The sequence below is a fragment of the Kiloniellales bacterium genome, assembly GCA_030064845.1.
Classification (GTDB): Bacteria; Pseudomonadota; Alphaproteobacteria; order Kiloniellales; family JAKSDN01; genus JASJEC01.
This window is the reverse complement of record JASJEC010000032.1, coordinates 1-55,674: the sequence shown is the minus strand read 5'-3', so window position 1 is coordinate 55,674 and position 55,674 is coordinate 1. Positions and strand designations below refer to the sequence as shown.

53 protein-coding genes and 1 pseudogene (1 of these 54 only partly in view) are annotated in these 55,674 nt (G+C 66.8%); 27 read left to right on the top strand and 27 right to left on the bottom strand.

Annotation, left to right across the window (positions count from 1 at the left end; all coding sequences use genetic code 11):
* Positions 1-933, bottom strand: partial view of a proline racemase family protein gene (locus QNJ67_13420; GenBank protein MDJ0609970.1) — the 5' portion only. Its footprint begins 24 nt before the window's first position; only the first 933 of its 957 coding nucleotides appear in the window; it begins with the start codon at positions 931-933; its stop codon lies off the left edge, out of view.
* A 54-nt stretch (positions 934-987) separates the two neighbouring features.
* Positions 988-1,386, bottom strand: a complete 399-nt coding sequence (locus QNJ67_13415; GenBank protein MDJ0609969.1) for a PaaI family thioesterase — start codon at positions 1,384-1,386, stop codon at positions 988-990.
* Positions 1,387-1,521: 135 nt separating this feature from the next.
* On the opposite strand from QNJ67_13415, the gene QNJ67_13410 reads away from it, so the two are divergent.
* Complete coding sequence (locus QNJ67_13410) at positions 1,522-2,709, top strand: hypothetical protein (protein MDJ0609968.1); 1,188 nt, start codon at positions 1,522-1,524, stop codon at positions 2,707-2,709.
* A 208-nt stretch (positions 2,710-2,917) separates the two neighbouring features.
* Entirely contained in the window at positions 2,918-4,141 is a 1,224-nt protein-coding gene (locus QNJ67_13405; GenBank protein ID MDJ0609967.1) for a hypothetical protein, read from the top strand.
* A gap of 100 nt (positions 4,142-4,241) precedes the next feature.
* Here the strand turns inward: QNJ67_13405 and QNJ67_13400 are convergent, their stop codons facing one another.
* The 3 genes from QNJ67_13400 to QNJ67_13390 all read right to left on the bottom strand — a co-directional run bounded on the left by QNJ67_13400 (position 4,242) and on the right by QNJ67_13390 (position 7,512).
* A complete protein-coding gene (locus QNJ67_13400; GenBank protein MDJ0609966.1) occupies positions 4,242-5,924 on the bottom strand; it encodes a tripartite tricarboxylate transporter permease in 1,683 nt (560 codons plus the stop codon).
* A 16-nt stretch (positions 5,925-5,940) separates the two neighbouring features.
* Positions 5,941-6,453, bottom strand: a complete 513-nt coding sequence (locus QNJ67_13395) for a tripartite tricarboxylate transporter TctB family protein (GenBank protein MDJ0609965.1) — start codon at positions 6,451-6,453, stop codon at positions 5,941-5,943.
* Positions 6,454-6,543: 90 nt separating this feature from the next.
* Positions 6,544-7,512 carry a tripartite tricarboxylate transporter substrate binding protein gene (locus tag QNJ67_13390; protein MDJ0609964.1) on the bottom strand — a complete coding sequence of 323 codons (969 nt, stop codon included), beginning with the start codon at positions 7,510-7,512 and terminating at the stop codon, positions 6,544-6,546.
* Between the two features lie 209 nt (positions 7,513-7,721).
* On the opposite strand from QNJ67_13390, the gene QNJ67_13385 reads away from it, so the two are divergent.
* The 6 genes from QNJ67_13385 to QNJ67_13360 all read left to right on the top strand — a co-directional run bounded on the left by QNJ67_13385 (position 7,722) and on the right by QNJ67_13360 (position 16,296).
* Positions 7,722-8,123 carry a CidA/LrgA family protein gene (locus QNJ67_13385; protein MDJ0609963.1) on the top strand — a complete coding sequence of 134 codons (402 nt, stop codon included), beginning with the start codon at positions 7,722-7,724 and terminating at the stop codon, positions 8,121-8,123.
* A complete protein-coding gene (locus tag QNJ67_13380; protein MDJ0609962.1) occupies positions 8,123-8,845 on the top strand; it encodes an LrgB family protein in 723 nt (240 codons plus the stop codon). Before QNJ67_13385 ends, QNJ67_13380 begins: the two co-directional genes overlap by 1 nt.
* A 72-nt stretch (positions 8,846-8,917) precedes the next feature.
* Entirely contained in the window at positions 8,918-10,162 is a 1,245-nt protein-coding gene (dinB, locus tag QNJ67_13375; protein MDJ0609961.1) for a DNA polymerase IV, read from the top strand.
* 82 nt (positions 10,163-10,244) lie between these two features.
* The gene (locus QNJ67_13370) at positions 10,245-11,102 is read left to right on the top strand and encodes a hypothetical protein (GenBank protein MDJ0609960.1); all 858 of its coding nucleotides are present in this window, start codon (positions 10,245-10,247) and stop codon (positions 11,100-11,102) included.
* Positions 10,987-12,615, top strand: a complete 1,629-nt coding sequence (locus tag QNJ67_13365) for a DNA polymerase Y family protein (protein ID MDJ0609959.1) — start codon at positions 10,987-10,989, stop codon at positions 12,613-12,615. Before QNJ67_13370 ends, QNJ67_13365 begins: the two co-directional genes overlap by 116 nt.
* A 432-nt stretch (positions 12,616-13,047) precedes the next feature.
* Positions 13,048-16,296: an error-prone DNA polymerase gene (locus tag QNJ67_13360; GenBank protein MDJ0609958.1), complete on the top strand. Its 3,249-nt coding sequence runs from the start codon at positions 13,048-13,050 to the stop codon at positions 16,294-16,296.
* Between the two features lie 240 nt (positions 16,297-16,536).
* Here QNJ67_13360 and grxD read toward each other — a convergent pair whose 3' ends face one another.
* The 7 genes from grxD to QNJ67_13325 all read right to left on the bottom strand — a co-directional run bounded on the left by grxD (position 16,537) and on the right by QNJ67_13325 (position 22,166).
* On the bottom strand, positions 16,537-16,875 hold the full coding sequence (gene grxD / locus QNJ67_13355; protein MDJ0609957.1) for a Grx4 family monothiol glutaredoxin: 339 nt from the start codon (positions 16,873-16,875) through the stop codon (positions 16,537-16,539).
* 48 nt (positions 16,876-16,923) lie between these two features.
* Entirely contained in the window at positions 16,924-17,163 is a 240-nt protein-coding gene (locus tag QNJ67_13350) for a BolA family transcriptional regulator (GenBank protein MDJ0609956.1), read from the bottom strand.
* Between the two features lie 44 nt (positions 17,164-17,207).
* The gene (gene purL, locus QNJ67_13345; protein MDJ0609955.1) at positions 17,208-19,436 is read right to left on the bottom strand and encodes a phosphoribosylformylglycinamidine synthase subunit PurL; all 2,229 of its coding nucleotides are present in this window, start codon (positions 19,434-19,436) and stop codon (positions 17,208-17,210) included.
* A complete protein-coding gene (gene purQ, locus QNJ67_13340; protein ID MDJ0609954.1) occupies positions 19,433-20,122 on the bottom strand; it encodes a phosphoribosylformylglycinamidine synthase subunit PurQ in 690 nt (229 codons plus the stop codon). The genes purL and purQ overlap by 4 nt, the downstream gene beginning before the upstream one ends.
* Before the next feature lie 34 nt (positions 20,123-20,156).
* On the bottom strand, positions 20,157-20,402 hold the full coding sequence (gene purS, locus QNJ67_13335; GenBank protein MDJ0609953.1) for a phosphoribosylformylglycinamidine synthase subunit PurS: 246 nt from the start codon (positions 20,400-20,402) through the stop codon (positions 20,157-20,159).
* A 108-nt stretch (positions 20,403-20,510) separates the two neighbouring features.
* Positions 20,511-21,275, bottom strand: a complete 765-nt coding sequence (locus QNJ67_13330; protein ID MDJ0609952.1) for a phosphoribosylaminoimidazolesuccinocarboxamide synthase — start codon at positions 21,273-21,275, stop codon at positions 20,511-20,513.
* Positions 21,276-21,392: 117 nt separating this feature from the next.
* Positions 21,393-22,166: an NRDE family protein gene (locus tag QNJ67_13325; protein ID MDJ0609951.1), complete on the bottom strand. Its 774-nt coding sequence runs from the start codon at positions 22,164-22,166 to the stop codon at positions 21,393-21,395.
* 138 nt (positions 22,167-22,304) lie between these two features.
* Between QNJ67_13325 and QNJ67_13320 the strand changes: the two genes are divergently transcribed.
* The gene (locus QNJ67_13320) at positions 22,305-22,625 is read left to right on the top strand and encodes a DUF1476 domain-containing protein (protein ID MDJ0609950.1); all 321 of its coding nucleotides are present in this window, start codon (positions 22,305-22,307) and stop codon (positions 22,623-22,625) included.
* On the opposite strand, the gene purB is transcribed toward QNJ67_13320, so the two are convergent.
* On the bottom strand, positions 22,612-23,955 hold the full coding sequence (gene purB / locus QNJ67_13315) for an adenylosuccinate lyase (protein MDJ0609949.1): 1,344 nt from the start codon (positions 23,953-23,955) through the stop codon (positions 22,612-22,614). The genes QNJ67_13320 and purB overlap by 14 nt on opposite strands.
* A gap of 400 nt (positions 23,956-24,355) precedes the next feature.
* On the opposite strand from purB, the gene QNJ67_13310 reads away from it, so the two are divergent.
* The 3 genes from QNJ67_13310 to QNJ67_13300 are packed head-to-tail and all read left to right on the top strand — an operon-like array spanning position 24,356 to position 27,732.
* Positions 24,356-25,990, top strand: a complete 1,635-nt coding sequence (locus QNJ67_13310; GenBank protein MDJ0609948.1) for a HAMP domain-containing sensor histidine kinase — start codon at positions 24,356-24,358, stop codon at positions 25,988-25,990.
* Positions 25,987-26,736 carry a response regulator transcription factor gene (locus QNJ67_13305; protein ID MDJ0609947.1) on the top strand — a complete coding sequence of 250 codons (750 nt, stop codon included), beginning with the start codon at positions 25,987-25,989 and terminating at the stop codon, positions 26,734-26,736. Before QNJ67_13310 ends, QNJ67_13305 begins: the two co-directional genes overlap by 4 nt.
* Positions 26,737-26,739: 3 nt before the next feature.
* A complete protein-coding gene (locus QNJ67_13300) occupies positions 26,740-27,732 on the top strand; it encodes an ABC transporter substrate-binding protein (GenBank protein ID MDJ0609946.1) in 993 nt (330 codons plus the stop codon).
* A gap of 36 nt (positions 27,733-27,768) precedes the next feature.
* On the opposite strand, the gene radC is transcribed toward QNJ67_13300, so the two are convergent.
* From radC to sfsA, 3 genes are all read right to left on the bottom strand, one after another.
* Entirely contained in the window at positions 27,769-28,446 is a 678-nt protein-coding gene (radC, locus tag QNJ67_13295; GenBank protein MDJ0609945.1) for a DNA repair protein RadC, read from the bottom strand.
* A 16-nt stretch (positions 28,447-28,462) separates the two neighbouring features.
* Positions 28,463-29,272: a type I methionyl aminopeptidase gene (map, locus tag QNJ67_13290; protein ID MDJ0609944.1), complete on the bottom strand. Its 810-nt coding sequence runs from the start codon at positions 29,270-29,272 to the stop codon at positions 28,463-28,465.
* Positions 29,273-29,397: 125 nt separating this feature from the next.
* Positions 29,398-30,099 carry a DNA/RNA nuclease SfsA gene (gene sfsA, locus QNJ67_13285; GenBank protein MDJ0609943.1) on the bottom strand — a complete coding sequence of 234 codons (702 nt, stop codon included), beginning with the start codon at positions 30,097-30,099 and terminating at the stop codon, positions 29,398-29,400.
* A gap of 153 nt (positions 30,100-30,252) precedes the next feature.
* Between sfsA and QNJ67_13280 the strand changes: the two genes are divergently transcribed.
* From QNJ67_13280 to QNJ67_13270, 3 genes are read left to right on the top strand one after another with little or no spacing between them, the layout of a single operon-like run.
* Positions 30,253-30,687: a hypothetical protein gene (locus QNJ67_13280; GenBank protein MDJ0609942.1), complete on the top strand. Its 435-nt coding sequence runs from the start codon at positions 30,253-30,255 to the stop codon at positions 30,685-30,687.
* Entirely contained in the window at positions 30,674-31,465 is a 792-nt protein-coding gene (locus QNJ67_13275; protein ID MDJ0609941.1) for a molybdopterin-binding protein, read from the top strand. Before QNJ67_13280 ends, QNJ67_13275 begins: the two co-directional genes overlap by 14 nt.
* Positions 31,466-31,479: 14 nt before the next feature.
* Positions 31,480-32,253 (top strand): methyltransferase domain-containing protein, encoded by a 774-nt coding sequence (locus QNJ67_13270; protein ID MDJ0609940.1) that lies wholly within the window; start codon positions 31,480-31,482, stop codon positions 32,251-32,253.
* A gap of 10 nt (positions 32,254-32,263) precedes the next feature.
* On the opposite strand, the gene QNJ67_13265 is transcribed toward QNJ67_13270, so the two are convergent.
* The 5 genes from QNJ67_13265 to QNJ67_13245 form a co-directional block, all read right to left on the bottom strand.
* Entirely contained in the window at positions 32,264-32,920 is a 657-nt protein-coding gene (locus QNJ67_13265; protein MDJ0609939.1) for a tetratricopeptide repeat protein, read from the bottom strand.
* Positions 32,921-33,360: 440 nt separating this feature from the next.
* Complete coding sequence (locus QNJ67_13260) at positions 33,361-34,347, bottom strand: MDR family oxidoreductase (protein MDJ0609938.1); 987 nt, start codon at positions 34,345-34,347, stop codon at positions 33,361-33,363.
* A 73-nt stretch (positions 34,348-34,420) separates the two neighbouring features.
* Complete coding sequence (locus QNJ67_13255; GenBank protein MDJ0609937.1) at positions 34,421-35,587, bottom strand: acetyl-CoA acetyltransferase; 1,167 nt, start codon at positions 35,585-35,587, stop codon at positions 34,421-34,423.
* Positions 35,588-35,684: 97 nt separating this feature from the next.
* Positions 35,685-36,293: a helix-turn-helix domain-containing protein gene (locus tag QNJ67_13250; GenBank protein MDJ0609936.1), complete on the bottom strand. Its 609-nt coding sequence runs from the start codon at positions 36,291-36,293 to the stop codon at positions 35,685-35,687.
* Positions 36,294-36,441: 148 nt separating this feature from the next.
* A complete protein-coding gene (locus tag QNJ67_13245; protein MDJ0609935.1) occupies positions 36,442-38,103 on the bottom strand; it encodes a hypothetical protein in 1,662 nt (553 codons plus the stop codon).
* Between the two features lie 416 nt (positions 38,104-38,519).
* Here QNJ67_13245 and QNJ67_13240 point away from each other — a divergent pair, with 416 nt between their 5' ends.
* The 4 genes from QNJ67_13240 (at position 38,520) to QNJ67_13225 (ending at position 43,115) form a co-directional block, all read left to right on the top strand.
* Positions 38,520-39,215: a Crp/Fnr family transcriptional regulator gene (locus tag QNJ67_13240; GenBank protein ID MDJ0609934.1), complete on the top strand. Its 696-nt coding sequence runs from the start codon at positions 38,520-38,522 to the stop codon at positions 39,213-39,215.
* 406 nt (positions 39,216-39,621) lie between these two features.
* Complete coding sequence (locus QNJ67_13235) at positions 39,622-41,370, top strand: adenylate/guanylate cyclase domain-containing protein (GenBank protein MDJ0609933.1); 1,749 nt, start codon at positions 39,622-39,624, stop codon at positions 41,368-41,370.
* Between the two features lie 150 nt (positions 41,371-41,520).
* Positions 41,521-42,183: a class I SAM-dependent methyltransferase gene (locus QNJ67_13230; protein ID MDJ0609932.1), complete on the top strand. Its 663-nt coding sequence runs from the start codon at positions 41,521-41,523 to the stop codon at positions 42,181-42,183.
* A 95-nt stretch (positions 42,184-42,278) separates the two neighbouring features.
* Positions 42,279-43,115 (top strand): sterol desaturase family protein, encoded by an 837-nt coding sequence (locus QNJ67_13225; protein ID MDJ0609931.1) that lies wholly within the window; start codon positions 42,279-42,281, stop codon positions 43,113-43,115.
* Here QNJ67_13225 and QNJ67_13220 read toward each other — a convergent pair.
* Complete coding sequence (locus QNJ67_13220; GenBank protein ID MDJ0609930.1) at positions 43,112-44,194, bottom strand: hypothetical protein; 1,083 nt, start codon at positions 44,192-44,194, stop codon at positions 43,112-43,114. The genes QNJ67_13225 and QNJ67_13220 overlap by 4 nt on opposite strands.
* Before the next feature lie 157 nt (positions 44,195-44,351).
* Here QNJ67_13220 and QNJ67_13215 point away from each other — a divergent pair, with 157 nt between their 5' ends.
* Positions 44,352-44,741: a polymer-forming cytoskeletal protein gene (locus QNJ67_13215; GenBank protein MDJ0609929.1), complete on the top strand. Its 390-nt coding sequence runs from the start codon at positions 44,352-44,354 to the stop codon at positions 44,739-44,741.
* Between the two features lie 245 nt (positions 44,742-44,986).
* On the opposite strand, the pseudogene QNJ67_13210 reads toward QNJ67_13215, so the two are convergent.
* Positions 44,987-45,412: pseudogene (locus tag QNJ67_13210) on the bottom strand (histone H1-like repetitive region-containing protein).
* Here QNJ67_13210 and QNJ67_13205 point away from each other — a divergent pair.
* From QNJ67_13205 to QNJ67_13195, 3 genes are all read left to right on the top strand, one after another.
* A complete protein-coding gene (locus QNJ67_13205) occupies positions 45,405-46,046 on the top strand; it encodes a pentapeptide repeat-containing protein (protein MDJ0609928.1) in 642 nt (213 codons plus the stop codon). The pseudogene QNJ67_13210 and the gene QNJ67_13205 sit on opposite strands and share 8 nt — an antisense overlap.
* Before the next feature lie 721 nt (positions 46,047-46,767).
* The gene (locus tag QNJ67_13200; protein MDJ0609927.1) at positions 46,768-47,553 is read left to right on the top strand and encodes an ATP-binding cassette domain-containing protein; all 786 of its coding nucleotides are present in this window, start codon (positions 46,768-46,770) and stop codon (positions 47,551-47,553) included.
* Complete coding sequence (locus tag QNJ67_13195) at positions 47,550-48,359, top strand: ABC transporter permease (GenBank protein ID MDJ0609926.1); 810 nt, start codon at positions 47,550-47,552, stop codon at positions 48,357-48,359. Before QNJ67_13200 ends, QNJ67_13195 begins: the two co-directional genes overlap by 4 nt.
* 35 nt (positions 48,360-48,394) lie before the next feature.
* Here the strand turns inward: QNJ67_13195 and QNJ67_13190 are convergent, their stop codons facing one another.
* A complete protein-coding gene (locus tag QNJ67_13190) occupies positions 48,395-48,751 on the bottom strand; it encodes a VOC family protein (protein ID MDJ0609925.1) in 357 nt (118 codons plus the stop codon).
* A 445-nt stretch (positions 48,752-49,196) separates the two neighbouring features.
* Here QNJ67_13190 and QNJ67_13185 point away from each other — a divergent pair, with 445 nt between their 5' ends.
* Positions 49,197-49,970, top strand: a complete 774-nt coding sequence (locus tag QNJ67_13185; GenBank protein MDJ0609924.1) for a substrate-binding domain-containing protein — start codon at positions 49,197-49,199, stop codon at positions 49,968-49,970.
* A 100-nt stretch (positions 49,971-50,070) separates the two neighbouring features.
* Positions 50,071-50,448 (top strand): 4a-hydroxytetrahydrobiopterin dehydratase, encoded by a 378-nt coding sequence (locus QNJ67_13180; protein MDJ0609923.1) that lies wholly within the window; start codon positions 50,071-50,073, stop codon positions 50,446-50,448.
* A gap of 6 nt (positions 50,449-50,454) precedes the next feature.
* Here the strand turns inward: QNJ67_13180 and QNJ67_13175 are convergent, their stop codons facing one another.
* Genes QNJ67_13175 through pabB form a run of 3 tightly spaced genes read right to left on the bottom strand, consistent with a single transcriptional unit; the run spans position 50,455 to position 53,317 of the window.
* Complete coding sequence (locus tag QNJ67_13175; GenBank protein ID MDJ0609922.1) at positions 50,455-51,297, bottom strand: aminotransferase class IV; 843 nt, start codon at positions 51,295-51,297, stop codon at positions 50,455-50,457.
* Complete coding sequence (locus QNJ67_13170; protein MDJ0609921.1) at positions 51,294-51,902, bottom strand: aminodeoxychorismate/anthranilate synthase component II; 609 nt, start codon at positions 51,900-51,902, stop codon at positions 51,294-51,296. Before QNJ67_13170 ends, QNJ67_13175 begins: the two co-directional genes overlap by 4 nt.
* Positions 51,899-53,317 (bottom strand): aminodeoxychorismate synthase component I, encoded by a 1,419-nt coding sequence (pabB, locus tag QNJ67_13165; protein ID MDJ0609920.1) that lies wholly within the window; start codon positions 53,315-53,317, stop codon positions 51,899-51,901. The genes QNJ67_13170 and pabB overlap by 4 nt, the downstream gene beginning before the upstream one ends.
* A gap of 457 nt (positions 53,318-53,774) precedes the next feature.
* On the opposite strand from pabB, the gene pqqB reads away from it, so the two are divergent.
* Positions 53,775-54,707, top strand: a complete 933-nt coding sequence (gene pqqB / locus QNJ67_13160; protein MDJ0609919.1) for a pyrroloquinoline quinone biosynthesis protein PqqB — start codon at positions 53,775-53,777, stop codon at positions 54,705-54,707.
* 38 nt (positions 54,708-54,745) lie between these two features.
* Positions 54,746-55,519, top strand: coding sequence for a pyrroloquinoline-quinone synthase PqqC (gene pqqC, locus QNJ67_13155; protein ID MDJ0609918.1), 774 nt, complete (start codon positions 54,746-54,748; stop codon positions 55,517-55,519).
* The last annotated feature ends 155 nt before the right edge of the window (positions 55,520-55,674 follow it).

Sequence of the window (55,674 nt, the reverse complement as noted above, 5' to 3'; positions counted from 1 at the left end):
GGCAATAGTTCCGCCGCCGGCAATCTCCGGGACGATTGCCTGTCTGTCGCCGACCTCTGTGTCGGCCTTGATGGTGCCTTCGATCACGGCGCCTGTGACGCTCTCCATGACGAAGCGGTCGCCCACGGCCATTTCACCCTTCGCTCTCTTTGTGGCCATGTGAGCGCAGGTCGAAGTGCCGGAAGGGGTCAAGTCGAAACCGTCCTCCCCGTAGATGGCGACGCAGCGGCAGTCCACGCCGGCCGTCGATGGTTCCGGGTCGTAGATCTGCACCTGGACCGCGCGGTCGATCGATGGCTGATTCGGATGCCGCAGGGTCAAGCGCTCGTTGATCAAGCGTCGGACCGCGACCCCGACGCGCAGCAGTTCAACACGGTTTTCCAAGCTGACATCGAGGCCGAGGGTCCGGGCGTTCAGCGCTGGCTCGAAGTAGTTGAGGCAATAGGCAATGTCGATCGGCACCGGGTCGTAGCCCGGCAGTTCGATCTCGGTCGCATCAAGATGAAAGACCGGCTCGGTCATCGTGGAGACGCGCCGGACGCGGCCGCGATCGACCTCGGCGCGCAGCGTCATGAGGCCGGAGGCCAGCTCCAGCACGATCTCGGTGACCGGCTCGACGGCTTCGATCAGCCCCGACTCGATGAGGAAAACGCCTAAGGCGAAGGTTCCCGAGCCGCACATGGCCCAGTAGCCTTGGCGCACGAAGTAGATGATCCCGACGTCGGCTTGCGGGTCGGTGGCTTCGGTGACCAGCACGCCGATAAGGTCGGGCTCGTCAGAAGGCCCGCAGATCAGGCGCTGTCTGACGCCGTCGAGATGCGTCTCCAGATAATCTTGCTTGGCCGCCATGTTTGCGCCCTTGATCTGCGGAGCCGCGCCGACGGCGATGCGATGTGTCATGCCGACCGCGGAGACGTCATAGGCGGTTATCATGTAATGACACTGCTCCCTGCTGGGCCGGGGCACATGAGCGCCAGGCTGGATGCGCTAACTGCTGCGGTAGCGCAGCACGGCCTTGGCCTGGCCGATCAGGCGGCCGTCCTGGTCGCGCACCTCGCATTGGGTGAAGTAGATCCGGCTGCCGCCGCCGGTCTTGCGCGCGGTCGCGGTAAGGCGCGCGCCCTCGCCGGCGGTGGCGACGAAATTGCAGTCGAGCGAGAGGGTGAAGGCGCGCCGCGGCGGTTCCCCCTCGCCGGCGTAGCAGCCGGCGTAGCCGCAGGCCGCGTCGACCAGGGTGGTCAGGGCGCCGCCATGAAGCACCCCGCTGCGGTTGAGGTGCTGCTTGCCGACCGCCATGGTCAGGACGGCCTCGTCCTCTTGCCACGCTGCGAGCTCGTAGCCGACGAGATCGGCGAAACCGCCCTTGGGTCGAAAGGTGTCGAGCATGGCGCGGAGACTGCCGCAGGCAGAAGGAGGCGGCAAGCCCCAGCGGCCAGCGCTTGACAAGCCACAGGCCTAGAGAGCGTTAACGCTTGCGCGACCACGGGTCACTACGATGGCAAGAGCTCGGGAGAAAGGTCGTTGCCCAAAGCCACTAGGATTTCGATTGCCGCTGTCGCTCTGCTCTGCAGCGTTCTTCTGATCGGCCTGGTGCCGCCCGTCGCCGATCAGATCAACCGTCAGGGCATTCGATTGCTGTCCGCGGACAATCCCCGGGCGGCTCGCTGGCTGTTCGGCTATCTCCATGTGCTCGGAAACGGCGATGCCACGAACAACCTGGGCGTCCTCTATCGGCGGGGTCTGGGTGTCGAGCGTGACCGCAAGAAGGCGATCGCGTTCTTTGAAGAAGCCGTGGGAAAAGAGGTCGTTCAGGCGCGCTACAACCTGGTCCTGACGATGCCGAACAGGTTCAAGACCCCGGACGCGGTCGTCGAGCGCCAGCTATCGCTCCTGGAAGAGAACGTCGCCCTGGGCGACATACCCTCGCACGTCCTCTATGCCGACCGGCTCTACTACGTGAACCGCGAGAAGTTCGTGCCGAACCGGGAGGCCAGGAAAATGGACGTGCTGGAGGTTGCCGCACGAACCGGCGACCCGGACTACATCTATCAGTACGGCGAAGAGCTCGAGGTGCGGGCCTTCAAGCGGGACGACGCCGAGATGATGGCGCGGGCGTTGCGCGCCTACCGGAGCGCCTACGACAAGGGCAATATCCGGGGTGCCGAAGCCTTGGGGTCGGCCAGGTCCGTTGCCGTGTGGAACACGGTACCGAGCCGGGAAGAGATCCTGGAAAAGTCCGAAGCGGAATGGACCCTGATCGCCGCGGAGGGCGGCAGCATCACCGCCAAGTGTCGCCACACCAGCCGGCGTTTCGATTGGATCGGCGAGTGGGATGAGATGTTTGCAGATCCTCTAGCGCAACAAGAGATGATCGATCGGTATCTTGCCCAAGATAACCCGACACCGTGGAGAACCAGCATCGCCTATCTTGAGGAATGCGCCGCCGCGAAAAGGCTGAGGTTCCCGCCCAATCCGCCGTTCGGCGACACGGCCCTCTACGCAATCAAGATTCGAGGCACCGTTCCCGCCTTGTTCACTTCGCCCTTGTGGGCCAACTACCGTCTCGGCCAGCTCTATGCGCTCGGCATTCATGTAGAAAGGGATATCGCCAAGGCAGTCGCGTATTTCGGCAGGGCCGAGATTTCCGACTCAGAAGCCTGGATCGAATATCTCAACACGCTGAGAGAAGAACAGCAGAATCAGCCGTAAGCGGTGGCGCCACGCGCCAGCGAGACCGTCGAAGCCCCACAGAAACGAGAATCTTCGCGTTCAGCCCTCGACCGGCCGCTCGCCGGGCTCCGCCTCGGGCAGCCGCCAGCCGTTCCTGGCCCGGCGATAGAGCACGTAAGCGTCGAGAAACGTTTACACTTAAGTGTTCTCTTGTCGCTACAATGAAGTAATGACAGGAGGAAAAAGTTTGCGACGGTTTTGGAAGATCTCGCTTGGCATTACCGTCCTATTTTGCGGTGTTTTTCTGGTTGGTTTGGTGCCGCCGGTCGCCGATCAAATAAACCGGAAAGCAATCGGAATGCTGCTCGCCGGCGACCCACATGGAGCCCGCAGGCTGTTCGGCTATCTACACATATTGGGAAATGGTGACGCTACGAACAATCTGGGCGTCTTGTATCTGCGGGGGCGGGGCGTCAAGCGCGATCGCAAAAGGGCGGTTGAGCTATTTGAAGAGGCTGTGGAGAAAAAGGTTGTTCAAGCGCGTTACAATCTGGTCCTGACGATACCAGGCAAGTTTGAGACCTCTGATGCGCTCATAAAGCGCCAATACGCGCTCTTGGAAGAGAATGTGGCCTTAGGCGACATACCATCGCATGTCTTGTATGCCGAGAGGCTCTACTTCCAGAACCGCGAGAGGTTCGTCCCGAACCGCCAGGCCAAGAAACTCGAGCTGTTGGGGGCTGCCGCGCAAACCGGCGACGCGGACTATCTTTACGCCTACGGCAAAGAGCTGGAAATTCAGGCCTTTCTTGAAGACGATGCCAAGAAGATGGTGCGGGCGCTGCGCGCCTACCGGAGTGCCTTTGAGAAGGGGCAGCAGAGCCGGGCGGCCGAGGCCTTGGGGTCGGCGAGGTATCTTCCCGAATGGAACGCGGAGCCGAGTCGGGAAGAAGTGTTGGGCAAGACAGAAACGGAATGGCTTATAATCGCCGCAGAGGGCAGTGTTACAGCCAAGTGCCACCATGGCAACCGGCGGTTTAATTGGATGCAGAGGACCGATGAAGTACTGAACAATCCTTCAGAGTTGCAAGAGATGGTCAATCAATATCTTGAACAAGACAATCCCACACCATGGGAGTTATCAATTGCCCATCTCGAAGATTGCGCAGAGGCGATGTGTGCCGGGAGCGGGGCGCGGCTCCGGCGATGCGAGGCGACAAAGCTGCCATCTCGGCTTAATCCTCCCTTCGGCGACACGGCCCTTTACGCTCGCAAGCGTATAGGAACCCTGGCTGCCGCTTTGGTCAATTCCCCAATGTGGGCTACTCTCTATCTTGGCCAGATTTACGCGCTCGGAATTCATGTTGAAAGGGATCGAGCCAAGGCAATCACCTATTTCAACAGGCTCAAAACGCCCTCCGCAAAAGCTTGGATCGATCACCTAATCTCGCACAGCGAGAAACGACGGTAAGGCCAACAAGCAACGAAGCCACGTTTCTGGCCCAGGCGACCAGCCGATGGCCGACAAGACCGCCGAAGCCGTCCGAAGAGATGCGCGAAGTTCTAGCTTGTCAGCCCTCGACCAGCCGCTCGCCGGGCTCCGCCTCGGGCAGCTTCCAGCCGTTCCTGGCCCGGCGATAGAGCACGTAGGCGCCCAGAAGCGCGACGACCACGCCGAGGATCGGGCGCGGGATCCCGCCCATCATGATCAGCGGCACGGCGACGGCGAAGCAGGCGACCGGCATGTAGAACAGCGTCCACTTCTGGCTGCTGCGCTTGGCCTGATAGTAGGGGAAGACAGCAGAGAAGCAGGCCATGATCAGGAAGAAGAGCGACCAGGGCCGGGTTACGAAGGGGGTCAGGTCGGTGGTGATCGCCATGGCGCGGGCGAGGTTGAGCTCGGCGATGTTGCCCAGCACCACGCCCAGGATCATCGGCGCCAGGGGAAATCCGAACTGGCGCATCAGGAAGCCCAGGATGCCGAACCAGAGCAGGGTCCAGAGATCGAAGGCGACATTGTTGATGGCGAACACGCCGATGCCGCAGAAGCCGAAGATGATCGCCGCCAGCATGTACATGCGGATCCGCGTGACCAGCACGAAGACCCGCAGCATGAAGGATTGCAGGCCGAGCATCATGAAGGTCGCGAGGAAGAAGGCGATGAAGATGGCGTAGGCCAGGACCGGCTCCTCGGCGATGAAGGTCGGGCTCGGCACAACGTCGTGGATCAGCAGCGCCCCCAGCATGATGGCCGCCGTGACGTCGCCCGGGATGCCGAGCGCCATCATGGTGATCAGCGCGCCGCCCTCGACCGCGTTGTTCGAGCTCTCCGGCGCGATGATGCCGTCGGGCGTGCCCTTGCCGAACTGCTCCGGGGTCTTGGAGGCCTTCTTGGCCTGATCGTAGGCCAGGATGTTGGCAATCGAGCCGCCGGCGCCGGGCAGGATGCCGGTGAAGACGCCGATCAGCGCGGAGCGGATGACGACAACCCAGCGCTTGGCGAGAGTGCGCACCGCCGCCAGATGCTCGATCCTGATCTTCACCTGCTGGCGCTCGGTAAGCGACTTCCTCGCCGCAACGGGATCGCGCACGTCGCGCAGCAGCTGGCTGAAGGCGAAGAGGCCGATCAGCACGGCGATGAAGTCGAAGCCCGAGAGCAGGGCGTCGCTGCCGAAGTCGAAGCGCGCCATGCCGACCGCCTCGTCCTCGCCGACCGTGCGCACCAGCAGGCCGATGGCCCCGGCGATCAGGCCCTTCACCAGGTTCCGGCCCGAGAGGCTGGCGGTGATCGTGAGCGCGAAGATCACCAGCATGAAGAAGTCCCAGGGATTGAACTCCAGGCCGATGCGCGCGAGCTGCGGCGAAAGCGTGACCAGCAGGATGGCGCTGATGATGCCGCCGCAGAAGGAGGACCAGACGCCGATGCCCAGCGCCAGGCCCGGCTCGCCCCGGCGCGCCATGGGAAAGCCGTCGAAGGTCGTGGCGACCGAGGAGGGCGTGCCCGGGATGCCGGTCAGGATGCCGGCCATGAGGCCGCCGGAGAGCCCGCCGACCAGCACGCTCACCATGGTCGCCAGGCCCTGGGCCGGCGGCATGCCGAAGGTGAAGGGCAGGGTCAGCACCACGGCCATGGCAATGGTGAAGCCGGGGATGGCCCCGGCGATCAGCCCGCCGGCCACGCCGATCAGCATGAAGGCGAGGGTCTCGAGGTTGGCGATCTCGCCGAAAGCCAGGAGGACGTTTTCCAGGATCATTCGGTGCCTCCGGCGGTCAGAAAGGCGAGAAGATCACGCCGGGCGGCAGGATCACCTCGAGGGCGAAGGTGAAGAGGCTCCACATGCCGCCCACCGTGGCCAGTGCCACGACGGCGTGGAGCGCCAGCTTTCTCGGCTGCCAGCCGCCCAGCACGCTCATCAGGGTGAAGACGAAGAGCACGCCGCCGATCAGGCTGCCGAGCACCGGCAGGGTGACCAGGTAGAGGAAGAAGAGGACGAAGCAATAGATCGGGTTGCGCCAGTAAGCGAGCCAGCCGATCGGATCGGTCGGCATGGCGCTGTGGTCGTCCGAATGATAGTCGTCCTTGGGCGCCGGCCCCCGGCTTAGCGACTGGAAGAGATAGATCGCGCTCAGCAGCGTGAGCGCCGCCAGGATAACCCGGGGCCAGGCCGAGGGCGGCAACTGGCCGTAGTCGGGGTCCCGGATGCTGAAGGTCGACCAGAAGAGCACGCCGCAGGCCGCCAGCAGCAGGATCGCGATGACGGCATCCCGGTTCAGGCGGCCCATGGCACCCTCTTCTCCGGTTCGGATAGGGAAAGGGATCCCGGGCCCTTCGCGCTTGTCGTTGCCCAGGCCCGGGATCGCAGCGAATCCGGCTTACTTCTTGTAGAGGCCGATCTTGATCGCGACCGCTTCGTGCTCGGCGTAGGTCTTGTCCGCCCACTCGCGGAACCCGTCCGGGCCGACCCAGTTCACGTCGGTGCCCTTGGCGTCCATCTGGGCCCTGAGGTCCTGGTCCTCGGCGGCCTTTTTGAAGATCGCCGCCCAGTGGTCGATGACCTCCTTCGAGGTACCCTTGGGCACCACGATGCCCCGGTCGAGCGCGTAGATCATGTCGACCCCCAGCTCCTTCAGGGTCGGCATGTCCGGCAGGTGCTTGGAGCGCTCCTCGGCGGCGATCGCGAAGCCCTTGAGCTCGCCGGTCTCCATGTACTTGCGGCCCGAGGCGACGTTGATGCCGCCCATGTCGATCGCGCCGGAGAGCAGCGCAGTCATGCGCTCGCGGGTGCCGTCATAGGGCACGAACTTGAACTCCATGCCGGTGCGCTCCGAAAGGAGCAGCCAGTAGAACTGGCTGGTCGAGCCGAAGGTGGCGCCGACCTTGACCGTACCGGGGCTGGCGAGCGTCGCCTTCTTGAACTCCTCGAAGTTGTTCCAGGGCACGTTGGCCGAAGCGCCGACGATGTCCGGCGTCGAGGTCAAGAGCGAGACCGTCTCGAAGTTGTCGTAGTGGTAGTCGATGCGGCCGTTCAGGTAGCTGGTGATGGCGCTCTGGTGAATGGCGAAGAGCGTGCAGCCGTCGCCCTTGGCCTTGGCCGCTTCCTTGGCGCCCTTGTTGCCGCCCTGGCCGGGCACGGTGACGACCTTGATCTTCGGTGTCACGTCCATCTCTTGGATGGTCTTCTCGAAGATCGAGAAGATCACGTGGGTGCCGCCGCCGGCCTTCCAGGGCACGATCAGCTTGGCGGTCTTGCACGGCATATCCGCGGCGGCAGCGCTCTCCGGCGCGAGGGCGAGGGCGCCGAGAGCGAAAGCGGCGGCCGTGGCAACGAGTCTCTGTTTCATGACGAGCCTTCCCTGTTGAGTTTTCGCCTGGCGGGCCGGGCAGTGCCCGGACCGGACGGCGGCTGATTGCTTGGCTGCCAGCCTAGAAAAGTTGGGGATCGCGGGCAAGGTCGCCCCGGCGCCTCGAAGCCTGTTGTGCCGCCGCCGGAAACTTGAGGGAATGCGGGACGGCCGCCTGGTGGCCGGCTTGTTCGAGAGGGGACCCCGCAATGCTCGGCTATCTCACGACCATTTTCTGCTGTCAGCTGATCGGAGAGCTCTTTGTCACCGCCCTGCAGATCCCGGTGCCCGGCCCGGTCGTCGGCATGGCGCTGCTGTTCTTAGGCCTGCTGGTGCACGGCTCGATCCCCGAGGATCTCGGCGCCACCGCCAATGTGCTGATCGGCAATCTCTCCCTGCTGTTCGTCCCGGCCGGGGTCGGCGTCATGCTGCACGTGCAGCTGCTCGGCCGCGATTGGCTGCCGATCTCGGTCGCGCTCGTGGTCAGCACGGCGCTGACCATCGCGGTCACAGGCGGGCTCATGGTCTGGCTGGCGCCGCGCCGGCCCGAGGTCGCCGGCGGGGATGCCGCCGGCGGGGAAGGGCCAGGCGGGGAAGGGGAGAAGGGCTGATGCGCGAGTTCGGCGATATCTGGGTCTACCTCAGCGCCAGCCCACTGCTGCACCTGACCCTCACCCTGGTCGCCTACCAGATCGGCAGCCTCATCTACCGCCGGGGCCGGCTCAATCCGCTGCTCAACCCGGTGCTGGTCGCGGTGGTCCTGGTCGTCGCCGTCCTGAGCGGGACCGGCACCGCCTACGAACGTTATTTCGACGGCGCCCAATTCGTGCACTTCCTGCTCGGCCCGGCGACGGTCGCGCTGGCCATCCCGCTCTACCGGCAGTTCGACAAGGTCCGCCGCTCGGCCCTGGCCGTGCTGGCCAGCATCGTGATGGGTTCGCTGACCGCGTCGGCCTCGGCGGTCGCCATCGCCTGGGCGCTCGACGGCTCGCGGGAAGCGCTCCTGTCCCTGGCGCCCAAGTCCGTGACCGCGCCGGTGGCCATGGGCATCACCGAGCAGTTCGGCGGGCTGCCGTCGCTGACCGCCGTGCTGGTGATCATGACCGGCGTGCTCGGCGCGATGATCGGCCCGCCGATCCTGAACCTGCTGCGCATCAAGGACTGGCCGGCCAGGGGGCTGGCGATCGGCACCGCCAGCCACGGCATCGGCACGGCGCGGGCGGTGCAGATCAACGAGGTGGCCGGGGCCTTCTCCGGCTTGGCGATGGGCCTGAACGCCCTGGCCACGGCCCTGCTGCTGCCGCTGTTCTGGAAGCTTTTCTTCGCGGGGTGAAGGGCGCGGATCGGTTCCGCCCGCGGCTCTCCCCGCTTGACTCACGTGTGCATTTGTTCGCTTTATGTTCTCATGTCTGCCCCGGCCATCCTCCACGCCGATCTCGACGCCTTCTACGCCTCGGTCGAGCAGCTGCTCGACCCCGCGCTGAGGGGCAAGCCCATAGCCGTCGGCGGCGGGGTGGTGCTGGCGGCGTCCTACGAGGCCAAGGCCTTCGGCGTGCAGAGCGGCATGCCCGGGCGCCGCGCGCGGGAGCTCTGCCCGGAGCTGGTCTTCGTCAGCGGCCGCTTCGACGAGTACCAGCGTCTCGGCGACGCGGCGATCGCGGTCCTTGGCGACTTCACGCCCCTGGTCGAGCGGATCTCGATCGACGAGGCCTTCGCGGACGTGACCGGCTCGGTCCGCCTCCTCGGGCCGCCCGAAGAGATGGCGACGCGCATCCGCGAGCGGGTGCGGGCCGAACTGGGGCTGCCGATCTCGCTCGGCGTGGCCAGCACCAAGCACCTGGCCAAGATCGCCTCGCAGGTCGCCAAGCCCGACGGTCTGGCCGTGGTCCGGCCGGGGACGGAGCGCGACTTCCTGCGTGACCTGCCGGTCGAGCTGATCTGGGGCGTCGGCCCGGTGACCAAGGCCCGGCTGGCCGAGCGGGACATCGTCACGATCGGCCAGTTGGCCGCGACCGAGGAGCGCACGCTCAAGCGGCTCCTGGGCGAGGCGGCGGGCGAGAAGCTCTCGGCCCTGTCGGCCAACCGCGACGCGCGCAGGGTCGTGACGGGGCGCCGCGCGCGCTCGGTCGGCGCGCAGTCGGCGCTCGGCCGCAAGCCGGCGGTCGCGGCCGTTTACCGGCCGACCCTGCTCTATCTCGCCGACCGGGTCGCGTCCCGGCTCCGCGCCAAGGGCCGGGCCGGCCGCACCGTGACGCTGCGGGTCCGCTTCGCCGACCTGAGGGCCGTCACGCGCTCGATCACGCTGCCCGCGGCGATCTCGGCGACCGCGATCCTGGCCGAGGTCGCGGTCGATCTGCTGCGCGCTGCCCTGGCCGATCACCCGGACGAAAGGACCCTCTCGCTGCTCGGCGTCTCGGTCTCGCAGCTCGAGAAGAACGCGGCCCTGCAGCTCGAGTTCCCGCTCCGGCTGGGCGACGAGAAGCGCCGGCCCGGCACCGGCAAGGGCGCGGCCCGCTGGGCGGCCGACCGGGCGATGGACAAGGTCCGCGCGCGTTTCGGGCGCGCGGCGATCGGCTACGGATCCACGGTCCTGGGCGAGGGCCGCGCGGTCCCCGACGCCTTTCGCGCGCTGGCCGAGCGGGAGCTGTGAGCTCCGGCGTGTTGACTTCTTTCCGGCACGGCGGTAAAAAATGAGAACAAAACATGAACAACAAGCGACAGAGGAAACCCCCATGTCCCTGGTCATGGCTCCGGAAAAACCGCCGGCAGAGGCTGCCGGCTCGGCGGTCGACCTCGCGGTTCTGCGCGAGCGGGTCCAGGCGCTGGAATCGGGCGGTGCGCGCCCGGCGGTCCAGCCCCTGGGCGTGCCGGCGCTCGACCGCCGCCTGCCGGGCGGCGGGCTGGCGCTCGGTGTCCTGCACCAAATCGAGGGGCGGCGTGACGAGTGGGACGACGCCCCGGCCGCCGGCTTCTGCCTGGCGCTGATCGCGCCGATCCTGGCGAGCCGGGCGGGCCCGGCGGTCTGGGTGACCCGGCGCGACGACCTCTCCGGACGCGGGATCGCGGCCCTGGGACTCGACCCGGCGCGCTTCCTGATCGTCCGGGCCGATGACGACCGGGAGGTGCTCTGGGCCATGGAGGAGGTGCTCAAGTGCCGCTCGCTCGCCGCCGTGGTGGGCGAGGCGGCCGAGTTGGAGCCCGCCGCCGGGCGGCGCCTGCAGCTCGCCGCCGAGGCCAGGGGTGGAGAGGCGGGGGCTGGGGGCGTCACCGCCTTCCTGCTGCGCCGCCGCTTCGGGCCGCCGCGCCGCGCCGAGCCGCCGAGCACGGCGCATAGCCGCTGGTGCGTGGCCGCGGCGCCCTCGGCGTCGGCGCCCTTGCCGGAACTTCCCGGCCGGCCGCGCTGGCAGGTCGAACTGAAGCGCTGCCGCGGCGCGGCGCCGGGCAACTTTATCGTGGAGTGGGACGATGCGTCGGGTGATTTCGCTATGGCTGCCGCGCTTTGCGACGGACCGGATCAGGCGGCGGGAGCTGGCCTCCCGAGGCGCCGCCGGGCCGGATACCCGGAAGCCGAGCTCAGGCGCGCCGGCTGAGCCCCCGGCTCCCGCCGAACCGCTCGCCCTGGTGCGCGGCGAGGGCGGACGCCTCGACCTGGCCGCGGTCGACCAGGCGGCGGCCGACGCCGGGCTCGCTCCGGGCCTGCCGCTGGCCGACGCCCGGGCCATCCGCCCCGATCTGGCGACCCGAACCTGGGTGCCCGGCGAAGATGCCCGGGCGCTCGCAGCGCTGGCTGCCTGGTGCGGCCGCTATACCCCCTGGACCGCCGTCGACGGCGCCGGTGAGGCGCCGGGCGGGGGCGGCGGCATCCTGCTCGACGTTACCGGCTGCGCCCACCTCTTCGGCGGCGAGGAGGCCCTCCTGGCCGATCTCGTGGCGCGGCTCGAGGCCCAGGGCTTCACCGCGCGGGCGGCGCTCGCCGAGACCATCGGCGCCGCCTGGGCGCTGGCCCGCTTCGCGACCGGCCCCGCGCGGCCCTGGCGGCGGGTGCCGCCGGGCGGGCTCAGCGACGCCCTGGCGCCCCTGCCGCCGGCCGCGCTCCGCCTGCCGCCAGCCGCCGTCGAGCTGTCGCACCGGCTCGGGCTGACCCGGATCGACGCGCTCTACGGCCTGCCGGCGGCCACCCTCGGCCCGCGCTTCGGCCTGGAGCTCGCCGAGCGGCTGCGCCAGGCCCTGGGCGAGGTGCCGGAGACGCTCTCGCCCCTCCAGGCCGTGCCCGAGGCGCTGGCGCGCCGGGTCTTCGCCGAGCCGATCGCCACGGCCGAGGACATCGCCCGTGGCCTGCAGTCCCTCGCCGTCGAGCTCTGCCGCCGCTTGGAGGACGTCCAGATCGGCGCGCGGCGGCTCGAGGCCACGGTCTACCGGGTCGACGGCGGGCTGCGCCGGCTCTCCCTGGGCCTCAGCCGGGCGAGCCGGGACCCGGCCCACCTGTCGCGGCTGTTCGCCGGTAAGATCGAGCAGATCGACCCGGGCTTCGGCATCGAGGTCCTGACCCTGGCGGCGACCCGGACCGAGGGCCTGACCGCCCTGCAGCTGCTGCTCGGCCGCGAGGATGGCGGCCCGAAGGGCTTCGCCGAGAGCGCAGAAGGCGGCGAATACACCGCGTTGATCGACCGCCTGGGCGCGCGCCTCGGTCCCGCGCGGGTGGTGCGGCGCCTGCCGTGCGAAAGCCATCTGCCGGAACGCGCGGAGCGGAGCGGGTCGGCGCTCGAGGCCGCACCGAAGACGGAAGGGTCGAAGAGCGTCCCGCCGGGAAGTCCCGCACGGCCGGCCTCGCCGCGCCCGGTCTATCTCTTTTCCCGGCCCGAGGCGGTCGAGGCCGTGGCGCTCCTGCCCGATCACGCCCCGGCCCGCTTCCGCTGGCGGCGCCTGCTGCACCGGGTGGTGCGGGCCGAGGGCCCCGAGCGGGTCGCCGCGGAGTGGTGGCGCGGCGAAGCCGACGAGGCCGAGGCGGCACGCGACTACTTCCGGGTCGAGGACGAGGCCGGCCGGCGCTACTGGCTCTACCGCGCCGACGGCCGCTGGTACCTCCATGGGCTGTTTGCGTGATCGCCGCAGCCTGGAAGCAGGACAGCAACTCGTTGTCATGCCCGTGCTCGACACGGGCATCCAGGAGCGGTGGGCACGACATTTGCCCTGTAGCCTCTGGGTGCCCGGACTAGGGCCTGTTGGCACTCAGGGCGGGCTCCTGGTCCGAGTGAAATCGACCCGCTGTTAGGCGCGAGGAGGAAGGACATGCGGAGCATATTCGACCCCCAGTCTCAGTCTCTGGGAGCAACGCGGCAGCGGGTCGATTTCACCGGATCCCTTCGGGACGGGGCGCATTTGCGCCGGGGCGGCGTCGCGGAAGGCCTTGTGGGGCCCAACCCCACGGCGCCTCCCGCTCCTGGCCCCGGCGCAAATTCGCTCCCGCCAGGAGCACGCCGTGAGTGTCAACAGGCCCTAGTCCGGGCATGACAGAAATGTCGTGGGCCTAGATGCATGACCGCCTATGCCGAGCTCCAGGTCACCAGCAACTACAGCTTCCTGCGCGGCGCGTCCCATCCCGACGAGCTGGTCTTCACCGCCAGGGCCCTGGGCCTCGCCGCCATCGGGATCGCCGACCGCAACACGCTCGCCGGCGTGGTGCGCGCCCATGTCGCGGCCAAGGAGGCCGGGATCAAGCTGCTGGTCGGCGCCCGACTGGTCCCGGAGGACGGCCCGGAGATCCTCTGCTACCCCCGGGACCGGGCCGCCTACGGCCGGCTCTGCCGGCTCCTCACCCTGGGCAAGCGCCGCGCCGAGAAGGGCGACTGCCGCCTGACCCTGGAGGAGGTGATCGGCCACGGCGAGGGCCAGAGCCTGATCGTGCTGCCGCCGGAGGCGCTGGACGAGGCCTTCCGCGCCCAGCTCGCGGCGCTCGCCCGGACCCTGCCGGGGGCCTCCCTGGCCGGCCAAATCCTCTACCGGGGCGACGACGCCCGGCGCCTGGCGGCGCTCGCCGGGCTGGCCGAGGCCTGCGGCGCGCCCCTGGTGGCCGGCAACGACGTCCTGATGCACGACCCGGGGCGCAAGCCCCTGCTCGACGTCCTCACCTGCATCCGCGAGCACTGCACGATCGATGAGGCCGGCTTTCGCCTGGAGGCCAATGCCGAGCGCCACCTCAAGCCCCCGGCCGAGATGGCGCGTCTCTTCGCCCGCTATCCCGGGGCCGTGGCCCGCAGCCTCGAGATCGCCGGAGCCTGCCGCTTCGACCTGGACCAGCTGCGCTACGAGTACCCCAGGGAGATCACCGGCGAAGAGTGCAGCCCCCAGGCGGAGCTGGAGCGACTGACCTGGGCCGGCGCCCGGGCCCGCTACCCCGAGGGCGTGCCGGAGCCGGTCGCGCAGAGCCTGCGCCACGAGCTCGCGCTGATCGGCGGGCTCGACTACGCGCCCTATTTCCTGACCGTCCACGACCTGGTGCGCTTCGCCAAGTCGCGCGGCATCCTGTGCCAGGGGCGGGGCTCGGCGGCCAACTCCTCGGTCTGCTTCTGCCTCGGCATCACCGAGGTCGACCCCGCGCGCCTCGACCTGCTGTTCGAGCGCTTCGTCAGCGCCGAGCGCCGGGAGCCGCCCGACATCGACGTCGACTTCGAGCACGAGCGCCGCGAGGAGGTGATCCAGTACGTCTACGAGAAGTACGGCCGCGAGCGGGCCGGTCTGGCCGCCACGGTGATCTGCTACCGCGGCCGCAGCGCGGTGCGCGAGGTCGGCAAGGCCATGGGGCTTTCCGAGGACACGGTGTCCGCGCTGTCCGGCGCGATCTGGGGCTGGAGCCGCGAGGGCGTGCGCGAAGAGCAGGTGCGCGAGCTGGGCCTGGATCCCGGCGACCGGCGGCTGGCGCGCGCCCTGGACCTGACTCGCGAGCTGATCGGCTTCCCGCGCCACCTCTCCCAGCATGTCGGCGGCTTCGTCATGACCGAGGGGCCGCTCTGCGAGCTGGTGCCGATCGAGAACGCCGCCATGGCGGAGCGCACGGTGGTCGAGTGGGACAAGGACGACCTCGACGCGCTCGGCATCCTCAAGGTCGACGTCCTGGCGCTGGGCATGCTGACCTGCCTGCGCAAGGCCTTCGCCTTCCTGAGGGCGCACTACGGCCGCGACCTTACCTTGCACGGTGTGCCCCAGGAGGATCCGGCGGTCTACGACATGCTCTGCCGGGCCGACTCGATCGGGGTTTTCCAGGTCGAGAGCCGGGCCCAGATGTCGATGCTGCCGCGCCTCAAGCCGCGCACCTTCTACGACCTGGTGATCGAGGTCGCGATCGTGCGCCCCGGGCCGATCCAGGGCGACATGGTGCACCCCTATCTGCGCCGCCGCGACGGCCTGGAGGCCGAAACCTACCCCTCGGAGGAACTGAAGGCGGTGCTCGGCCGGACCAAGGGCGTGCCCCTGTTCCAGGAGCAGGCGATGAAGATCGCCATCGTCGCGGCCGGCTTCACGCCGTCCGAGGCCGACCGCCTGCGCCGGGCCATGGCGACCTTCCGCCGGCTCGGCACGATCCAGAACTTCCACGACAAGTTCGTCGAGGGCATGGCCGCGCGCGGCTACGACCGCGACTTCGCCCAGCGCTGCTTCCGACAGATCGAGGGTTTCGGCGACTACGGCTTCCCGGAGAGCCACGCCGCCAGCTTCGCCCTGCTGGTCTACGTCTCTTCCTGGGTCAAGTGCCACTATCCGGCGGTCTTCGCCGCCGCGCTGCTGAACAGCCAGCCCATGGGCTTCTACGCCCCGGCCCAGATCGTGCGCGACGCCCGCGAGCACGGCGTCGAGGTGCGCCCGCCGGACGTCAACTGCAGCGACTGGGACTCGACCCTGGAGCCGGGGGCAGGCGCCGGGGAAGGGGTCTGGGCCCTGCGCCTCGGCCTGCGTCAGGTCAAGGGCATGATCGAGGCCGATGCCCTGAGCCTGGTGGCGCGGCGCGGCAATGGCTATCCCGATCCGCTCGCGCTCTGGCGCCGGGCCGGGCTCAAGACCAGGTCGCTGGAGGCCTTGGCGCGGGCCGACGCCTACGGCTCCATGGGGCTCGGCCGGCGCGAGGCGCTCTGGGCGGTGAAGGGCCTGCCCGAGGATCCCCTGCCGCTCTTCGCCGCCGCCGGCGAGGAGGAGCGCGGTGAGGAGCCCGAGGTTTCCCTGCCCGCCATGGCGCCGGGTGAGGCGGTGGTCGAGGACTACCGCGCGCTCCGCCTCTCGCTCAAGGCCCACCCGCTTTCCTTCCTGCGTGACTCGCTGAAACGCCGGGGCGTCATAACCGCCGAGCAGATGGCCGCCTGCCGCAACGGCCGCCGGGTCACGGTGGCCGGCCTGGTCCTGGTGCGCCAGCGTCCCGGCACGGCCAAGGGCGTGATCTTCGCGACCCTGGAGGACGAGACCGGCGTGGCCAACACGGTGATCTGGAGCCACGTCTTCGAGCGCTACCGGGCGGCCGTCATGAAGGCCAGCCTGCTGATCGTCGAGGGAAGCGTGCAGAAGGAAGGCCTGGTGATCCATCTGGTGGCCGAGCGTCTGACCGACGCGACCGAGCGCCTGATCGACCTGGCCGAGGCCGACCGGGAGGGCGCGCAGAGGTCAGCCGGCGCCGCCTTCGAGGCGGCCCAGGCCAGGGCCGACGAGGTGCGCCGTCCCCAGCACCCGATGCCGGCGAGCGGCCCCATCGCCCGGCACCCGCGCGACGTCAATCCCATGCCGAAGTCGCGCGACTTTCACTGACCGGCGGGCGGGGCTCGAAGGAAATTGAGCGGCGACAGGGGGATACGTCTGCTTGTTCCAATGCTTCGCGAGAAGGGCCTACGGCGTGCCGATCGGCCAAGCAGCCGGCATATCACGTGCTTTCGCCTCCCCATGGCGCACGACCATCGACTCGCCGCAGGGCGCGCCCGGGCGGAGGGAAACGGGCCACCTTGAGCGTCTGCCCCGTTAGCGCGGGACAGAGCCAAGCCTTAGCCCGGCTCAGGCGTTGGTGTTGGCCTCGATGCCCTTGTCGTCGAGCATCTGCTGCAGCTCGCCCGACTGGAACATCTCGCGGATGATGTCGCAGCCGCCCACGAACTCGCCCTTGACGTAGAGCTGGGGGATGGTCGGCCAGGAGGTGAAGTCCTTGACGCCCTGGCGCAGGCCGGGGTCCTGCAGCACGTCGATGCCCTTGAAGCGGACGCCCAGGTGGGTCAGCACCTGCACCACGGTGGCCGAGAAGCCGCACTGGGGAAAGACCGGCGTCCCCTTCATGAAGACCACCACGTCGTTGTCCGTGATCTCCTGCTTGATACGTTCGAAGACAGGGTTGTCCATGGTGCTCATTGGCGGCTTTTCCTCATGTGCTGCTAGGTGGCGGAAGTCTCAGGTTCCGGTCGGAAGGGAAGTCTGCAGCGCCAGGGCGTGGAGCTCGTCGCCCATGCGCCCCTGCAGGGCCTGGTAGACCATCTGGTGCTGCTGGACCCGGGACTTGCCTCTGAACGATTCCGAGATGACGTAGGCGGCATAGTGGTCGCCGTCTCCGCGCAGGTCCTCGATAGTCACCTGGGCGTCGGGGATCGCCTGCTTGATCAGCTGCTCGATATCTCCCGGGTTCATCGGCATGACATTAGACCTCGGCCTCTCTCACCTTCCCAATACGATGGGCGTCACGACCGCGAAGGGTCGAGGTCTCCCATGTAGCCCGGGAGCCAGTCTTCGTGGACCCGCGCCAGGTCGGCCAGCGATATGGGCGCGCCGCCCGGCAGTATCAAGCTTTCGCCGCCCGTCACACCGATCACGCCGACCGGCACACCGGCCGCCTCGGCTCGCGCCAAGACCCCGCCCGCGTCGGAGACGGCGATAATGTAGCGCGCCTGGTCCTCGCCGAACAACCACGCAAGAATTGAGGGATTGCCCGGCCCGGCCGGGGGGTCGACCCGGGCGCCCAGGCCGCCCGCGAGGGCCATCTCGGCCAGGGCCACCGCCAGTCCGCCGTCGGAGAGGTCGTGGCAGGCGCTCACGCCGCCCTCGGCGATCAGGCCGCGCACGAAATCTCCGTTGCGCCGCTCGGCCGCCAGGTCCACGGCCGGCGGCGGGCCGTCCTCGCGCCCCTCGATGGCGGCGAGATAGGCCGAAGCGCCCAGGTGGCCGGCGGTCTCGCCGATCAGGATCAGGGTCTGTCCGGCCTCGCTGAAGGCCAGGCCGGCCCGGCGGTCGAGGTCCTCGATGAGGCCGACGCCGCCGATCGCGGGTGTCGGCAGGATCGCCTCGCCGTTGGTCTCGTTGTAGAGCGAGACGTTGCCCGAGACGACGGGAAAGCCGAGCGCCCGGCAGGCCTCGCCCATGCCCTCGATGCAGCCGACGAACTGCCCCATGATCTCCGGCCGCTCCGGGTTGCCGAAGTTCATGTTGTCGGTCACGGCCAGGGGCTGCGCGCCGACCGCGGTCAAGTTGCGCCAGGCTTCTGCGACGGCCTGGGCGCCGCCGCGGCGCGGGTCTGCCCGGCAGTAGCGCGGCGTGCAGTCGACGGTCATGGCGAGCCCCCGCCGGGTGCCGTGGATCCGCACCACCGCCGCGTCGCCGCCGGGCCCGGCGACGGTGTCGGCCATGACGCTGTGGTCGTACTGTTCCCAGACCCAGCGGCGGCTGCAGAGATCGGGCGACGCCATCAGCCGCTTCAGAATCGCCCCGGTGTCGGCGGGGGCGGCCAGGCTGGCCGGCTCGAGCGGCGCGCGTTCGGGTGTGGGCGTCCATGGCCGGTCGTACTCGGGCGAGGCCTGGGCGAGGGGATCGATCGGCAGGTCGCCGACGGTCTCGCCGTGCATCCGGAGCACCATGCGCCCCGTGTCGGTCAGCCGTCCGATCACGGCGAAGTCCAGGTCCCACTTGGCGAAGATGTCCCGCGCCAGTCCCTCGCGACCCGGCTTCAGGACCATCAGCATGCGTTCCTGGCTCTCCGAGAGCATCATCTCGTAGGGCGTCATGGCCTCCTCCCGGCAGGGCACCCGGTCTAGGTCGAGCTCGACCCCGACGCCCCCCTTGGAGGCCATCTCGAAGGAGGAGGAGGTCAGGCCGGCGGCGCCCATGTCCTGGATCGCGACGATGGCGTCCGTCGCCATCAGCTCCAGGCAGGCCTCGATCAGCAGCTTCTCGGTGAAGGGGTCGCCGACCTGGACGGTCGGGCGCTTCTCCTCCGAGGCCTCGTCGAACTCGGCCGAAGCCATGGTCGCCCCGTGGATCCCGTCGCGGCCGGTCTTCGAGCCGACGTAGACCACGGGATTGCCGGGGCCGGCGGCCGCCGAACGGAAGATCCGGTCGGCCCTGGCCAGGCCGACCGTCATGGCGTTGACCAGGATGTTTCCGTTGTAGGCCGCGTGGAAGTTGACCTCGCCGCCCACGGTCGGGATGCCGACACAGTTGCCGTAGCCGCCGATGCCCGCGACGACGCCGGCCAGCAGGTGCCGGGTCTTGGGGTGCTCCGGGTCGCCGAAGCGCAGCGCGTTGAGGTTGGCGACCGGGCGGGCGCCCATGGTGAAGACGTCGCGCAGGATACCGCCGACGCCGGTCGCCGCGCCCTGGTAGGGCTCGATGAAGGAGGGGTGGTTGTGGCTCTCCATCTTGAAGACGGCCGCAAGGCCCTCGCCGATGTCGATCACGCCGGCGTTCTCGCCCGGCCCCTCGATCACCTGCGGTCCTTCGGTCGGCAGGGTCTTCAGCCAGCGCTTGGAAGACTTGTAGGAGCAGTGCTCGGACCACATGACGGAGAAGATGCCCAGTTCGAGCAGGTTGGGCGCCCGCCCCATGATCTCCAGGATCCGCTGGTACTCCTTGTCGTCGATGCCGTGGGCGGTGACCACGTCGGGGGTGATCGCCGTTCCGGCGGCGGCCGTGGTCACGAGAGCGCCTCCGCCAGACCGGCGAAGAAAGGCGCGCCGTCGGTGCCGCCCAGATCGGGGTCCGCGAGGCGCTCGGGGTGGGGCATGAGACCCAGCACCGTCTTGGCTTCGTTGGTCACGCCCGCGATGTTGCCGAGCGAGCCGTTGGGATTGGCCGCCGTGGTCGGGTTGCCCTCGGCGTCGCAGTAGCGGAAGGCGATCTGATTCCGGTCTTCCATACGGGCCAAGGTGTCGGCGTCGGCGAAGTAGTTGCCGTCGTGATGCGCCACGGGAAAGCGCAAGGCCTGACCGGTCTCGTAGCGGGAGGTGAAGAGGCTCTGGCCGGTCTCGACCCGGATGTGGACCTCCCTGCAGACGAACTTCAGGTGGGCGTTGCGCAGCAGGGCGCCAGGTACCAGCTGGGTCTCGGCCAGCATCTGGAAGCCGTTGCAGATGCCAAGGACCGGGACACCCTTCACCGCCCGGGCGACCACCTCCTTCATGACCGGAGAATGGGCCGCCATGGCGCCGCAGCGCAGGTAGTCGCCGTAGGAGAAGCCGCCCGGCAGCACGATCAGGTCGACCCGGTCGAAGTCGCTGTCCTTGTGCCAGACCATGAGCGGCTCCCGCCCCGTGGCCCGGTGCAGGGCGACCTTGGCGTCGCGGTCGCAGTTGGAGCCGGGGAAGACGACGACCGCAGCTTTCATGGAAAGGGATGCCTCCCGGCCTGTCCTCGTCCGCCTACTCGGGCGAGAGCTCGATCGTGTAGGTCTCGATCACGGGATTGGCCAGCAGCTTGTCGCACATGGCCTCGACCGCGGCTTTCGCCCGCTCAGGGTCCTGCTCGTCCAGGGAGAGCTCGATGACCTTGCCCTGGCGCACGTCGTGGACTCCGCCGAAGCCGAGGCCGTGCAAGGCGTGTTCGATCGCCTTGCCCTGGGGATCGAGCACGCCCGCTTTCAGAACGACGTTGATCTTGGCCTGCACGCCCAGCCTTCCGACTCCGCCCGCCGCCGCGCGGCGCGGCGCGAGACTAGCCACGCCACGGGGTGATGACAAGCACCGGCGAGAGGGTGGCAAGCCGGCCGAGCGGCCCTATTGCACGACCTTGGGGCCCTGCAGGTCGACCCGCGCGGCCTCGGGCAGCACGCCCAGCCGCCGGGCGACCTCCTGATAGGCCTCCTCGACGCCGCCCAGATCCCGGCGGAAGCGGTCCTTGTCGAGCTTTTCCTTGGTCTCGACGTCCCACAGCCGGCAGGAGTCGGGGCTGATCTCGTCGGCCAGGACGACCTGCACCTCCTCGTCCTCCCAGAGGCGGCCGAACTCCAGCTTGAAGTCGACCAGCTTGAGCCCGACGCCGAGAAACAGCCCGGAGAGGAAGTCGTTGATCCTGAGGGCCATCTGCAGCATATCGTCGAGGTCCTGGGTGCTGGCCCAGCCGAAGGCCGTGATGTGCTCCTCGCTGACCAGGGGATCGCCCAGCTCGTCGTTCTTGAAGTAGTACTCGACGATCGAGCGCGGCAGAGCGGTGCCCTCCTCGATCCCGAGCCGCTTGGAGATGCTGCCGGCGGCGACGTTGCGGACCACGACCTCGACCGGAATGATCTCGACCGCGCGCACCAGCTGCTCGCGCATGTTGAGGCGCCGCACGAAATGGGTCTGGACGCCGATTTCCGCGAGCCTGAGCATCAGAAACTCGGAGATGCGGTTGTTCAGCACCCCCTTGCCGGTGATGATGCCCTTCTTCTGATTGTTGAACGCCGTCGCGTCGTCCTTGAAGTACTGGACCAGCGTCCCCGGCTCGGGCCCCTCGAACAGCACCTTGGCCTTGCCTTCGTAAATGCGCGTCCGCCGCATCATGACACCTCGTCGTTGGGGACCGGCGAGCCGCATGACCACTCAGCGGTGCCCGAAAGACCCCTGATATAACAACCCCCACAGGGCAAAACAATGAACCTGCAGGCCCCGTCGGCCGGCCTAGGCCAGGCCCTCCTCGCCGTCCAGGGGCTCGAAGGCGGTGCGGTCCGGCGGCCCGGGGGCGAACAGCCAGATCGGCTCGCGGGCCTCGCCCAGGGCCGGGGCTGGCAGGGCGATCAGCGAGGCCGAAACCGTGCCGAAGCCCTCGGCGGTGGCGATCGTCATGGCGGCGAAGGGGTCGTCGCCCCCGGGCTCGGGGCCCGTGGCCATGATCTCCTGCCAGGCCTGCCAGTCGTCCGTTTCCGGCTCCGGTTCCGGCGCGGCCCTGAATCGGGGCAGGTGGCGGCGTATGCGCGGGCTGCTCTGGTCGTTGAGGTTTCGCGCCGTCAGCATGGAGAGGCCTTCGGGCACCTCGAAGGGCTCGATCCGGTCGGCCCGGCCACCCTGGTTGCGCAGCCAGAAAGCGTCGCGGCAATCCGCGATCAGCAGGTTGAAGCTGCGGTAGGCGGCGGGGTCCAGGTGGCTCAGGGCGGTGGCCGCCGCCGCGGCGTCGGCATGGTCGAGCGCTTCGAGCACCAGCTCGCCCCGGCTGCGCTTGCCCGCCATGGGGCCGAGCGAACCGACCCTGTTGAGAATCGCCGCCACCACGCCGTGATCGTTCACGCCGAGCCAGCTGCCGCCACCGGTAAGGTCGAGCCCGGCGCGCACTTCGGGCCGGTCCTCCCAATGGCGATCCGGCCCCCGCCAGGGGCGGTCCATCATCTCGTCCCGGTTGGCCGCTAGGATGATAGGCCAGTCATGGTCCGGCCGGCGCAGGATGACCGTCGTGCACACGATATGACCTCGCGTCCTTAATCTTAACCGCCACGGACCGTTCCCCGGCCGGGCGGTGCGCCCTTGGAATTGCGGTCTAGACCCGCGCGGTCAGCCTTGCCATATAAGAAGGGCTCCAACTGAGGGGACTCGCGCGAGATGACGACATTCAACGACCGGGAAAAGGCCTTCGAGGACAAGTACAAGCACGACCAGGAACTGCAGTTCAAGGTCGAGGTGCGGCGCAACAAGCTGCTCGGGCTCTGGCTCGGGGAATTGCTGGGCAAGTCTGACGCCGAGGCCGATGCCTATGCCAAGGAGGTGGTTGCGTCGGATTTCGAGGAGCCTGGAGACGCCGACCTGGTGCGCAAGGTGATGGCGGACCTGGAGGCGGCGGGGGCCGACCTGTCCGAGCACAGGCTGCGCAAGAAGATGGAAGAGCTCCTGGTCGAGGCCAAAGAGCAGATCATGAACGAGTAGCGCCGGCCGCGATCGCGGACGCCGCCGACTTCTCCTCCCGGCCGCCGTTGAGCACCCGGTTGAAGATCCTATCCACGTGCTTGGTGTGATACTCGGGATCGAAGCAGGCTTCCAGCGCGCCGTCCTGGAGGGTGACCTCGTCGTCGCGCCGCAGAAGGTCGAGGAAATCCCCTTCGCCGGCCCAGACTTTCATGGCATTGCGTTGGACCACCACATAGGCCTGTTCGCGGCTGAGGCCCGCCTGCGTCAGGGCCAGCAGCACCCTTTGCGAGTGTACAAGCCCACCCAACAACCCTAAATTGCGCGCCATCGCTTCGGGATAGACCAGGAGCTTCTCGACCACCCCGGCGAGCCGGGCGAGCGCGAAGTCGAGCGCGATCGTGGCATCCGGGGCGAGCACCCGCTCGACGGACGAGTGCGAGATGTCCCGCTCGTGCCAGAGGGTGACGTTCTCGAGGGCCGGGGTGACCGCGGCGCGAACCAGCCGGGCCAGACCGGTGAGGTTCTCGGTCAGCACCGGGTTTCGCTTGTGCGGCATGGCCGACGAGCCCTTCTGACCGGGCGCGAAATACTCCTCCGCCTCGCGCAGCTCGCTGCGCTGCAGGTGCCGGATCTCCGTCGCGAGATTCTCGACCGAGGCGGCGGTCACGCCGAGGGCCACGAAGAAGGCGGCGTGCCGGTCGCGCGGGATGATCTGGGTCGATACCGGTTCCGCGGCCAGACCCAGCTTCTCCGCCACATAGGCCTCGACCCGCGGGTCGACGTTGGCGAAGGTGCCGACGGCGCCGGAGATGGCGCAGGTCGCGACCTCGTCGCGCGCCGCCGCCAGGCGCGCCCGGTTGCGCGTGAAGGCGGCGAAATGGCCCAGGAGCTTCAAGCCGAAGGTCGTGGGCTCGGCGTGGATGCCGTGGCTGCGGCCGACGCAGAGGGTGTGGCGGTGCTCCTCGGCGCGTTGCCGCAGAGCCGCCAGGAGCCGGTCGAGGTCGGCCAGCAGTAGGTCGGCCGCCTGGGTCAGCTGCACCGCCAGGCAGGTATCCAGTACGTCCGACGAGGTCATGCCCTGGTGCAGGAAGCGGGCCTCGGGACCGACATGCTCGCTGACGTTGGTCAGAAAGGCGATGACGTCGTGGCGCGTTTCCCGTTCGATCTCCTCGATCCGCTCGACCTCGAACGCCCCCTTGCGCCAGACCGCCTCGGCCGCCTCCTTGGGGATCACGCCGAGGGCCGCCATGGCATCGCAGGCGTGGGCCTCGATCTCGAACCATATGCGGTAGCGGTTCTCGGTCGCCCAGATGCGGGCCATCTCCGGGCGGCTGTAGCGCGGGATCATCGGACAATACCTCGTCGGGCCTCGAGCCGGCAGAGAGGGCCGGCCCCAAAGGAGGCCAGCCAATCGGAGCGGCGGTCTCTTGTCAATGACCGCGCCCTCCTGGCGGGACCACAATAATGCTCCAGCGGCCGGGCGCCGGACCGGTCCGGGCCTGGTGCTGAACTGGTTGAAAATTATCAATTATTTCATGTGTTTATACTTGGCACCCTGTCATTGCGGGAGGGTCGCTCAACCGCCCAGCTGTTTGCATTCTCTTCAACTTTTTCAGCGATCTTAGCGACTTGCCGAACAGGCTTAACGGCCGGTTTGAAAAGGGGAAGAGAGCCCGAATGGCCGCCCGATCTCGTCCCCGACCCGAGGCTTTCCACGGGCGGCCGATGCGAGGCTCTCGGCTGGTCGAATGAACGCGTCTCTGGGCACTGCTGCGGAAGCGAACCTGCCGGCCGCCCCTGAAGCGATGAACGACTCCTCGCGCGGCGCGCTGGTGGCGCCGATCGTCGTCATCATTTTCATCAGCCTTCTGACCACCTGCGTGCTGGTCTGGGTCAGCGGCCGCGTGCTCAACCGCAATGCCGAAACGGTCTCGATCAATCTGGCCCGCTCCATGTTCGAGTTTCGCGGCGAGTCCCTGAAGGACATCACGAGCGATGCCGCGCTCAACGTCGAGAGCCCCGGCGCGCCTGCCGACCCCGCCGGACAAGCGGCGGAGGTCGGGCTGGGCGAGGGTTTCGCGAAGCGGCACGGCATCGCGGTCACCATGGTCTTCGACGCCGCCGACGGGGTCGTCCGGATCAGCCGATATGACCAGCGCGCGCCCACGGGCGTCGGCCAACAGATCCCGCCTGGCCTGCGCAGCTTGCTCTCCCGGGTGCGCCGCGCCGGGCCGGGCGAGGACGCATCGGCCTGGGGTTTCATGAAGCTCGGCGAGCAGGTCGGCCTCGTCGCTGCCGACCGAATTGCCGACGTGGCGGCAACCGGGGGCGGCGACGCCGTCCTTATGCTCTTCCAGCCTTTCGCCAAGGGCTTTCTCGAGCGCTACGCGGCCGAGTTCTCCCTGGCCGGACTGCGGCACACCTTCAGGACGCCGCCAGAGCCCGTCTCCCGCCTGCCACTCACCGGGATCGACGGCAGCAGGCTGGGCTACCTCGCCTGGAGCAGCCCGAGACCCGGCGACGTCGTGTTGTGGTATCTCATGCCTTCGCTGTCCTGCGCGCTCATCGCGGTCGCCTTCCTGCTCTATCAGTTCTTCCGCAGCACCGACCTGGTGCTCGAGCGCCAGTCCTACCTACTGTCCTCCCTTCGCCGGGAACGCGAGCTGCGGACCCTCAAGACCCGCTTCGTCTCGATGATGTCCCACGAGCTCAGAACTCCGCTCGCCACCATCCGCTCCGCCGCCGACCTGCTGGAACGCTACGAAGCGAAGATGTCCCCCGAAGACAAGCGGCGCGAGACCGAGGTCATCCGCGAATCGGTCGACCGCCTCGCCGGCATCATCGAGAACGTCCTGGTCATGGGGCGCTCGGACACCAAGGCGGCCAGGGCACGCGACGTGCGTCTCGAACTGGGCACTTTCTGCGAAGAGATCTGGAGAGAGGTCTCGGAGCCCCTCGGGGACACGCACCGCCTCGTCTTGAGCGGCTCGGCGGTCGGTCGGACGGTCTCGACCGACGACACGCTGCTCGGTTCCGTGCTGTCGAACCTCTTGCAGAACGCGATCAAGTATTCGCCCGGCCGCGACACGGTGATCCTCGACATCAACGCCCAGGACCAGGACTGCCTCATCGACGTGACCGACTTCGGACCGGGTATCAGCGCCGAGGATCAGGAGAAGATCTTCGATGCCTTTTACCGGGGCAGCACTTCCAAGGCCAGCAGCGGCACCGGCCTCGGGCTCTCGGTGGCCAAGGCCGCGGTCGAGCGCCTGGGCGGCAGCTTGACCATGGAGAGCGAGCTGGGGAAGGGGACCCGCTTCCATGTGGAGCTGCCGGGCCTGATGAAAAACCGCATACGCACACGGCGGAAGGATGAGACATGACCAAGATCCTTGTCATCGAAGACGAAAACCCGATCCGCGAACGCATGGTCAAGGCCTTGAGCTTCGAAGGCTACGAAGCGCTCGGCGGGGCCGACGGCCGTGAGGGCTTGGAACTGGCGCGGCAACACCATCCCGACCTGATCATCGCCGACATCATGATGCCGGAGCTGGGCGGCCAGGCCCTGGTCTCGCTTCTGCGCGACGATCCGCAGACCCGCCTGACGCCGATTATCATGGTCACCGCCCTGGACCAGCGCGAACAGCAGCGCCGCTTCATGGAGATGGGCGTCGACGACTACATCACCAAACCCTTCGACCTGACCGAGCTGCTCGGGGCGGTGCGGACCCAGCTGCGCAAGCAGGACTGGCGGGAGCACGACAACCGAGGCATCCAGGTCGAGAGCGGCACCGTCTACCGCTTCGCGAATCGGAGTTACGAGACCGACCGCCGGCGGGTGGTCGCGCCCAGCGGCAAGGAGTCCTTCCTGACCGGCTCCGAAGCGCAGCTCCTAGTGACCCTGCTGACCAACGCCAAGTCGGTGATCAGCCGGGACATGCTGTTCGAGGCCCTGCACAGGACCGCGTCCTCGCCGTTCGACCGCACGATCGATGTCCTGGTGAGCCGCCTCAGGCGGAAGATCGAGGACAACTCGCGAGCGCCCGAGATCCTGGTGACCATCCGGAACGTGGGCTACACGCTCGACGCCGACGTGACGTCGGACAGCGAAGCCAACGGCCAGGCCTAGACCGTGGGAGGCCCGACGATTTCACGCTTCACTCTGATCGCGGCGGCGCTGTTCGCGCTCTTGCTGGCGCCGGGCGACGGCTCTGCCAAGACCGAGACGATCCGCGTTGGTTTCGCGACCTGGGCCGGTGCCGGGCCGCTCTATGTCGCCAAGAAGCGGCGCTTTTTCCGCGAAGAGGGCCTGAAGGTCGAGCTGCTCAAAGTCGAGGACATCGACCTCCGAATGGCCGCTCTGGCGACCGGGCAGGTCGATGTCGTGGTCGCGTCGGTCGACAGCCTGGCGCGCCACCTGAGCAGGGGCGGCCAGGGATTCCGCTGCATCTTCGCCCTGGATGATTCCCGCGGCGGCGACGGCCTGCTGGCCCACCGCGATATCAAGAGCCTGGCGCAGCTCGAGGGCCGCCGCGTGGCCTTCGACCGAGGCTCGGTCTCCCAGTTCTACCTCAACGTCCTGCTCGGCGAGGCCGGTCTGTCGGAGAGCAGCCTCTCGGTGGTCGACCTCGACCCGGCGGCGGCCGGCCGCGCTTTCATCGCCGGCGAGGTCGACGCCGCCGTGACCTGGGAGCCCTGGCTCTCCAAGGGGAGCAGCAGCGAGATCGGCCACGTGCTGCGCGACAGCTCGCAGAATCCCGGTCTGATCACCAACGTCGTGCTGACCCGGTCAAGCGTGCTGACCCGGCGGGAAAAGGCGCTGAAGGCGCTCTACCGCGGCTGGAGCCGGGCCGTCGACTACGTCAAGGAGAACCCGAAGGCGGCGCGCCAGATCATGGCCAAGGGGCTGGGCGGCTGGATGGCCAACCAGCGGGTCATGGCCGAGGTGCTCGACGGCCTGGTGTTCTATGACGCCGCCATGAACGCCGACTATTTCGGCTCAGCCGACCGGCCGGGCGCGATCGCGACGAACCTGAGCCAGGCCCTGGAGATCTGGTCGCGCGAAGCCGGCGGCCGCGTGGCGGCCGCGCCCAGCGATCTGATCAGCCACCGGATCATCCAATAGCCGGTGCGGCTGCTCTAGGGCACCCCGCAGGGCGGCTCAGATCAGGCCCAAGGAGCGAAAGCTGCTGTGGCCGCCGGCGGCGATCACTAGGTGGTCGTGCACCGCGATCCCCAGCTTCTCGGCCGCCTCCTTGATCTCGCGGGTCATGGCGATGTCCGCCTGCGACGGCGTCGGGTCGCCTGACGGATGGTTGTGCACCAGGATCAGCGCCGTGGCGCCCAGCTCCAGGGCCCGCTTGACCACCTCGCGGGGATAGACCGGGGCGTGGTCGACCGTGCCGGTCTGCTGGGTCTCGTCGGCGATCAGCCGGTTCTTGCGATCCAGGTAGAGCAGGTGGAAGCGTTCGGAGGGGGCGTGGCCGATGGCGGTGCGGCAGTAGTCGATGAGCTGAGTGGCGGAGGAGATGACCGGGGCCTTGGACAGCTCTTCCCGGGCCAGGCGCTTGGCCGCCTCGGGGACGACCTTGAGGGCTCCGATCGCCGGCCTCTTTAGGCCTGCGGCCTCCAGGGCTTCGGGATTGGCGGTCAGGACGGCGGCCAGGCTCCCGAACCGGGCGATGAGCGACTTGGCCAGCGGCTTGGTGTCACCGCGTGGGCGACCGGCGAAAAGCAGGTACTCCAGGATCTCGTAGTCGGCGAGGCTGTCGGGCTGCTCCAGCAGCTTCTTGCGCAGCCGTTCGCGGTGGCCGTGGTAGTGCGGCTTGTCGCCGGACACGGGCCGCGCCTCGGGCTCAGGTACCGTAGGGCGGCGCGTGCCACTCCTTCGGCGACAGGGTGAAGATCTCGTGGCCGTCGGCGGTCACGCCGATCGAATGCTCGAACTGCGCCGAGAGCGAGCGGTCTCGGGTCACCGCTGTCCAGCCGTCCTGCAGGATCTTCACCTGGAACTTGCCTGCGTTGATCATGGGTTCGATGGTGAAGAACATGCCCTCGCGCAGGACCGTGCCCTGGCCCGGCCGGCCGTAGTGCAGGACGCTCGGCGCGGTATGGAAGACCCGGCCGAGGCCGTGGCCGCAGAAGTCCCGGACCACGGAGAAGCGGTTCTTCTCGGCATGGGTCTGGATGGCGTGGCCGATATCGCCGAGGGTGGCGCCGGGCCGCACGACCCCGATGCCGTGCATCATCGCCTCGTAGGTGACCTCGCAGAGGCGGCGCGCCTTCACGCTGGGCGACCCGACGTAGAACATGCGGCTGGTGTCGCCGTGCCAGCCGTCGAGAATCACGGTGACGTCGATGTTGACGATGTCCCCGTCGACGAGCCGCTTGTCCTCGTTCGGGATGCCGTGGCAGACCACGTGGTTGACCGAGGTGCAGATCGACTTGGGGAAGCCCCGGTAGTTGAGCGGCGCGGGCACCGCCTTGTGGTCGAGTATGAATTCATGGCAGAGGCGGTCGAGCTCGCCCGTGGTGACGCCCGGCTCGACGGTGGGCGTGATGAAATCGAGCGTGGTTGCCGCCAGCGCACCGGCGCGGCGCATGCCGTCGAACTCCTCAGGCCCGTGGATGGTTATGCGGCGCTCGTCACCATTCTGGGCGTCCATCGCAAGTCCTTGTTCCGTCGAGGTCATCTAACAAACAGCCAGTAACAAACAGCCAGTCGGGGGCCTCGGCGGCCCTTCAGAAGCAATCACGCAGACACCACTAGGGCCAAACGCCTAAGAAGCGGTTATAGCCTCAGCGCCAAGCGACGGTCCAGTTCGATCGCCTGGGGGCTCAGGGTGCAGGCGTGGCAGTGTAGCTCGACCCCCTGCCCGGCGGCGTCGCGCAGGGCTCGCCCGTAGGCCGGGTCGATGTCGTCGGCCACCTCCATGTAGGCGCAGTCCTCGCGCTGCACCAGAAAAAACATGACCGCCCGCGCGCCCGCCCTGGCGATTTCGGACAGCTCCGCGAGGTGCTTGGCGCCCCGCTTGGTGACCGCGTCGGGAAACTCGGCCGGGCCGTCCCCGCGCTTGAGTGTCACGCTCTTGACCTCCAGGTAGCACGGCGGTCCCTGGTCGCTCTCCAGGAGGAAGTCCACGCGGCTGTTTTGGCCGTAGCGGACCTCGCGCCGGATCCGCTGGTAGCCCGACAGCGCGGGCAGAGAACCGTCGGCCAGGGCTTCAGCGACGATGGTGTTGGGGTGGGCCGTATTGATGCCAACCAGGGCCCCGTCGCGGGCGACCAGCTCCCAGGAGTAGCGGAGCTTGCGGTCGGGATTTCGCGCCGGGGACAGCCAGACCGGCGAATCGGGCTCGGCCAGGCCCATCATCGAGCCGGGGTTGGCGCAATGGGCGGTCACCTCTTCGCCGGTCTCGAGCCGGACGTCCGCCAGGAACCGCTTGTAGCGCCGCAGCAGACGGCCTGGGAGCAAGGGATCGGGGAACCTCATGGCCCGCGACCCTAGAGCAGATGCGGTCGCGATGGAATCGCCCAAATCGCGCCCTCGAGCGCGGTCGACCAGGGCAGGGCGGTCGTCGCACCGTCTCCTGGGCATGGTATCGCTGGACTTAAATCCTCTCCCGTGTTCTACCACGAGGCTCCTATGCGTACTCTGATCCATAGCGCTCTCGGGCCCGCCCTCGTGCTCGCCCTGCTTGCAACGGCCGGCTGCTCTGACCCGAGCACCTTCCGCTACCCGGGCAAGCAGTTCTTCGAGTCCGAGCCGAAGAAGAGCTCTTCCAGAAGCCGGCCCGCCCCGGCCGCCGGGGAAGAGGACGGCGAGGGCGATTGGATCAAGTCGGGTGTGAGCGAGGAGCAGGTGCTGGCCGATTCCGACTCCTGCTATCGCTTCGCCAACGCTCAGGTGACCAAGGACATCCAGATCGACCGCGACATCGATGCCGCCCGCGGCGACAGCAAGTCCATGCTGCAGGACAGCGGTAGCCTGGACCGCCGCGTCAACGCCTACTACTACGGCAACGAGAGAATCTACCGGTTCGAGAGCTGCATGAGGTCCAGGGGCTATAGCCGGAACTGAACATTCGGGCGGATCGGCGGAAGAGGCGGTAACCGCCTGCGCCCTGATCATCGGCAACGAGGTGCTGTCGGGCCGCACTCAGGACGCGAACCTGGCGTTTCTCGGCGAGTCCTTGAACGAGTTGGGGATCCGTTTAATGGAGGCGCGGGTCATTCCGGACGTCCCGGACGCCATCATCGACGCGGTCAACGAAGTACGGGCCAGGTTCGACTACGTCTTCACGACCGGCGGCATCGGCCCGACCCACGACGACATCACGGCGGAATGCGTCGCCCGGGCCTTCGGCGTAGCGCTGATCCGCAATCCCGAGGCGGAGGCCATCCTGGAAGTCTTCTACGGGCGTTCGGAGCTCAACGAGGGCCGCCTGCGTATGGCCAACACGCCCGAGTCGGCGGTGCTGATCGAGAATCCGATCAGCAAGGCCCCCGGGTTCCAGATCGGCAACGTCTTCGTCATGGCCGGGATTCCCCGCGTCATGCGGGCCATGTTCGAAACCCTGCGCCCGCGCCTGAAAGGCGGCCGGCCGCTGCTATCCCACGCCTTGACGGTCAACCTGCCGGAAAGCGTGATGGCGCCCGGCCTGGGCGCCATCCAGAACGATCACGCGACGGTCGAGATCGGTAGCTATCCCTATCAGAAGGAAGGACGTTTCGGGGTGCGCCTGGTCCTGCGCGGCCCCGAGCCGGCGGACCTCGCGGAGGTCGGTGCTCGGGTCCGGGATCTGATCGGCGACCTCGGCGGCCGGATCGAGGCGGAAGCCGGCCCCGGCCGGACCTGAGCGCGCCGTCCTCCATGCCTTGGGACCCCCGGCAATATCTCGCCTTCGCAGCGCCGCGGCTGCGTCCGGGGCTGGACCTGATCGGCAGGATCCCCGAGCTCGCCGCGCGGCGAATCTTCGACCTCGGCTGCGGCACGGGCGAGCTGACGGCCCGGCTTGGCGAGCGCTGGCCGGAGGCCCGCGTGACCGGCCTCGACTCCTCGGCCGAGATGCTCGAGCGCGCGGACGCCTCCTCTCCGGCCGCCGCCTCGCCCCGGCTGGACTGGGCGCAGGGCGAGATCGCGACGTGGCGGCCCGACGCGCCGCCGGACCTGGTCTTCTCCAACGCGGCGCTCCACTGGGTGGGGGACCACAAGACCCTGTTTCCCCGACTGCTGGGGCTGCTCGCGCCTGGCGGCGTCCTGGCGGTCCAGATGCCGAGAAACTTCGACCAGCCGACCCACCGCTTGCTGCGCCAGACGGCCGGCCAGGGGCCTTGGCGGGACCGGATCGACCTGGCGTCCGAAGCGGTCCTGGAACCGGCCGCCTACTACGACCTGCTGGCGCCCGGCACAGCCAGTCTGGATATCTGGGAAACCCGCTACTTCCATGTCCTGTCCGGCGAACACCCGGTGCTCGACTGGGTCAAGGGCACCGCTTTGAGACCGGTGTACGACGCCCTGTCGGGCCCGTCGCTGGAGGACTTCCTGGCGCGCTATGGCGCCGCGCTTGCCGAGGCCTACCCGCGGCGGTCGGACGGCACGACGCTGCTGCCGTTTCGCCGGCTTTTCATGGTCGCCCGGAAGTAGGCGGGGGCGCTCAGCGCCGACGCAAGGTCCGCGCCTGCTCGCCGGCTTGCTGCCTCTCCGCCGGCTCGAGTTGACCGGCGAGCAGGGCGCGCGACTCTTCCGCGCCGGGGGTCCCGGCTTCGGCGGCCACGATCAACCAGGCGAGGGCGCCCACCCTGTCCTCGGGCAGGCCGCGGCCGTCGATTTTCATCACGGCGAGCTGTGTCGCCGCTTCCATCACGCCCGCGCGTGCCGCCGATTCGTAGAGCTCTGCAGCGCGCGCCGCATCGCGCGGGCCGCCGAGGCCGCGCTCCAGGAGGCTGGCGAGGTTGTATTGGGCCAGAGGCAGGCTGGCCGCCGCCTCGAACCAGCGGCGCGCCTCGGTCGGGTCGACCGGGCCGCCGGAGCCCGATTGCAGCATGGCGGCGAGGCGAAAGGCGGCCTGGGGGTGACCCTGAGCGGCCGCCGCCGCATACCACCGGCGCGCCTCAACCGGATCCCGTCCGGCCTTGATTCCCGCCTGGTAGAAGCGCGCGAGACGGTACTGGGCCTCGGCATCGCCCGCCTCGGCGGCATTGAGGTGCCAGCGCAGCCCCTCACCATAGTCGGGATAGGCCGAGGGTTCAGCCGCCCCGGCCGCCGAAGCCCCGAGCAGCAGTGCCGCCAGGGCCCAGCGAGCGGGTTTCAAAGCTCTGACCGTCCAGCTGTGCCGTTTAGAACCAGAAGTCACTATAGGCGCCCACCAAGCGGCTTTCTTCGCCCTTGAGGGGAGCAGTGTGACAATCGACGCGTGCCAAGGTCCGGTAACAGTAGCGGGCGTCCTCCGACCAGTAGCTGCTACAGGCGCTCAGCCCGAGAGCCAGAATCAACAAGCTCGCCCATTTACCCATTTCCCGGCTTCCTGCCATGATCTTCTTCGCAGCGGGATTTTACCGCAAATCCGCGGCTAGGGAAATGGTCGTGATTACTGAGGGTTAACCCTAGAGCGGATCATGTTTTGACGGAAACGCTTCGCGGTTCCGACCAAGCATGTGAATCCGCTCTCATTCAGAGTGATAGAGCAGATTCACCGGGTTTGACGGATCGCCCTGGCGATTCAACCAAACCCGGATCTGCTCTAGTAACGGGTCAGGATCGGGTATCGACGACCACCCGCCCCCGGATCTGCCCCTTCAGGATCGCCTCGGCCAAGCCAGGCAGGTCGCTCAGCGAGGCGTCCTGGGTCGTGGACTCGAGCTTCTCCAGAGGCAGGTCGGTCACCAGACGCTGCCAGGCGACCAAGCGCTCGTCCTTGGGACACATGACCGAGTCGATTCCGAGCAAGTTGACGCCCCGCAGCAGGAAGGGGATCACCGTGGCGTCCAGCTTGCTGCCGCCCGCCAGGCCGACGGCGGCTACGGAGCCGCGATAGGCCATCTGGGTAAGCACGTGGCTCAGCGTGGTGCCGCCGACCGAGTCGATGCAGCCGGCCCAGCGCTCCTTATCGAGAGGCCGGGTCGGCGCCTCGCTCAACTCGTTGCGGTCCACCAGGGTCTTGGCTCCCAGGCTGCGCAGGTAATCGTGGGTTTCGCTCCGGCCGGTCGAGGCGGCCACGTCGTAGCCGAGCTTGGCCAGGATGGAGACGGCGATCGAGCCGACGCCGCCGGCCGCGCCGGTCACCAGCACCGGACCGCTGTCCGGCGTGACCCCATGCTTCTCCAGCGCCAGCACCGCGAGCATGGCGGTGAAGCCCGCCGTGCCGATCGCCATGGCCTGGCGCGTGCTGAGGGCGTCGGGCAGACGGACCAGCCAGTCGCCCTTGACCCGCGCCTTCTCGGCGTAACCGCCCCAGTGCATCTCGCCGACCCGCCAGCCGGTGAGGACGACCGCATCGCCCGGCTTGAAGTCGGGGTGCTGGCTGTCCAGCACCTGTCCGGAGAAATCGATGCCCGGAACGTGGGGGTAGCTGCGCACTAGGCGGCCGATGCCGTTCAGGACCATGCCGTCCTTGTAATTCAGGGTGGAGTGCTCGACCGCGACGGTCACGTCGCCTTCGGGCAGCCGCGAGTCGTCGAGTTCCTGGATAGAGCTGCTGACCTTACCGTCGCTCTCTTCGAGCAGGAGCGCCTTGAACATCGTCACCGCCTTTCGTCCCCCGCCGCCCGCGGTCGTGCCGGAGCGCGGCGGCTTGTTGATCCCCGGGTTCTCTTCAGCGCAGGGCTTCGAGAACCGACACGTAGTTGGCGACCGCGGCGCCGCCCATATTGAACACGCCGGCCAGCTTCGCCCCGGGCACCTGCATCTCGCCGGCGTCGCCGCGCGTCTGCATCGAGGCCATGATATGCATCGAGATCCCGGTGGCGCCGATCGGGTGGCCCTTGGACTTGAGGCCGCCCGAGGGGTTGACCGGCAGGCGCCCGTCCTTGGCGGTCCAGCCCTCGAGGATCGCTCGCGCGCCTTCGCCGCGCGGCGTCAGTCCCATGGCCTCGTACTCGATCAGCTCCGCGACGGTGAAACAATCGTGGGTCTCGACCAGCGATAGGTCCTGGAGCTCGACCCCGGCGCGTTGAAGCGCTTGGCTCCAGGCGACCTCGCAGCCCTCGAAGAGGGTGATGTCGCGCTTGCTCATGGGCAGGAAGTCGTTGACGTGCGCGGTCGAGCGCAGCGCGACGGCCTTGTTTCGGCCCAGCGCGGTCGCCACGTCGCTTAGAACCACGGCCGCCGCCCCGTCGGAGACCAACGAGCAGTCGGTCCGCTTCAAGGGGCCCGCGACCACCGGGTTCTTGTCCGAAACGTTGCGGCAGAACTCGTAGCCCAGGTCCTTGCGCAGCTGGGCAAAGGGATTGGCCACCCCGTTCTTGTGGTTCTTCGCGGCGATCGCGGCGAGCGCGTCGGACTGGTCGCCGTGCTTCTGGAAATACTGCTGGGCGATCCTTCCGAAGACGCCCGCGAAGCCGCCCTCGATCTGGCCTTCCTCCTTGACGTAGGCGGCCTTCAAGAGGACGCCGCCGATCTCGGGGCCGGGCAGGGCGGTCATCTTCTCGACACCCACGACCAGGACGAAGCGCGCACGCTTGGCCTCGACCGACTTGACGCCCTGATGCAGCGCCGCCGTGCCGGTGGCGCAAGCATTCTCGACCCGCGTCGCGGGCTTGTATCGAAACGCCTCGTCGGCCTGAAGAATCAGGGAGGAAGGGAACCCCTGGGGCGAGAAGCCCTCGTTGTACGTCCCCAATACGAGCTCGTCGATATCCGCCGCCTCGAGCCCGGCGTCGGCCACGGCGCTCTGGGCGACCTGAAGGATCAGGGACTCGACGTCCTGGTCCTGATGCTTGCCGAAAGGGGTGTGGCTCCAACCGATAATGCAGGCAGTCATGCGATCTTTCCCAGGCGTGGAAGGCGCGGGACACTATCAAACCCGGGGCGGGACGTCATCCCCCATACCGGACGAACGTCGACTTCGCTCGGGCTCGTCAGCCGCCGGCGCGCTTGATCCAGACAATGGGGGCCGCCCAGTCGAGGCGCACGTCGGTGAGCGGCGGGCCCGCATAGGACAGCAGGTTGTAAAGACCGGCCTCGGAGCCGGCGGCGACGCGCTTGGCATAGCGGTCGCCCGTGGTCAGCTGGACCACGCAGTCGCGGTTCTCGAAGAGTGACGACTTGCCTGGGCCCAAACGGGTGCAGATCAGGATATCGCCGGGCCGGTAGGCCGGCATCATCGACGCACCGCGCACCTCCACAGCGATCGGGTCGGCAGCCTCGAGGTCGAACGCCATGGTCGGCGTGGCGGTTCCGCTGTCGCCGGTATCGGGCGCCGCTGCGGAGAGGCGTTCGCTCTTCTCGAGATAGCCGACCAAGGGGACGCGGCGCCATTGCGGGCCGTGTCCGTCGCGCAGCCATAGGGCGTTGACGCCGAGCGCCTCGGCCAGACGCGGGAGCGTTTCACCCCGCGGCTGGCTGACCAGGCCCTGGCAGTACTTCTTGACATTCTCCCTGGAAACCTGGGCGCGCCGCGCAAGCTCGGACTGGCTCCAGCCCCGCTGCTTCATGACGTCGTTCAGCCGATTGGACCAGGAATACATCCTTGGGACCCGCTATCCGTCTCCCCGGCGCCGCCCGGAGCTCGACCCTCAATCTCATGCGATTCGACCCGGCTCAAGGTCCAAATGCCGCGGCCTCTCGACCGGCAGCCGGACCAAGAAAGGCGCCCCTGCCGCTTCACTCGTCGAATCAACTCTCCGGTCCCGGCTGGTGCGATGATGTCGGGTTGCGCGACAGGACGTAGTCTTCGTCCGCAGGCAGGCTATCGAGCGCTTCGTGGAGCCGTTGCATCAGTTGGTCGGTGACGCCGCGCGAGAGCCCGTGCGTCTTCAACAATTCGATCAAGCCGTACTCCGCGCCCTTGACCAGCGCGGCCGCCAGGGAAAGCTCGCTCAACTGCTCGACTCTTCCCTGTTCGAAGGACGCCGCCAGCGAGAGCATTTCCCGGACGATGCCGCCCAGGGAGGCGACCTCGAGCAGTTCCAGAGGGGGCGCGAAGAGGCAGGGCAGGGTCTCGTCGTGCGCCATCTGGCGCCATGGATCCAAGGTGTCCGGCGGGTAGAGGGCGTAAAGCCAGTCACTGAGCAGACAGAGGTTGACCGTCCTGCCCAGAGCATCCCTCGTCCTTGCCCCGAGATGCCAGATGCTCTGGCGCAGGTTCAGGTCCTCGACCAGCGGCGAGCGCGCGACCGCGTTCCAGACGACCTGCAGCAGCATGGCTCTCTGTACCGCCAGGGGCGCGAGCCAGAGCGCGATATTGCGGTAGTAGTCGCGCAGGTCGTCCTCGTGCGGCGGTCCGTCCGGATCCGTTTCCGGGTGGCCGAGCCCGCTCGGGCCCTCGGGCATCGCTCTGCTTCCAGCGCGGCCGTGATAGGAGTCGAACCAGTGGTGCCAGGAAGAATCGACCACGACCCGTCCGATCGCGGTTCCCGTTGCGGGGCTGACGGCCTTGTGACCGTCGTAGGCGCCGACGCAGCCGAACGGGCTGAGCGAGCGATGCGGATCCGCGGGCCCAATTCCCGGCCCCCCAAGACCCGCAGCCCACGCGATCACCTCCGGCCGTGGTCCATCTCCCGAGGCCCCCGGGAACTCCGGCTGTGACCGGTAGGCGCCGAAACTGAATGCGCTTGTTCGATCGATCTCCTCCAGGGCCTCGTTCTGCCGAGCGTGAACGGGCAGCGATTCGATCGCGCCCTGCCGGCCGGATAGGATCGGATGCGGTGCCTGGGTTGCGGCGAAGGGGGGCCAGGAGACTTGGGCATAGCGCTTCGGCACCATGTAGGCCCGGGTCTCCCTGGGATCCTGCGCCGCTGCGGCGGCCCTCGGCGCCTTGGCGACGGGCTTGTAGAAGAGGATGTTGTCGGCGCGATGCGGCGCCGGCCCCCAGCGGCGCATGCTCCGGACCCGCGGGACGCGGCCAGAAAGAGCCGCACCCATGTCGTCGCGACCGCCGGTCGCGAAGACCCCGCCGCCGCGGTCCATCCAGCGCGCCAGAATCTCGAGTTCCCGATCGCTCAGGCCCTGGGAGTCATCGAGACCCGCGCGAATCCCGAATAGCCAAACCTCGTCGAAATCGTCGATTTCCAGGCCGGGTTGATCGAACCGGAAGTTCTCGAAGTGGGGTCTGGTGCAGCCGGGATCGCCCGGGGCTTCGGTCTGTGCCGCGGCGGCGGCCGGATCGCTCTGGCGATGAGCCCGCGTCACGTCGAACCGAACGCTCTCACCGGAGTCGGCGGCGAGGCAATCGAGCAGATGGGACAGGCCGTAGGCCGACGGGCTGAAAGAGGCGTTGTGCATGCTGCTCGCATGGCCGTCGATAACGATAAGGATTCTGATCGTGTGCAGCGGCATCGGCGCCGCGCCGGCACGCCGGCCAGAGGGGTCGGTATCTGGACCGAAGCCGCCTCTACCGCTTTTCGGGGCCTCTAGGGTTCTCTTCATCTTTTCCTCAAACCTGAACATCGACACTGACGGCGATCGACCGGCGCGGGCCAGTGAGCGCGCAACGGGCAGATATAGACTTGGGCTGAACGGGAAGACTGTGGCTTTTGCCACAAGCAGGCATTGAGTTATCGAACAGTATGGAACACGCTGTAGTTCAGGGCGCCGACAGGGCAACCGAAACCAGGGACGGCAACCTGGCAGCGCTCCAAGCCTGTGGAAGAAATGCCCAAGGCTTCCATAGGGAACAATGCTTGGGCCAAGCAGCCGTGTCTTCAGGCCTTTGTCGCCGGCGACCGGTACCGCCGATAGAGAGAGGAACTTCGATGATTGGGGCAACGGAAACGCTGGCGAATATCGATCTCTTCGAGGACGCCCCGCCGGAGCTCGTCAGCAAACTGGCGGCACGCTGCCAGTGGAACACCTACCGGCAAGATCAGCAGATCGTGGGCCACCAGGACGAGTCCCGGCAGGTGTTCTTCCTTGTGCGCGGCAAGGCGCGCGCCATCGTCTACTCGGTTTCCGGCAAGGAAGTGACCTTTCGCGATATCACGGCCGGCGAGATGTTCGGCGAGTTCGCCGCCATCGATGGCAAGCCGCGGGCGGCGAGCGTGCAAGCGATCGAGGACTGTCTGGTGGCATCGATGTCGCCGCAGGTCTTCTGGGGCGCGCTCGAGGAAAGCCCCGCGATCATGGCCGCGACCTTGCAGCGCCTGGTAACCCAGATCCGCGATCTATCCGAGCGCGTGTTCGAGTTCACGGCCCTGGGGGTCAAGAACCGCATCCATGCCGAGCTCCTGCGCCTCGCCAGCCAGAACGCCAGCGAAGACAACACGGCCCGTTTGTCACCCGCGCCGAAACACGCGGAGATCGCCAGCCGCATCAGCTCGCACCGCGAAGCGGTAACCCGTGAGCTCAACCGCCTCGACCAGGACGGTGTGATCAAGCGGAAAGGGAACACCTGGGTCATTCAGGACATGAATCGCCTGTCCCGGATGGTGCACGACGTGATCGGGCACTAGGGCGGATCATGTTCAGATGGGACCACTTCGTCGTTGCCAACTAAACATGTGAATCCGCTCTGTGTCTTGCTCTAGGGGGGGCTCGCGCTCAATTGCGATCACGCAAGGATCTTGATTGAGCGCGATCCGCTCTAGGCTTGGTTGTAGGCAGCAGCTTGAGTCAGCCGCGCACCCTCGCCGCGGCACGCCCTGCCTCGGCGGCGCAGCCGAGTGGATAAAGGCCGCTGAGAATTCAACTTTGAATACAATCAGCTTATAGGAATTCTATCCAAAGGTTATGTTTTTCCGTAGATTCCCCGGCTTTCCGATCTGCGCGGGTGACCAATTTGAAATCCATGTGGTAAGTTCCGACTGACGACTACTGGTTGCCGCCGCGGTCGTCGGGCTACTTCGCTGGATCGGGTTCATGACAACTCACGACGTTGTCCGCAGGCTCGCTGCGATCTTTGTTGCCGATGCGGCAGGCTATACCCGCCACATCGTGGAGGACGAACTCGCCAGCCACAATCACTTCAAGCGTGATTACAGCGAGTTGTTCGAGCCGGCGATCGGTCGTTTCCGTGGCCGGCTGATCAAGAAGACCGGTGACGGCTTTCTGGTCGAATTCTCGAGTGTCGTCGATGCCGTCGAGTGCGCCGTCCACATCCAGTCCCAGAAGACCCGCCGGAGGGACGCGCAAGACGAGGATCCGGGCCTGGATTACCGGATCGGGATCAATGTCGGCGAAATCATCGTCGAGTCCGACGATATCTACGGTGACGACGTCAACATCGCCTTTCGGATCGAACAACTCGTCGAGCCGGGCAACATCTGCCTGACATCGGCGGCCTTCGAGAGCGTGAGAAACCGGCTGGACCTCGGGTTCGAGAGCCTCGGCAGTCACCAGGTCAAGAACATCCTGGAGCCGATCGGTGTCTATCGCGTGACTCTGGATCAGGCGACGGCGGGAGGCCCCGAGGGCCGCCGCCCTGCGCGCAGTCTCCCGTCGAAGCCCTCGATCGCACTTCTGCCCTTCATCAACATGAGCGGCGGTGCGGAGTGGAACTACTTCTCGGATGGCATCACCAACGACCTGATTACGGAACTTTCGCGCTTCAAGTCGCTCTTCGTGATCGCACGGAACTCGTCCTTCGCGTTTCAGAACAAGCCGGTCAACGTTCGCGAGATCGGCCGCGATCTGGGCGTCCAATACATTATGGAGGGCAGTATCCGGCGCGCCGTGAACCGTGTCCGCATTACGGTCCAGCTGGTCGACGCGCAGACCGGCACCCACCTCTGGGCGGAGCGCTACGACCGAGACATGGAGGACATCTTCGCGGTCCAGGACGAGGTCACGCGGACCATTGTCGCCACCTTGGTCGGGCGCGTCGAATCAGACGTTCTGCAGCGGGCGAAACGTAAGCCGACGGAGGTCTTGGCGGCCTACGATTACCTGCTGCAAGGTTTGGATCACTTCAACCGGCTGACGCAAGAGGACAACGCGCAGGCTGCGGCGCTCTTCGCGAAGGCGATCGAGCTCGACCCGGAGTACGCGCTGGCCTACGCGCATCTTGCCTCGACCTGCATGTACCAGTGGTTTTGGGAGGTCAGTCTGGATCCCTTGGACGAGCGCGCAGATGAACACGCGAAAAAAGCGATTGAACTTGATGAGGAAGAAAGCCGCTGTCACATGATTTACGGCCGAGTGCAGCTTTATCGGCGAAACTTCGGTCAAGCACTCCATCACCATGAACGTGGTGTAAACCTCAACCCGAACGATGCGGACGGGGCGGCCCATATGGGCATGCTCTTGACCTTCATGGGCAACCCGGAGGACGGCATCTCCTGGCTCGAGCACGCGATGCGGCTCAATCCCTACCATCCAGACTGGTACTTTGAAGATCTGGGGCAGTCCTTGTACACGGCAGGGCGCTATCGAGAGGCGGCGGACATTATCGAACGGGTGGCGACGCCGCCCCTGTGGCTCACGATATGGCTGGCTGCCTGCTACGGCAAATTGGGTCAAAGGCGCGAGGCTGAGGCTCTGGTCGGGCGGATTGTCGCGGTCGGAGCCGATATCGAATGGGAGCGTTTCGCCAAAAAGGAACCATTCCAGCACCATGCCGATATGGAAAACCTGCTCGACGGCCTGAGAGTCGCGGGCTTGATCACCTGAGAGGACTTACTGCTCTAGCCGGGTCCGGTACCGTCGGCGCGGCCTCTGTGTAGCTGACGAGGTGGGCTCTTGACGGTCTGCCGGTCTTTCATCGACAATCAAATAATTCCTGCCTTTGATACTTGCCTGAGAATTTGAGTATTGAAACCGGTGACAAAGAAGACCTACGAGAGAATTGCTCCCTTTTACAATCTTCTGGATGCGCCACACGAGTTGACTTGGCGGCGACGTCAAAGGGCCTCGCTCTTTGAAGGCTTGTCCGGTCGCATCCTGGACGCGGGAGTGGGTACAGGCCGAAACGTAGCTTTTTACCCCTCCGACAGCCGTGTAGTCGGGATCGACAAGAGTCCTCGAATGCTCAGGCTTGCTCGTCTGGAGTCCGAGAAGATCGGAAAGCCGGCACAATTTCTCGAGATGGATGTGATGAGAACGGCCTTTCCGGACCGCTGCTTTGACGGCATCGTGGCGACGCTGTTGTTCGGAATACTGCGCGAGGATCAGCAACTCTGTGCCTTGACGGAGCTTGCTCGCATCTGCAAGCCATGCGGCTCCATCCGGTTGCTCGACTATGCCATGTCGCGCCGATTGCTGCCCCGCTTGATCATGACCCTGGTAAAGCCATGGTCGCTCTACCTTTTTGACCAGCGTTTCGATGCCAAGACGGAGCCTCATTTGGCGGACGCGGGCCTGGAAGTCTTGGAGCGGCGCGACATCCTTGGCGACGCCGCCAAGATCTTGGTTCTGAGGCCGTCCTCCTCATCCCCGGCGTTCTCGCCAGGGGCAGCGTCTGCCACCGCCACTCTCCATGCGTGACGATCAACCGGGTCATTCTCCTTATGAAAGAAGCAATTCGGTTTCTTCTTTGGCCGTTCCTCTTCGTTGCGGCTGTTCTGGCTCTCGATCGAATCGTGACGCAGGATTATGGCTGGCTCGGGTTCAACGTCTTGTATGTCGGGTTCGCGCTGGCTCTGCTCGTCCTCGAGCGTCTCTTGCCCTATGAGCCCAGTTGGCGGCGCCCGGACCGCCAGCTAAGCCTCGACATCGGGCACACGCTTCTCACCAAGGGCGGCGGGCAGATGGCCGTCGTTTCGGCGGGCCTCCTGGGGCTCGCCGAGCTTGCGGCGCCCGACAGCAGCCTTCTGTGGCCGAACGATTGGCCGCTCTGCGCCCAGGTAATACTCGGTCTACTGGTCGCCGACTTCGGCCTCTACTGGGCCCACCGGCTGGCCCATGAAAAGAGGTTCCTATGGCGCTTCCATGTCGTGCATCACAGCGTGCGCCGACTCTGGTTCTTCAATACCGGCCGTTTTCACTTCGTCGATGGGCTGGTCAGCCTCGTGCTCAGCCAACCGCTCCTCTACTTGGTCGGCGCGCCGGCCGAGATCTTCATGTGGGTGACCGGCGTTACCGCCATCGTCGGACTCCTGACCCACTGCAACGTGGACCTTCGCACCGGGCCCCTCGACTACCTGTTCAATACGCCGCGCCTGCACCGCTGGCACCATTCCCGGGTCGCCTCGGAAGGCAACAGGAATTTCGGAGAGAACTTCATCGTCTGGGATCTGGTGTTCGGCACCTACTTCAATCCGGACCGGCGGCCGCCTACAGAGATTGGCGCCGACGAGTGCCTTCCGAATAGCTTTCTAGCCCAATTGGCGGCCCCTTTCACCAGCGGGTATGAAGCGGCTCAGGACTCCTTCGGCCCGGCCGGGGAGGCGGCCGCCGGAGAAAGCCGCCGCGCCTAAAGCGGTTTCGCCGACTTGTCGGGCGACGCCGGACCAGCCTCTTCGTCTCCGATTTGCTCCAGCAGGCGTCTCAGATCCTCGGCGTTGCCCTCTGAAATCCGGGTCGCGTAGTAGGGGTGGGTCAGGCGGCGGCCGGTGGCCCGGGCCAGAAAGTTGCGTCCTCGGATGTGTCCGATATCGAGCAGGAAGCGGTGGGTCAGCCACTTTCTGGCCGGCACCAGGCCCATGGAGTCGGCGGAGATCCTCTCCAGGTGATCGACCGTCATGCGGTCGTAGAGATTGAGGCGCGCGGGCTCCGCGAACCATTGATCGAAGGCGGCGCGGGCGGCGAGGACCGGCCGCTCGGTTCCCTGATTGGTTCCCTGGCCTCGCGACCAGGCCGCCTCGAAGGCGCGGGCGACGTCGCCGTAGAAGTGATCGCTGCGCTTCTCCTGCCAGGGCTCGTCAAAGCCCGCTTGGCGCAGTTCCCAGGCGATCCAGGTCGAGACCGCCTCGGCCGTCGCCTCGCGGACCCGTCTCAGCAGGATCAGGTCCGACGCCGGGTAATAGCGGTTATCGGAGAACTTTCCGTGCTGCGGCACGTGGGAGAGCTCGTGAGCCAGGAATGCGATCTTCTCGCCTTCGTTCAGATTGGCGCGAATGCCGATGAGACGCATGCCCGACCGGTAATAGCCGAGAAGAGTAGTCTGCCCGTCGATGCAGACGACCGCTCGCCGCTCCGCCGCCCGCGCGATCAATGTCCTCGCCAAGTCGCTGTGCGACAGGATCCGGAACAGCCGAACGAGTTCAGCATTCTGCCCGGCGCCACGACGCAGCAGACCGACCTGGTCGCAGGTGTCCCGGGCCTTGTCGACCAGGGAGACCAGTCTTTCGATCCGTCCGGCACCGAGTCCGGCAAAGGGTGAGACCGCCTGGGCGCGATCCACCGGCGCGACGCTCGCGCTGGTCGCGCCCGGAAGGGACAGTCCGTAGAGGAAGCCGAAAACGAGGGACGCCGCGATCGGCAGCAGCGGTAGATAACGCCGGCGGCCCAAGCCGCGCCGGTGACTGCTTGCTGGTTCGCTCTTGTTCTCTGGCATGCCTGTCGAATCGGAGAGATCGCTCGAGGATGGTACGAGACGGAGCATAGGCGACGGGCCTTAATCTTTGCCTGCCGCGGCGAGGCGCCTTCAAAATGTTGTTAATCCGAAGGCACTAGATTTCTTCATCAAGACATGCGTCGCGAGGGGGTGCCCGGTGTTCCAGACCAGCCGAGAGGCTCAGCAACGAGAGGTCGCCGCTACGAGCGCGGCCGCGGAGGCGAGGAAGCCGATCCAGCACTCGGTCATCGGCCCCGACCTGGTGATCACCGGTGATCTGGTGAGCACTGGCGACATCCGTATCGATGGCCGCGTAGACGGCAAGATCTGTTGTCGAACCCTGACTCTGGGACCTCAACCCGTGATCAACAGCGCCATATCCGCGGAAACGGTGCGCATTTGCGGCGCCTTTTCGGGCGAGGTCAAGGCCACCAAGGTCGTTCTGACGAGCACGGCGAAGGTCACTGGCGATATCGCCCAGGACATCCTGGAGATCGAAGCCGGCGCCTTCCTGGAGGGGCAGGTGACCCGCCTTTCGACACTTTAACATAAAGTTAGTAGGCGAAATGTAAGATCACTTTTGTGCTATTCATTCCAGACTATCGGATGATGCATGTGCCTCTCTTCGAACTACCCCGCCCGCACGAGGCGGGGTATTTTTTTGGTCTGACTTGGGCGCGCCCATTCTATCGCCTCAAATGAGAAACCCGGCACGAAGCTCGTGCCGGGTTTCGCTGCCTTGGTGGCTTTGCCTCGAGGTCCGCTGTTAGGGCGAACCGCGCAGCAAGACGCTTAGTGCATCTGCACGTCACCAATGCGCCAGGGTAGGATCGGCGCCTGATTGCCTTCCACCTTGGCGACCGGCTTGCTCGCCGGCTTGGCCATGGGCTTCTTGGCCACCGCTTTCTTGGCCATTGGCTTCTTGGCCGGCGCCTTTTTAGCCATCGGCTTCCTGGCAGCCGCCTTCTTCGCCATCGGCTTGCGGGCCGTCGACTTGCGGGCGGTAACCTTCTTGGCCGCGGGCTTGCGGGCGGTGGATTTCCGAGCCGTGGTCTTGCGGGCCGCGGGCTTGCGGGCCGCAGTCTTCCGGGCGGTCGTCTTCCGAGCGGTCGTCTTCCGAGCGGTCGACTTGCGGGCCGGCGACTTCCGAGCGGTCGTCTTCCGAGCGGTCGACTTCCGGGCCGTCTTCCGGGCCGGCGACTTCCGAGCGGTGGACTTCCGAGCGGTGGACTTCCGGGCGGTCGTCTTCCGAGCGGTCGACTTCCGGGCCGTCTTCCGAGCCGGCGACTTCCGAGCGGTGGACTTCCGGGCGGTCGTCTTCCGAGCGGTCGACTTCCGGGCCGTCTTCCGAGCGGTGGACTTCCGGGCGGTCGTCTTCCGAGCGGTCGACTTCCGGGCGGTCGTCTTCCGGGCCGGCGACTTCCGGGCGGTCGTCTTCCGAGCGGTCGTCTTCCGAGCCGGCGACTTCCGAGCGGTCGTCTTCCGAGCGGTAGACTTGCGGGCCGCAGTCTTGCGGACCGCCGTCTTCCGAGCGGTGGACTTACGGGCCGCCGTCTTGCGGACCGCCGTCTTTCGAGCCGTCGTCTTCCGAGCAGTCGTCTTACGGGCTGCAGGCTTCCGGGCCGTGGACTTACGGGCCGTCGTCTTGCGAGCCGTGGACTTCCTCGCAACAGTCCGCTTGGCCGCCGGCTTGCGAGCCGTCGTCTTGCGAGCGGTCGTCTTGCGGGCCGTCGTCTTCTTGGCGGCGACCTTTCTGGTACCAGGCCTCTTGGCACCGGCCTTCTTGACCGGGCGCCTCTTGGCGCTGGACTTCTTGGTGGTAGCCATTAATCAATCCTCACGTCGTGGCTAGGCTCTGGCACCATGTGATGCCGTCTAGTCCGTGTAAGTCCATTCAGTTAAGAAAGACTTACTGTATTCCGCAGAAATCACCGCCCTATACTCTGTCTATCTTGTCCCTAGTCATGTTCCTTGCTGTCCGCATTATCACCCAGAAATATTGGCTCCGGCAGGGTTATCCGGGGCGGTGGGTTCTAATTCAACCATGTAACGTATTGTTTTCTATCGATATATCATCATCATGTATCGTATAAGTTTAGATTTCAGATAAGACAAGGTAATTACTTTGATATTGCAATTTTGTTCTTGAGTTTTTCTGTGATGCTAATGCGCATGTAGTGAAAGTCGCAAACGCTCAGCTAAAAACCTATGACAGATTGCAGTAGCCCGGGCGCGCAAGAAGACCCGCTTCGGACCTGCACCAGTCGACTGCCGGAATCCGATAGTCGAGCCCCCATGAATTCGGGGTCCGGAAAAAGAAAATCCCCGTTGCACAGCTTGCTGGCAACGGGGACAAGTTGAACAGGGAGGAGGCCCTAGAAGGGCATGACGTCACCGTAGAGCGGCCATGGTTAATGAAGCGTTAACGGAAAACAAAAAATTTGCCGAAAATTTGACCGAAGCGGAAAGCCGCAGGAGGCGTCGGTTGGGCGGCCGCGCCAGAGAATTATGGTGGCCGGGCGGTGCCGCCATTATTGTGGCGCTGCGATCGCTGAAGCCGCTTGTCCGTTCCGATGAATCAGAAGGCCGCCCAGAGCACCGACACACCCGCGGGAGAGGATCCCGGCGCGGCGGCCCTCCGCGTCGCTGACCTGAGCCACGACTTCGGCACCTTTCGGGCGCTCGACCAGGTCTCTTTCACCATTCCCCGCGGCGTCTTCACGGTTCTGCTGGGTCAGAACGGAGCGGGCAAGACGACGCTCTTCTCGCTGGCGACCCGGCTCTACGACAATCGGAACGGCTCGATCCGCGTGTTCGGCCGCGAGCTCCGGCAAAGCCCGTGTGAGGCGCTGGCGCGCATCGGCGTGGTGTTCCAGCAACGCACTCTGGACCTCGACCTGACCGTTATGCAGAACCTGCTCTATCACGGGGCGCTTCACGGCATGGCGCGCGCCGAGGCGCGTGCCCGGGCGACCCGTGAACTGGAGCGCCTGGGGCTGCTGGAGCGGGCCGCGGACAAGGTCAGGGAGCTTTCCGGCGGGCAGTTGCGCCGGGTCGAGATTGCCCGCGCTCTCCTGCACCGGCCCCGGCTGCTGCTGCTCGACGAGCCGACAGTGGGTCTCGACATCGGCAGCCGCCAGGGCATCATCGATCATGTCCGCCGTCTGGTGCGGGAGGAGGGCCTGGGCCTGCTCTGGGCGACCCACCTGATCGACGAGGTGGCGGCGGACGACGGCGTGATCGTCCTGCATCGCGGCAAGGTCGTCGACCAGGGCCCGGTCAGCGAGCTGGTCGCCCGGGCTGGCGCCGCCGATATCCGCCAGGCCTTCGCCAGGCTCACCGCCGGGCAGCCGTCATGACGCCGGTGCAGTATTGGCGCTGCCTCGCCGGGGTGGTGGCGCGCGAGGCGCTGCGCTTCCTGCACCAGCGCGAGCGCTTTGTCGCGGCGCTGGTCCGGCCCCTGGTCTGGCTTTTCATCTTCGCGGTCGGCTTCCGATCGGTCCTGGGCGTCTCGATCGTGCCGCCCTACGAGACCTACGTGCTCTACGAAGTCTACATCACCCCGGGCCTGGTCGGCATGATCCAATTATTCAACGGCATGCAGTCGTCGCTGTCGATGGTCTACGACCGGGAAATGGGCAACATGCGCATCCTGCTGGTCAGCCCCATGCCGCGGGCCTACCTCCTCACCTGCAAGCTGCTGGCCGGAGTCGCCGTATCGCTGCTCCAGGTCTACGTCTTCCTCATGATCGCCTGGTTCTGGGAGATCCAGCCGCCGCCCGTCGGCTATCTCACCTTGATCCCGGCGCTGCTGCTGTCGGGTATGATGGTCGGCGCCCTTGGGCTCGTCCTGTCGTCCCTGATCAAGCAGCTCGAGAACTTCGCGGGCGTGATGAACTTTGTCATCTTCCCGATGTTCTTCGCCTCCTCGGCGCTCTATCCCCTGTGGAAGATCGAGGAATCGAGCCAGCTGCTCTATCGTATCTGTAACGCCAACCCCTTCACCCACGCCGTCGAGCTGATCCGTTTCGCCCTCTACGGCCAGCTCAACGTGCAAGCGCTGCTGGTTGTGACCGGCTGCACCCTCGTCTTCATGGGCCTGGCGATCTACGGCTACGATCCCGCACGGGGCCTGATCGCGCGCCGTGGCGGGCCGGGCGGGTAGGGGATCCCTCAGATCCCCCCACGATCGGCGTCGGCTCAGCCCAGCAGGGTCAGGACGTTACCGTCGGGGTCCTTGAAATGGGCGAGGGTGCCGCCCCAGCGCTGCCTCGCCGGCGGGGAGACGAAGACGACGCCGCGGTCTTTCAGGGTTTCATAGGTCTCGTCGATGTCCTCGACCCTGAGCGAGACGCCGACCAGGCGGCCGACGAGTGCCTCGCCCTCGGCGTCGCCCGGCTCGACCCGCTCCAGCCCGAAGCAAGGGCCGCCGAGGTCGTACTCTGCCCAGCCGAAATCGTCGCTGCGAAAGCGCTCCTCGAGGCCCAAAGTCTCACGAAAGAAGGCGCAGGCCTCGGGCCACCGCCGGACGAAAATGCGCACCGCATATAGCTGCATCACTCGGCTTCCTTGGCGGATTTCTGAACGGGTTCATGAGGCGGCAAGGGCGCCACCTTGGCAACCCTCGGATCGTGCGCCGGCAGCCCGATAGATTCTAAGGGCTCAGGCATGTTGCCGTTTGTTGTCGAACGGCGGTCTCCACGGCGGGGCTGATCCACAGCCTTGTCCGCGGACCGTCCAAACAAGGGCGCCACAGGGCAAAGATTCGAGGTGCTCGTGCAATAGAAGTCACTATTACTGATTTAGATTTTTATTTTTACTCTGATTGGCAACATAAATATGATGTAAGTTAGAGATAATATTGTGGAATTAAGCCATCAATTTTGAAATTCTTTTAAGAATTACTCTAATAAAGTCGTCACTGCACTCTAGGGTTCGGGAACAGCCGAGGCTCTAGCTGGTCACTAGGACTTTGGAACAATTGGCTGAGGGGACACCGCTTATGCGTAGTTGCTATCGAAAAGCCGCCTGTTTGCTTGCCTTTCTTGCTGTTTATGCGGTGCCGACCGCACAAGCGAACGAAGTGACCATCGCCGGATCGACCACGGTGGCGAGCACCGTCCTCACGCCCCATGAGACAAGTATCGAAAAGCGGGCCGGTCGGCGCATCCGAGTGAATTCGATCGGTAGCAGCCGCGGTGTCGTCGCCCTTTACGAGGGCAATGCCGACCTTGCGGCGATCTCGGCGCCTTTGGCCGACGTCGTTCGCAAGATCAACACCAAACGGCCGGGCACCATCGACGGGCGCAGCCTAGTCGCACATGAAATCGGCGCCACCAGGGTCGCCTTCGTCGTCCATCCCACCAACCCGATCAAGCAGCTCAGCTTGCGGCAGATAACCGACATCCTTGCCGGCCGAGTCCGGTTCTGGAGCGAGGTTGGCGGCCTCGACGAGCCCATCAACATCATCACCGAGTACCGGGGCGGTGGCATCCGAACGCTGGTCGAGAAGACGATCGGTGATTGGGGCGACGCGTTGACCGAGGTCAACAGCGTGCAGACCGGACCCCAGATCATTTTCGCAGTCGGCCGGGTGCCCAATGCCTTGGGCGTCGCCAGCGCCAGCATGGTCGACAAGCGTGTCTACTCGCTGGTCACCGACAAGTCGATCACACAACCCATGTACCTCGTCACGAAGGGAAAGCCGAGCCGCGCCCTGGCAAAGGTGATCGAGGCGACGCGATACATTGCGAGTGGTGCAGCCGGCGGCGTCTGAGCCGCCGCCTTCTTGGCCGCGGTTGTTAGCGCCCGGCCGATCGTCTACCGTAATCTTCCGACCGGCGCAGACACCGCGTCCAACGGCAAGACGGATATCGATGAGCGTGTCGCAGGAAAAGGTTTACTCGGACACCGAGGTGACGGACCGCCTTGCGCGGGAACTTCCGGCCTGGCGCTTCGAAGGTGGATTCATTCGGCGCAAGTACGAGACCCACGGGTGGAAGGGGACGCTCATGGTGATCAACACGGTCGGCCATCTGGCCGAGGCGGCGTGGCACCATCCGGACATCGCGGCCTCCTTCCCCTGGGTCGAGGTTTGCCTGCAGACCCACGACGCCGACGGGATCACTGACAAGGACTTTGAGCTCGCGCGCAAGATCGAGGAGGTCATCGCCTGGCAGCCCGGTCTCGAAGGGGGCGCGCTCACCGGCACCCCGTCCGACCCGCGTTTCGCCTATATCAAGTACCGCAAGTAGCCCGAGCTAGAGAGCGCGGGCGTCCTCCAGCGCGGCCTCGATCGCGCTCACGCGCGGATCGGCGTCGCCGGCGCCGAGCACTTCGCCATCGACCGAGGCGACGCGCCGCAGCCCGATCAGACTGTTGGTCACGAAGAGACCCCGGGCCGCGGCGAGGGCTTCTGCGGGCAGCGGCCGTTCCTCTACTTCAATGCCGAGCCGCGGCGCCATCTCCAGGATCGCCGCGCGGGTGATGCCGGGCAGCGCGCCGTCGGCGAGCGGCGGCGTCGCCAGCCGCTCGTCGAGCACAAGAAAGAGGTTGCTCGCGCTGCCGCAGGACAGCCTCCCCTCCGTGTTCAACATCAGCGCCTCGTCGGCGCCGCGTTCCTCGGCTTCCCGGCGGGCCATGACGTTGTCGAGATAGTTGAGCGTCTTGAGGGACGCGCAGGGCGAGTGCTCGTTGCGCCGGACCCCGGCGGCGATCACGGCGGCGGCCGGGCCTAAGACGGGGCGGGACCAGGCCTCGGCGCTGATCATCACGGTCGGGTTGCTGTCGCGCGGCGGCAGCAGACCGCGGGCGCCAGGGCCACGGGTGAGCGTGATGCGCAGGGCGGCCGTGCCGTCGGTCAGGGCCTCGGCGTCGAGCAGGTTGGCGATCGCCCGCGCGGCCTCGTCCTCCGTCAGCGCCAGGGGAATGCCCAGCTTGCGGGCGCCCGTGGCGAGGCGGCGATAGTGCGGCGCGAGGTCGAGCGGCCGGCCGGAGCGGCAGAGCAGTGTCTCGAACAGCCCGTCGCCGAGCAGCAGGCCCCGATCCCTGGGGTCGATCCGCGCGTCCCGCGGGCCGACCAGCCGGCCGTTCAGGAAGATCATGCGGCGCGGCCGGTCTTCGGACGCGCGCGGCCCCAGCGACCGCCGAGAGCGAGGAAGTTGCGCAGCAGTTCGTGGCCACCGTCGGTTAGGACCGCCTCGGGGTGGAACTGCACCCCGACAACGGGATGGTACCGGTGTCGCAGGGCCATGATTTCGCCCTGTTCGCTGCGCGCGGTGACCCGCAGCTCACCGGGCAGACCGGACTCGGCGACGATCAGCGAGTGATAGCGCGTGGCCCTCAGCGGATTGGGCAGGCCTTGGAAGATGTCCTCGCCGTCATGGGCCAGCAGCGAGGTCTTGCCGTGCATCGGGCGACGCGCCCGGGTCACCGTGCCGCCGTAGGCCTGGCCGATGCACTGGTGGCCCAGGCAGACGCCGAGCACTGGAACACGGCTGCCCAGGCGCCGCACCAGCTCGACCGAGATGCCCGCCTCGTCGGGCGTGCAGGGGCCGGGGGAGAGAACGACGTGGCTAGGCGCCAGGGCTTCGACCTCGGCGCAGGTGAGGGAATCGTTGCGCCGCACCTCGGTGACGCAACCCAGCTCGCGGAAGTAGCGCGCCAGGTTGTGGACGAAGGAATCGTAATTGTCGATCAGAAGGATCATCGGCCGCCCGCGGAGATCGCGTGCAGCAAGGCCTCGGCCTTGTCCAGCGTCTCCTGGTACTCCCGGGCCGGATCGGAGTCGGCCACGATGCCGCCGCCGGCCTGGAAAGTCGCGTTGCGTCCGCGGATCGCGTAGCTGCGGATGACGATGTTGCTGTCCATGTCCCCCGTGAAAGCCAGATAGCCGATGGCGCCGCAATAGGGCCCACGGTTGGTCGGCTCCAGCTCGGCGATGATCTCCATGGCGCGGATCTTGGGCGCCCCGGTGATCGAGCCGCCCGGAAAACTGGCCATCAGCAGATCGACGGCGGTCATGCCGGGGCGCAGCTCGCCGACCACTGTGGAGACCAAATGGAACACCGTGGCATAGGGTTCCAGCACGCAGAGCTCGGGCACCTCGACGCTGCTGTCCCGGCAGACCCGCGACAAGTCGTTACGCAGCAGATCAACGATCATGACGTTCTCGGCCCTGTCCTTCTCGCTCGCGAGCAGCTCGAGCGCGAGGTCGTCGTCCCTGCGCGGCGTCCGGCCGCGCGGACGGGTGCCCTTGATCGGCCGGGTCTCGACCCGGCCGCCGCGCAGCTTGAGAAAGCGTTCCGGCGAGGAGGACGCCAGGGCCACGTCGCCGAACCGCAGATAGGCGGCGAAGGGTGCGGGGTTAACGGCCCTGAGCCGGCCATAGAGATCGAGGGGCGTCATCCCGTCAGGCAGGTCGAAGCTGAAGCGCTGGGACAGGTTCGCTTGGAAGATATCGCCGGCGTGGATGTAGTCGATCACCCGCTGAACCGCCGCCTCGTAGGCTTCGCGGGAGAAGTTCGCGGTGACCGCCACCTCGGCCGGCACGGCCGGCGCCGGCACCTTGTTGGCGCTCTCGAGGCGTTCGCGGAAGCGCCCAGCCCGGGCCTCGGCGCGCTGTTGCCGTGCAGCTGCCGCCCGCTCCGGGTAGCCGGAAGACAGGATCCAGGTCTTGCGCTCGCGATGGTCGAAGGCGATCACCGTATCGAAGAACCCCAGTGCCATGTCCGGGAACGCCATGTCGTCCTCGGCCGGCAGCGGCAGCGCCTCGAGTTGGCGCCCGAGCTCGTAGCCGAAGTAGCCGGCGGCGCCGCCCTGGAACGGCGGCAGGTCCTCGCGGGCCGCGACCGGGAACTTCCTCAGTTCCTGATCCAGGACGTCGAAGGGGTCGGCGGCGAAACGGCGGTCTCCCAGGGTCACGACGCCGTTCTTCGCCGTCAGGGTCTGGAACGGCTCGGCGGCGATGAAGGAATAGCGGCCGAGGCGTTCGCTGGTCTGGGCGCTGTCCAGGAAAACCGCGCTGGGATCTTCGGCGAAGGCGGCGAAGGCTTCGAGGGGATCCCGGTAGGGCAGCTCGACGGCGAGCAGTCCCTCCCGCGTCGCCAGGTCACATGCCGCCATTGCCGGTTCCGTTTCTACCGCCGTTGCAAAGTCCATTGTTCGACGCGGCTGCGCGGGGGGTCAAGCGGTCTGGCCGGCCCGGGTCTTGGAGAATTGGCTTTACCCTTGTAGATCGCGCAAATATATTATGCTCAATCCAATGTCGATCGCCCATGGGAGGAACAGGACATGGCTTGGAAGACTCCGCAAGTCGTTGAGATTTCGGTAGGCCTCGAGATCAACTCTTACGTTTGCGCCGAGCTCTAGGCTGAACCGACCTAGAGCCTCTTGAAGACCCCGGAAGCCCACGCTGCGTAGGCGAAGCGCGTTCCGGGGTTTCGTTTGTCCGAGACCGGCCCGCGCGAACGATGGGACAGAGTATCTGCGCTGAGACGCGGCCACTCGATCGAAGCGGCCTGCCGCTCCTCTGGATCGGCCCGAGCGCTGGAAGACTTCTCGGCAACCCGACGGTGGACTCGTGCTGCGCATTCTGGTGCTGGGGGCGGCCGCTGGCGGCGGCTTTCCGCAATGGAATAGCAATAACGAAGCGTCGAAGCGGGCCCGCGCCGGCGACCCGGCGGCGCGTCCGGCGACCCAGTCTTCCATCGCGGTCACGGCGAACGGATCGGACTGGGTCCTGTTCAACGCCTCGCCCGACCTGCGCCAGCAGATCAACGACAATCACCAGCTTCACCCCGCGGAGGGCGTGCGGCACAGCCCGATTGTCTCGGTCATCCTGACCAACGGCGACGTCGATCACGTCGCCGGCCTCCTGACCCTGCGCGAGCGTCATCCTCTCGCGGTCTATGCGACCGGCCGGGTGCTCGACGTTCTGGCCGGTAACCCGATCTTCAACGTGCTGAACCCGGACTTCGTCGATCGCCGGCCGCTCCGCCTGGGCGGCGCGCTGGAAATCAAGACGAAGGACGACCGCGCCACGGGCATCGAGATCGAGCCCTTCTCCGTGCCCGGCAAGGTCGCGCTCTATATGGAGGATGCTTCGGCGGGCGCCGATTTCGGGACCGTCGAGGAGGACACGATCGGTCTTAGGCTGTCCGATGCCGAGCGCGGCAGCTTCTTCTACTACATCCCCGGCTGCGCCGCGCTGCCGCCCGATCTGGGCGAACGGCTCCGGGACGCGCCGCTGGTTCTTTTCGACGGCACGCTGTGGCGCGACGACGAAATGCTGCGCCAGGGCGCCGGCGTCAAGACCGGGCAGCGCATGGGCCACCTGAGCATGGCCGGGTCGGACGGGACCATGGCGGCCTTCTCGCGCCTCGATGTCGGGCGTAAGATCTTTCTCCACATCAACAACACCAACCCGGTCCTGCTTTCGGACTCACTGGAACGGTCCGAGGTCGAGGCGGCCGGGTGGGAGATCGCCTTCGACGGCATGGAGATCGAACTGTGAGTGTGTTGGCCGATAGGCGGGAAGCCGGCTCCGAAGGCCTGCTGTCCCCTTCAGAACTCGAGGCGGCTCTGCACCGGCTCGGCGCCGAGCGCTATCACAGCCTCCACCCGTTCCACAAGCTGCTCCACGGCGGCGCGTTGAATCGGGGACAGGTACAGGCCTGGGTGCTCAACCGTTACTACTATCAGAGCCGCATACCCCTGAAGGACGCCGCGCTGATGTCGCGCGCGGACGACCGGGAGCTGCGCCGCGAGTGGCGCCACCGGATCGCCGAGCACGACGGCGACCTGAACGCAGAAGACGGCGGAAACGAGGGCGGCATCGAGCGCTGGCTGGTTCTAGCCGAAGGCGTGGGCCTGGACCGGGAACTGGTGGTCTCCTGCCGCGCGGTCCTGCCGGCGACCCGCTTCGCCGTCGATGCCTACATCCGCTTCGTTCGCGAGCGCTCCCTTCTCGAGGCGGTGGCCTCGTCGCTGACCGAGCTCTTCGCGCCGAAGATCCACCAAGAGCGCATCGCCGGCCTGCTGGAGCACTACGACTTCGCGAACGAGCAGACCGTCGCCTACTTCAAGCGGCGGCTCAAGGAGGCGCCGGAAGACGTCAAGTTCGGCCTCGCCTACGTCACGCGCGAGGCGCGGACCCGGGCCGAGCAGGAGGCGGTGCTCGACGCGGTCCGCTTCAAGACCGATGTGCTCTGGTCCCAGCTCGACGCGCTTCACCACGCGTACGTCGAGCCGGGGCACATCCCGCCCGGCGCCTTCGTGCCGGAGGACCGGCAGGCCGGGAGCGGCCGCCGGCAGGACTTGCCATGAGCGAGGCCGTGGCCATCTCTAGCGCATCGGTGCCCCGCCTGCCGCCCGGGGTCAAGCTGCAGTTCAACCGGCAGCACGACAAGTGGATCATCCAGGCGCCGGAGCGGGTCTTCGAGCTCGACCAGATCGCCCTGGAGATCATCAAGCGCTGCGAC

Bases quoted from the DNA above. Each gene is read 5' to 3' on its own strand.
- QNJ67_13415 (MDJ0609969.1), bottom strand. From the start codon at position 1,386: ATGCTCGACACCTTTCGACCCAAGGGCGGTTTCGCCGATCTCGTCGGC.
- QNJ67_13400 (MDJ0609966.1), bottom strand. From the start codon at position 5,924: ATGATCCTGGAAAACGTCCTCCTGGCTTTCGGCGAGATCGCCAACCTC.
- QNJ67_13395 (MDJ0609965.1), bottom strand. From the start codon at position 6,453: ATGGGCCGCCTGAACCGGGATGCCGTCATCGCGATCCTGCTGCTGGCG.
- QNJ67_13390 (MDJ0609964.1), bottom strand. From the start codon at position 7,512: ATGAAACAGAGACTCGTTGCCACGGCCGCCGCTTTCGCTCTCGGCGCC.
- QNJ67_13385 (MDJ0609963.1), top strand. From the start codon at position 7,722: ATGCTCGGCTATCTCACGACCATTTTCTGCTGTCAGCTGATCGGAGAG.
- QNJ67_13380 (MDJ0609962.1), top strand. From the start codon at position 8,123: ATGCGCGAGTTCGGCGATATCTGGGTCTACCTCAGCGCCAGCCCACTG.
- dinB (MDJ0609961.1), top strand. From the start codon at position 8,918: ATGTCTGCCCCGGCCATCCTCCACGCCGATCTCGACGCCTTCTACGCC.
- QNJ67_13370 (MDJ0609960.1), top strand. From the start codon at position 10,245: ATGTCCCTGGTCATGGCTCCGGAAAAACCGCCGGCAGAGGCTGCCGGC.
- QNJ67_13360 (MDJ0609958.1), top strand. From the start codon at position 13,048: ATGACCGCCTATGCCGAGCTCCAGGTCACCAGCAACTACAGCTTCCTG.
- grxD (MDJ0609957.1), bottom strand. From the start codon at position 16,875: ATGGACAACCCTGTCTTCGAACGTATCAAGCAGGAGATCACGGACAAC.
- QNJ67_13350 (MDJ0609956.1), bottom strand. From the start codon at position 17,163: ATGCCGATGAACCCGGGAGATATCGAGCAGCTGATCAAGCAGGCGATC.
- purQ (MDJ0609954.1), bottom strand. From the start codon at position 20,122: ATGAAAGCTGCGGTCGTCGTCTTCCCCGGCTCCAACTGCGACCGCGAC.
- QNJ67_13330 (MDJ0609952.1), bottom strand. From the start codon at position 21,275: ATGATGCGGCGGACGCGCATTTACGAAGGCAAGGCCAAGGTGCTGTTC.
- QNJ67_13320 (MDJ0609950.1), top strand. From the start codon at position 22,305: ATGACGACATTCAACGACCGGGAAAAGGCCTTCGAGGACAAGTACAAG.
- purB (MDJ0609949.1), bottom strand. From the start codon at position 23,955: ATGATCCCGCGCTACAGCCGCCCGGAGATGGCCCGCATCTGGGCGACC.
- QNJ67_13310 (MDJ0609948.1), top strand. From the start codon at position 24,356: ATGAACGCGTCTCTGGGCACTGCTGCGGAAGCGAACCTGCCGGCCGCC.
- QNJ67_13305 (MDJ0609947.1), top strand. From the start codon at position 25,987: ATGACCAAGATCCTTGTCATCGAAGACGAAAACCCGATCCGCGAACGC.
- map (MDJ0609944.1), bottom strand. From the start codon at position 29,272: ATGGACGCCCAGAATGGTGACGAGCGCCGCATAACCATCCACGGGCCT.
- sfsA (MDJ0609943.1), bottom strand. From the start codon at position 30,099: ATGAGGTTCCCCGATCCCTTGCTCCCAGGCCGTCTGCTGCGGCGCTAC.
- QNJ67_13280 (MDJ0609942.1), top strand. From the start codon at position 30,253: ATGCGTACTCTGATCCATAGCGCTCTCGGGCCCGCCCTCGTGCTCGCC.
- QNJ67_13270 (MDJ0609940.1), top strand. From the start codon at position 31,480: ATGCCTTGGGACCCCCGGCAATATCTCGCCTTCGCAGCGCCGCGGCTG.
- QNJ67_13260 (MDJ0609938.1), bottom strand. From the start codon at position 34,347: ATGTTCAAGGCGCTCCTGCTCGAAGAGAGCGACGGTAAGGTCAGCAGC.
- QNJ67_13255 (MDJ0609937.1), bottom strand. From the start codon at position 35,587: ATGACTGCCTGCATTATCGGTTGGAGCCACACCCCTTTCGGCAAGCAT.
- QNJ67_13250 (MDJ0609936.1), bottom strand. From the start codon at position 36,293: ATGTATTCCTGGTCCAATCGGCTGAACGACGTCATGAAGCAGCGGGGC.
- QNJ67_13245 (MDJ0609935.1), bottom strand. From the start codon at position 38,103: ATGCCGCTGCACACGATCAGAATCCTTATCGTTATCGACGGCCATGCG.
- QNJ67_13240 (MDJ0609934.1), top strand. From the start codon at position 38,520: ATGATTGGGGCAACGGAAACGCTGGCGAATATCGATCTCTTCGAGGAC.
- QNJ67_13235 (MDJ0609933.1), top strand. From the start codon at position 39,622: ATGACAACTCACGACGTTGTCCGCAGGCTCGCTGCGATCTTTGTTGCC.
- QNJ67_13220 (MDJ0609930.1), bottom strand. From the start codon at position 44,194: ATGCCAGAGAACAAGAGCGAACCAGCAAGCAGTCACCGGCGCGGCTTG.
- QNJ67_13200 (MDJ0609927.1), top strand. From the start codon at position 46,768: ATGAATCAGAAGGCCGCCCAGAGCACCGACACACCCGCGGGAGAGGAT.
- QNJ67_13195 (MDJ0609926.1), top strand. From the start codon at position 47,550: ATGACGCCGGTGCAGTATTGGCGCTGCCTCGCCGGGGTGGTGGCGCGC.
- QNJ67_13190 (MDJ0609925.1), bottom strand. From the start codon at position 48,751: ATGCAGCTATATGCGGTGCGCATTTTCGTCCGGCGGTGGCCCGAGGCC.
- QNJ67_13185 (MDJ0609924.1), top strand. From the start codon at position 49,197: ATGCGTAGTTGCTATCGAAAAGCCGCCTGTTTGCTTGCCTTTCTTGCT.
- QNJ67_13180 (MDJ0609923.1), top strand. From the start codon at position 50,071: ATGAGCGTGTCGCAGGAAAAGGTTTACTCGGACACCGAGGTGACGGAC.
- QNJ67_13175 (MDJ0609922.1), bottom strand. From the start codon at position 51,297: ATGATCTTCCTGAACGGCCGGCTGGTCGGCCCGCGGGACGCGCGGATC.
- QNJ67_13170 (MDJ0609921.1), bottom strand. From the start codon at position 51,902: ATGATCCTTCTGATCGACAATTACGATTCCTTCGTCCACAACCTGGCG.
- pabB (MDJ0609920.1), bottom strand. From the start codon at position 53,317: ATGGCGGCATGTGACCTGGCGACGCGGGAGGGACTGCTCGCCGTCGAG.